At 45.2% G+C, this 57671-nt stretch carries 53 protein-coding genes, 1 tRNA gene, 1 pseudogene and 1 riboswitch (2 of these 56 cut by a window edge); of the genes and pseudogenes, 21 read left to right on the top strand and 34 right to left on the bottom strand.

Translation table 11 applies throughout. The annotated features are described in order from the left end of the window. Together QUA43_RS16260 and QUA43_RS16265 are read left to right on the top strand one after the other, a co-directional pair. A protein-coding gene (locus QUA43_RS16260; protein WP_333375241.1) for a hypothetical protein crosses the window boundary here: on the top strand, positions 1–99 show its end. 174 nt of this gene lie to the left of the window's left edge; 99 of the gene's 273 nt are visible here — the last part of the coding sequence; its start codon lies beyond the left edge, outside the window; it ends in the stop codon at positions 97–99. Between the two features lie 323 nt (positions 100–422). Then, on the top strand, positions 423–1232 hold the full coding sequence (locus QUA43_RS16265) for a glucose 1-dehydrogenase (RefSeq protein ID WP_333375244.1): 810 nt from the start codon (positions 423–425) through the stop codon (positions 1230–1232). 694 nt (positions 1233–1926) lie between these two features. On the opposite strand, the gene QUA43_RS16270 is transcribed toward QUA43_RS16265, so the two are convergent. From QUA43_RS16270 to QUA43_RS16280, 3 genes are all read right to left on the bottom strand, one after another. Beyond that, a complete protein-coding gene (locus QUA43_RS16270) occupies positions 1927–3243 on the bottom strand; it encodes a voltage-gated chloride channel family protein (RefSeq protein WP_333375245.1) in 1317 nt (438 codons plus the stop codon). Positions 3244–3391: 148 nt separating this feature from the next. Beyond that, positions 3392–5017 (bottom strand): cation:proton antiporter, encoded by a 1626-nt coding sequence (locus tag QUA43_RS16275; protein WP_333375359.1) that lies wholly within the window; start codon positions 5015–5017, stop codon positions 3392–3394. Between the two features lie 91 nt (positions 5018–5108). Then, a riboswitch (Fluoride riboswitch) is annotated at positions 5109–5197 on the bottom strand. Positions 5198–5418: 221 nt separating this feature from the next. Then, positions 5419–6432 carry a Gfo/Idh/MocA family oxidoreductase gene (locus tag QUA43_RS16280; RefSeq protein ID WP_333375248.1) on the bottom strand — a complete coding sequence of 338 codons (1014 nt, stop codon included), beginning with the start codon at positions 6430–6432 and terminating at the stop codon, positions 5419–5421. A 525-nt stretch (positions 6433–6957) separates the two neighbouring features. Between QUA43_RS16280 and QUA43_RS16285 the strand changes: the two genes are divergently transcribed. Next, positions 6958–7257, top strand: coding sequence for a ferredoxin (locus QUA43_RS16285; protein WP_190663602.1), 300 nt, complete (start codon positions 6958–6960; stop codon positions 7255–7257). 342 nt (positions 7258–7599) lie between these two features. On the opposite strand, the gene QUA43_RS16290 is transcribed toward QUA43_RS16285, so the two are convergent. Next, positions 7600–9255: a SpoIID/LytB domain-containing protein gene (locus QUA43_RS16290; RefSeq protein WP_333375249.1), complete on the bottom strand. Its 1656-nt coding sequence runs from the start codon at positions 9253–9255 to the stop codon at positions 7600–7602. A gap of 209 nt (positions 9256–9464) precedes the next feature. Beyond that, positions 9465–10652 carry a M20 family metallopeptidase gene (locus QUA43_RS16295; RefSeq protein WP_333375251.1) on the bottom strand — a complete coding sequence of 396 codons (1188 nt, stop codon included), beginning with the start codon at positions 10650–10652 and terminating at the stop codon, positions 9465–9467. Between the two features lie 293 nt (positions 10653–10945). Here QUA43_RS16295 and QUA43_RS16300 point away from each other — a divergent pair, with 293 nt between their 5' ends. After that, positions 10946–12421 (top strand): glycosyltransferase family 87 protein, encoded by a 1476-nt coding sequence (locus QUA43_RS16300; RefSeq protein WP_333375253.1) that lies wholly within the window; start codon positions 10946–10948, stop codon positions 12419–12421. A gap of 10 nt (positions 12422–12431) precedes the next feature. Here the strand turns inward: QUA43_RS16300 and QUA43_RS16305 are convergent, their stop codons facing one another. Continuing rightward, on the bottom strand, positions 12432–12641 hold the full coding sequence (locus QUA43_RS16305; protein ID WP_333042524.1) for a ribbon-helix-helix domain-containing protein: 210 nt from the start codon (positions 12639–12641) through the stop codon (positions 12432–12434). A gap of 184 nt (positions 12642–12825) precedes the next feature. Between QUA43_RS16305 and QUA43_RS16310 the strand changes: the two genes are divergently transcribed. Beyond that, positions 12826–13059 carry a hypothetical protein gene (locus QUA43_RS16310; protein WP_333375256.1) on the top strand — a complete coding sequence of 78 codons (234 nt, stop codon included), beginning with the start codon at positions 12826–12828 and terminating at the stop codon, positions 13057–13059. A gap of 43 nt (positions 13060–13102) precedes the next feature. Here the strand turns inward: QUA43_RS16310 and QUA43_RS16315 are convergent, their stop codons facing one another. From QUA43_RS16315 to QUA43_RS16345, 7 genes are all read right to left on the bottom strand, one after another. Next, entirely contained in the window at positions 13103–13816 is a 714-nt protein-coding gene (locus QUA43_RS16315) for a DUF3226 domain-containing protein (protein ID WP_333375257.1), read from the bottom strand. Beyond that, positions 13813–14925, bottom strand: a complete 1113-nt coding sequence (locus QUA43_RS16320; RefSeq protein WP_333375260.1) for an AAA family ATPase — start codon at positions 14923–14925, stop codon at positions 13813–13815. The genes QUA43_RS16315 and QUA43_RS16320 overlap by 4 nt, the downstream gene beginning before the upstream one ends. Before the next feature lie 124 nt (positions 14926–15049). After that, a complete protein-coding gene (locus tag QUA43_RS16325) occupies positions 15050–15316 on the bottom strand; it encodes a Txe/YoeB family addiction module toxin (protein WP_333375261.1) in 267 nt (88 codons plus the stop codon). Continuing rightward, positions 15313–15537, bottom strand: coding sequence for a hypothetical protein (locus tag QUA43_RS16330; protein WP_333375263.1), 225 nt, complete (start codon positions 15535–15537; stop codon positions 15313–15315). The genes QUA43_RS16325 and QUA43_RS16330 overlap by 4 nt, the downstream gene beginning before the upstream one ends. A gap of 223 nt (positions 15538–15760) precedes the next feature. Next, on the bottom strand, positions 15761–17548 hold the full coding sequence (gene aspS, locus QUA43_RS16335) for an aspartate--tRNA ligase (protein ID WP_333375265.1): 1788 nt from the start codon (positions 17546–17548) through the stop codon (positions 15761–15763). Positions 17549–17776: 228 nt separating this feature from the next. Next, positions 17777–18364: a hypothetical protein gene (locus tag QUA43_RS16340; RefSeq protein ID WP_333375266.1), complete on the bottom strand. Its 588-nt coding sequence runs from the start codon at positions 18362–18364 to the stop codon at positions 17777–17779. Between the two features lie 456 nt (positions 18365–18820). Beyond that, positions 18821–19438 (bottom strand): macro domain-containing protein, encoded by a 618-nt coding sequence (locus tag QUA43_RS16345; protein ID WP_333375268.1) that lies wholly within the window; start codon positions 19436–19438, stop codon positions 18821–18823. A gap of 128 nt (positions 19439–19566) precedes the next feature. Between QUA43_RS16345 and QUA43_RS16350 the strand changes: the two genes are divergently transcribed. The 4 genes from QUA43_RS16350 to QUA43_RS16365 all read left to right on the top strand — a co-directional run bounded on the left by QUA43_RS16350 (position 19567) and on the right by QUA43_RS16365 (position 23619). Continuing rightward, positions 19567–19755: a hypothetical protein gene (locus QUA43_RS16350; protein ID WP_333375275.1), complete on the top strand. Its 189-nt coding sequence runs from the start codon at positions 19567–19569 to the stop codon at positions 19753–19755. Beyond that, positions 19736–19936: a CrcB family protein gene (locus tag QUA43_RS16355; protein ID WP_333375277.1), complete on the top strand. Its 201-nt coding sequence runs from the start codon at positions 19736–19738 to the stop codon at positions 19934–19936. The genes QUA43_RS16350 and QUA43_RS16355 overlap by 20 nt, the downstream gene beginning before the upstream one ends. Before the next feature lie 381 nt (positions 19937–20317). Beyond that, entirely contained in the window at positions 20318–21661 is a 1344-nt protein-coding gene (locus tag QUA43_RS16360; protein ID WP_333375280.1) for a nitrate/sulfonate/bicarbonate ABC transporter ATP-binding protein, read from the top strand. Between the two features lie 221 nt (positions 21662–21882). Beyond that, positions 21883–23619 (top strand): ABC transporter permease subunit, encoded by a 1737-nt coding sequence (locus QUA43_RS16365; RefSeq protein WP_333375283.1) that lies wholly within the window; start codon positions 21883–21885, stop codon positions 23617–23619. Positions 23620–23697: 78 nt separating this feature from the next. Here QUA43_RS16365 and QUA43_RS16370 read toward each other — a convergent pair whose 3' ends face one another. Beyond that, a complete protein-coding gene (locus QUA43_RS16370) occupies positions 23698–23829 on the bottom strand; it encodes a hypothetical protein (RefSeq protein ID WP_333375284.1) in 132 nt (43 codons plus the stop codon). Positions 23830–23889: 60 nt separating this feature from the next. Between QUA43_RS16370 and QUA43_RS16375 the strand changes: the two genes are divergently transcribed. The 3 genes from QUA43_RS16375 (at position 23890) to QUA43_RS16385 (ending at position 27494) form a co-directional block, all read left to right on the top strand. Continuing rightward, positions 23890–24774 (top strand): amino acid ABC transporter substrate-binding protein, encoded by an 885-nt coding sequence (locus QUA43_RS16375; RefSeq protein WP_333375285.1) that lies wholly within the window; start codon positions 23890–23892, stop codon positions 24772–24774. Between the two features lie 153 nt (positions 24775–24927). Further along, on the top strand, positions 24928–26325 hold the full coding sequence (gene mgtE, locus QUA43_RS16380) for a magnesium transporter (RefSeq protein WP_333375288.1): 1398 nt from the start codon (positions 24928–24930) through the stop codon (positions 26323–26325). Between the two features lie 245 nt (positions 26326–26570). After that, entirely contained in the window at positions 26571–27494 is a 924-nt protein-coding gene (locus QUA43_RS16385) for a hypothetical protein (protein WP_333375290.1), read from the top strand. 438 nt (positions 27495–27932) lie between these two features. Here QUA43_RS16385 and QUA43_RS16390 read toward each other — a convergent pair whose 3' ends face one another. After that, the gene (locus QUA43_RS16390; RefSeq protein ID WP_333375293.1) at positions 27933–28451 is read right to left on the bottom strand and encodes a hypothetical protein; all 519 of its coding nucleotides are present in this window, start codon (positions 28449–28451) and stop codon (positions 27933–27935) included. A gap of 20 nt (positions 28452–28471) precedes the next feature. Continuing rightward, on the bottom strand, positions 28472–29554 hold the full coding sequence (locus QUA43_RS16395) for a ParM/StbA family protein (RefSeq protein ID WP_333082516.1): 1083 nt from the start codon (positions 29552–29554) through the stop codon (positions 28472–28474). Between the two features lie 406 nt (positions 29555–29960). Between QUA43_RS16395 and ftsH2 the strand changes: the two genes are divergently transcribed. The 5 genes from ftsH2 (at position 29961) to QUA43_RS16420 (ending at position 38227) form a co-directional block, all read left to right on the top strand. Further along, positions 29961–31847 (top strand): ATP-dependent zinc metalloprotease FtsH2, encoded by a 1887-nt coding sequence (ftsH2, locus tag QUA43_RS16400; protein ID WP_333375295.1) that lies wholly within the window; start codon positions 29961–29963, stop codon positions 31845–31847. A gap of 133 nt (positions 31848–31980) precedes the next feature. After that, a complete protein-coding gene (locus tag QUA43_RS16405; protein WP_333375298.1) occupies positions 31981–32391 on the top strand; it encodes a hypothetical protein in 411 nt (136 codons plus the stop codon). Between the two features lie 238 nt (positions 32392–32629). Further along, positions 32630–33919, top strand: coding sequence for an aminopeptidase P N-terminal domain-containing protein (locus QUA43_RS16410; RefSeq protein WP_333375300.1), 1290 nt, complete (start codon positions 32630–32632; stop codon positions 33917–33919). Between the two features lie 144 nt (positions 33920–34063). After that, positions 34064–36991, top strand: coding sequence for a PAS domain S-box protein (locus tag QUA43_RS16415; RefSeq protein ID WP_333375303.1), 2928 nt, complete (start codon positions 34064–34066; stop codon positions 36989–36991). A gap of 6 nt (positions 36992–36997) precedes the next feature. Continuing rightward, a complete protein-coding gene (locus QUA43_RS16420) occupies positions 36998–38227 on the top strand; it encodes an ATP-binding protein (protein WP_333375305.1) in 1230 nt (409 codons plus the stop codon). 15 nt (positions 38228–38242) lie between these two features. Here QUA43_RS16420 and QUA43_RS16425 read toward each other — a convergent pair whose 3' ends face one another. The 9 genes and pseudogenes from QUA43_RS16425 to psbA form a co-directional block, all read right to left on the bottom strand. Continuing rightward, the gene (locus QUA43_RS16425) at positions 38243–38824 is read right to left on the bottom strand and encodes an HAD family hydrolase (protein ID WP_333375308.1); all 582 of its coding nucleotides are present in this window, start codon (positions 38822–38824) and stop codon (positions 38243–38245) included. A gap of 104 nt (positions 38825–38928) precedes the next feature. Continuing rightward, positions 38929–39285, bottom strand: coding sequence for a hypothetical protein (locus tag QUA43_RS16430; RefSeq protein ID WP_333375309.1), 357 nt, complete (start codon positions 39283–39285; stop codon positions 38929–38931). Positions 39286–39409: 124 nt separating this feature from the next. Beyond that, entirely contained in the window at positions 39410–39700 is a 291-nt protein-coding gene (locus QUA43_RS30865; RefSeq protein ID WP_445301976.1) for a WD40 repeat domain-containing protein, read from the bottom strand. Beyond that, positions 39698–39751, bottom strand: a pseudogene (locus QUA43_RS30870) (hypothetical protein); the annotation flags it as partial. The gene QUA43_RS30865 and the pseudogene QUA43_RS30870, both read right to left, overlap by 3 nt. Positions 39752–39895: 144 nt before the next feature. Further along, positions 39896–40102: a hypothetical protein gene (locus tag QUA43_RS16445; RefSeq protein WP_333375314.1), complete on the bottom strand. Its 207-nt coding sequence runs from the start codon at positions 40100–40102 to the stop codon at positions 39896–39898. 80 nt (positions 40103–40182) lie between these two features. Beyond that, positions 40183–40386 carry a hypothetical protein gene (locus tag QUA43_RS16450; protein WP_333375316.1) on the bottom strand — a complete coding sequence of 68 codons (204 nt, stop codon included), beginning with the start codon at positions 40384–40386 and terminating at the stop codon, positions 40183–40185. Between the two features lie 21 nt (positions 40387–40407). Beyond that, complete coding sequence (locus tag QUA43_RS16455) at positions 40408–40773, bottom strand: hypothetical protein (protein ID WP_333375317.1); 366 nt, start codon at positions 40771–40773, stop codon at positions 40408–40410. Positions 40774–40802: 29 nt separating this feature from the next. Continuing rightward, positions 40803–42071 carry a precorrin-6y C5,15-methyltransferase (decarboxylating) subunit CbiE gene (cbiE, locus tag QUA43_RS16460; RefSeq protein WP_333375319.1) on the bottom strand — a complete coding sequence of 423 codons (1269 nt, stop codon included), beginning with the start codon at positions 42069–42071 and terminating at the stop codon, positions 40803–40805. A 426-nt stretch (positions 42072–42497) separates the two neighbouring features. Beyond that, a complete protein-coding gene (psbA, locus tag QUA43_RS16465; protein ID WP_333070606.1) occupies positions 42498–43580 on the bottom strand; it encodes a photosystem II q(b) protein in 1083 nt (360 codons plus the stop codon). Positions 43581–43941: 361 nt separating this feature from the next. On the opposite strand from psbA, the gene cofG reads away from it, so the two are divergent. After that, positions 43942–44892 carry a 7,8-didemethyl-8-hydroxy-5-deazariboflavin synthase subunit CofG gene (gene cofG / locus QUA43_RS16470; protein WP_333375321.1) on the top strand — a complete coding sequence of 317 codons (951 nt, stop codon included), beginning with the start codon at positions 43942–43944 and terminating at the stop codon, positions 44890–44892. 89 nt (positions 44893–44981) lie between these two features. Here cofG and QUA43_RS16475 read toward each other — a convergent pair whose 3' ends face one another. The 3 genes from QUA43_RS16475 to cpdA all read right to left on the bottom strand — a co-directional run bounded on the left by QUA43_RS16475 (position 44982) and on the right by cpdA (position 48410). Beyond that, a complete protein-coding gene (locus QUA43_RS16475) occupies positions 44982–45758 on the bottom strand; it encodes an SDR family NAD(P)-dependent oxidoreductase (protein ID WP_333375322.1) in 777 nt (258 codons plus the stop codon). Between the two features lie 202 nt (positions 45759–45960). After that, positions 45961–47439 (bottom strand): alpha-amylase, encoded by a 1479-nt coding sequence (locus tag QUA43_RS16480; RefSeq protein WP_333375325.1) that lies wholly within the window; start codon positions 47437–47439, stop codon positions 45961–45963. A 191-nt stretch (positions 47440–47630) separates the two neighbouring features. Beyond that, positions 47631–48410 carry a 3',5'-cyclic-AMP phosphodiesterase gene (gene cpdA / locus QUA43_RS16485; protein ID WP_333375327.1) on the bottom strand — a complete coding sequence of 260 codons (780 nt, stop codon included), beginning with the start codon at positions 48408–48410 and terminating at the stop codon, positions 47631–47633. A gap of 175 nt (positions 48411–48585) precedes the next feature. Here cpdA and QUA43_RS16490 point away from each other — a divergent pair. Further along, positions 48586–48656: transfer RNA gene (locus tag QUA43_RS16490), tRNA-Cys, on the top strand. Between the two features lie 129 nt (positions 48657–48785). Here QUA43_RS16490 and QUA43_RS16495 read toward each other — a convergent pair. The 4 genes from QUA43_RS16495 to QUA43_RS16510 form a co-directional block, all read right to left on the bottom strand. Continuing rightward, positions 48786–49415: a type II toxin-antitoxin system PemK/MazF family toxin gene (locus tag QUA43_RS16495; RefSeq protein ID WP_333375329.1), complete on the bottom strand. Its 630-nt coding sequence runs from the start codon at positions 49413–49415 to the stop codon at positions 48786–48788. Beyond that, the gene (locus tag QUA43_RS16500; protein WP_333375331.1) at positions 49402–49884 is read right to left on the bottom strand and encodes a type II toxin-antitoxin system antitoxin SocA domain-containing protein; all 483 of its coding nucleotides are present in this window, start codon (positions 49882–49884) and stop codon (positions 49402–49404) included. The genes QUA43_RS16495 and QUA43_RS16500 overlap by 14 nt, the downstream gene beginning before the upstream one ends. 149 nt (positions 49885–50033) lie before the next feature. Further along, positions 50034–50570, bottom strand: coding sequence for a hypothetical protein (locus QUA43_RS16505; RefSeq protein ID WP_333375333.1), 537 nt, complete (start codon positions 50568–50570; stop codon positions 50034–50036). Between the two features lie 116 nt (positions 50571–50686). Continuing rightward, on the bottom strand, positions 50687–51157 hold the full coding sequence (locus QUA43_RS16510) for a DUF4079 domain-containing protein (RefSeq protein WP_333041475.1): 471 nt from the start codon (positions 51155–51157) through the stop codon (positions 50687–50689). A 96-nt stretch (positions 51158–51253) separates the two neighbouring features. Here QUA43_RS16510 and QUA43_RS16515 point away from each other — a divergent pair, with 96 nt between their 5' ends. Further along, a complete protein-coding gene (locus QUA43_RS16515) occupies positions 51254–52735 on the top strand; it encodes an ankyrin repeat domain-containing protein (RefSeq protein ID WP_333375335.1) in 1482 nt (493 codons plus the stop codon). A 286-nt stretch (positions 52736–53021) separates the two neighbouring features. Here QUA43_RS16515 and QUA43_RS16520 read toward each other — a convergent pair whose 3' ends face one another. Then, the gene (locus tag QUA43_RS16520; RefSeq protein WP_333375337.1) at positions 53022–53969 is read right to left on the bottom strand and encodes a 2OG-Fe(II) oxygenase; all 948 of its coding nucleotides are present in this window, start codon (positions 53967–53969) and stop codon (positions 53022–53024) included. A gap of 341 nt (positions 53970–54310) precedes the next feature. Beyond that, entirely contained in the window at positions 54311–55858 is a 1548-nt protein-coding gene (gene purH / locus QUA43_RS16525) for a bifunctional phosphoribosylaminoimidazolecarboxamide formyltransferase/IMP cyclohydrolase (protein ID WP_333375339.1), read from the bottom strand. Positions 55859–56333: 475 nt separating this feature from the next. On the opposite strand from purH, the gene QUA43_RS16530 reads away from it, so the two are divergent. After that, positions 56334–57671 carry the 5' portion of a PAS domain S-box protein gene (locus QUA43_RS16530; protein WP_333375341.1) on the top strand. The gene runs 555 nt beyond the window's last position, so 1338 of the gene's 1893 nt are visible here — the first part of the coding sequence; the start codon lies at positions 56334–56336; the stop codon falls past the right edge of the window.

The raw sequence follows: 57671 nt of genomic DNA on the forward strand, positions 1-57671 counted from the left end.
ACTTGGGCTTGGGAAGAATTATTTCAAGGCGTTAATTACTTTCGTAGAGCATTAGGTCTGATTGCGCTTATCGGTCTGATTGCATGGAAACTTCAATAATTAGATAAGCATCAATCAAATCAATAAGGTACATAACAGTGGGAGCATCTCAATGCAAGAAGCAGCAAAGCTAGCAATTGGAGTTTTGAGGCAGGAGTTTTGAGGCTCTCTTGCTGCGGGGAAAGAAGAAGAAAGAAAGAGCCAGAATAAGTGTTTTTACCAATATGAGATGCTCCCTCCCGATCGCGGGCATGGCGATCGGTCTTCTGAAGATTGATGAAATGCGTGGCGAAAAGACAGAACAACCTTCTGGTTGATGTTGAAGCTAGTTTCCTTGAGGTTTCGGTTAAGATATTTGGTTGTAAATCTCTGGGAGAGCAATTATGAAAGGTTTAAAGGGAAAAAACGCACTAATTACTGGAGCGAGTTCAGGTATTGGCCAGGCGATCGCCATTCGTCTCGCTCAAGAAGGTTGCAACATTGCCGTTAACTATCGCAAAAGCTTAGAAGAGGCAGAAGATACTGAAGAAGTAGCTCTGCAAAAAGCCTGTGGACAAGCCTCGGAATGCGGGGTTGAAACGCTATTAGTTCAGGGAGATGTCTCCAAAGAAGACGACATCCTTCGTATGGTGAAGAGTGTCATTGATAAATTTGGTAGTCTGGATATCCTGATTAATAATGCTGGGATTCAAACAGAAAGCGCATCCCATGAAGTGCCAACCGATGAATTCGATCGCGTGATTGCAGTCAATTTGCGAGGTGCATATCTCTGTGCGCGGGAAACCATTAAGCATCTGTTAGAGCAGCAGCGATCTGGGGTAATTATCAATATTTCAAGTGTGCATGAAATCATTCCCCGCCCGATGTATATCAGCTATTCCATCAGCAAAGGTGGCATGGGAAATCTGACTAAAACCCTAGCGTTGGAATACGCAAACCGAGGCATCCGCGTCAATGCTATTGCGCCCGGTGCGACGATTACACCGATTAATGAAAGCTGGACTGACAATCCAGAACAAAAGGCAGTGGTTGAAAGCCATATCCCAATGGGACGGGCAGGCACATCGGAGGAAATAGCAGCATCTGTTGCCTTTCTGGCATCAGATGAAGCTGCTTACATTACGGGACAAACGCTCTATATTGATGGTGGATTGACCCTCTATGCTGACTTTCGCGAAGCTTGGTCTGCCTAAATTAACTGGAATATAACTAAGCTGTGTTGCATCTAGATTGCCTATGGTATTAGAGAGGGAGAGGGGGAGTAGGTCCGATGGGGATCGGATTTGACGACTGTTCGATCCCAAAAAGAAATATACAATTTAAATGCACAACAGCTTATGAGGCGGAAATAGGCGATCGCTGTCATTTTACCTAAAAAAAGATTTGTTTGGGCGATCGCTTTATTTACTCACCGGACACTAGACTAAACAGCACTCAGGTGTCATGTAGATATGATTGAACGTGGCAACCAGGAAGGCATTGCGGAGGAGTTATACCGCAAATAATTTCAAGTATTGATATCTTGCTGCACAACAATCAAATAATTCGTTAGGGCGATGAACTTGGCAGATAAAAATCATCGCTCGCGCTGACGTGACTACAAGCCAAAAATCAATAGCTTCTGCTATTAATGTATAGCGGTTCTCAGAAAGAGGAGGTACGTAGTTGGGCTTCAGCCCTCTTAGTTTAGTGGTTGTATAAGCTGTCATTCGATTGCGCGATTTTAGATTTGAGATGCAAGGATTGACTTGCGCGAGATAAATTCGGGGGACGCAAGGATTTTCGATTTTGGATCGATCCCACGGATAAATCGCGTGGCGGGTACCACTTTTGAAAGTCTTGGTCAGTCATACCTCATCTTTTAAAAAAAGGCTATAAATCATGAAACTAATTAATTTTGTTGACATTTGATACTGATTGTGCATCGATTTCCTCGGCGGAATTGTCCCAATTAGACCCTTTTTTAGTGGGCATAAAATGGTATTTTCCAGCGCCAAGACGCTGTGAGCTATAGATGCCCGCATGACCTGAAAAAAGGTAGCTCATCACACAAGCGATCGCCACAAACACCCCAGATTCTAGTCCAAAAAGTTCAATTCCCATTAAAGTAGCAGCGATCGGTGTATTTGCAGCCCCGCCAAAAACTGCCACAAATCCCATGCCCGCCAATAACGGTGCTGGTAATGCCAAGATTAATGACAAAGCATTACCTAATGTGGCGCCAATAAAAAATAGAGGAGTAACTTCACCGCCATTAAAACCAGCCCCTAATGTCAACGCCGTTAAACCTATTTTTGCCGCAAAATCCCAAGGCGGTAACTTAGTATAAAACGCATCGACAATGGTAGGAATACCAAGACCGATATACTTAGTTGAGCCGATCGCCCAAACAGTCAATGCAACAATAACACCGCCGATGGCCGGACGTAAAGGAGGGTAAAATATCTTAGCTTTAAAGAAGTGGCTAATTTGATGAGTGAGTTTCGCAAAAATCATCGCTACAATGCCAAAGATTATGCCAGCTATAATTGCAGAAATTAGCCCCATTGGAGTTATGCTTGGTACAAGCGGAGCGTGGCGGTAGGCCGTATGATGCAACCCCAGATTTAGGGTAATGCGATCGCCCACAACTGCTGCAACTAAACAGGGAAAAAGAGCATTATGGTTAATCGTACCAATCGCTAAAACCTCTAAACCAAAGATAGTTCCAGCTAAGGGAGTTCCAAAAACCGAAGCAAATCCTCCACTAATCCCCGCCATTAATAAAATTCGGCGCTCCCTGGGTTTAAAGTGGAATATTTTAGTCAACTGATCGGCAAGGGATGCCGCAATTTGTAGGGCTGTCCCTTCTCGACCTGCTGAACCTCCAAATAAATGGGTTAAATCTGTCCCTAACAGCACCATAGGAGCCATTCGTAAGGGAATAATACTTTGGGGATGATGAATCTCTTCGAGTAAAAGATTATTTCCGGCTTCTACTTTTTTGCCATATTTATGGTAAATCCAACCGCTGAAGAATCCACCTAGGGGTAGTAAGGCGATCGCCCATAAATGAGATTCTCGCCAATTGGTTGCCCATTCTAAAGATGCGAGGAGAGCGGCGGAACCAAGACCGGACAGCATACCAACGATACAAGAAACAATAAACCACTTGCTGAGTTGCGGAATGATTGTGAACGGCTCAAATTGAGGGAGAGGTTTCATAATAAATAATTATTTTGGATAAATTTAGGCTCGATCGCAGCGAGCCTAAATTTGCGTTAAAGACCGCCTTGATTATGAACCGCAGAGGGCGCAGAGGACACAGAGAGGGGAGAAGAGGATCAAGGGGATATAAAACCGATATCTGGTATTACTTGTAACTAGATTCCACCAAGATGACAGGAATAGGACTGGTTTCTAAGACGGCTTGAGAAACCGAACCTACTAGCACTTCTTCCCAAGGTTGATGCCCTCGTTTCCCGATCGCAATATATGCCACTTGCCGAGCTTGCGCCACGCGGATAATCTCCTCTGGAACTGTACCAGAAAGACTCAGGAACTCATAGCGAATATCTGATAATATTCGTTGTGCTTGTTGTTGTAATTGTAAGTTTGTGCTTGGATATCCCACATTATCCACATACAAAACAATCACATCCCCATCACTGCGCCGAGCTAAGTCTGCGGCCTTAGTTAAAACATCTGTTGTTAGGGGGGAAGCGTCTACTGCTGCGAGAAAAACTGGACGACCGGAAATAGCTACTTTGGTAGGGTCAACTTCGCCTTTTTCTAATAGTTTGGGGGCAAAAGTGGGAATTGCCCAAGCACCCAAGGGAGCGGTTACTAAAATTGAGAGGGCTGCGATCGCCAAAATCGTCTCGCCACCAGCAATGCCCTGAGCTAGGGGAATTGCCCCAATTGCCGCCTGTACCGTTGCCTTAGCGGAATTTCCTGCTAGCAAAAACAGCCGTTCTTTCCCAGTCCAATTACTACCTAAAGTGGAAAGATACCAACCGAGCGATCGCCCAATCAGAGTCCCGATCGCCAACACCAGCAAACCAACCAGCAAGGTATTGCCTAATACATTAAGTTGAATACTGGCTCCCAGCAGCACAAACAAAATAATTTCGGCGATCGTCCACAAACTATCAAAGCCACCTCGCAATCTTCGTGCTAAAGGCGCATCCAACTCAATCAGGAAAAACCCTGCCGCCATGACAGCTAAATAGCCAGAGAAAACCGGAATATGTTCGGCTGATACTACCAGCCCTAGGGCAAAGCCAGCAGCCACTAGGGAGTCCTGAACCGCAGTTTGAGTCCAGTTTTGCTTGACTAATAGTGACACCAAAATTCGAGCAGTCACCCATCCCAAAAGCACCCCCAAGGTAATTTGGATGATGATTTGAAATGGCAGCAATTGCAGAGGGCTGAGGGTGATTCCTCCCAGTAAGGTAATGGCTGTAGCTTTCCCTTGGGACAGAAATGCTAGCAGTAGGCTAAACACCAGCAACAGCAATACATCTGACAAGGCACTTCCCGTCAGAATCGCATCGGGAATTCCTTTTTTTACTCCCCAACCTAGACTTTTTAACCGCAGCATTCCGGGAACAATTACTGCTGGAGATTCCGCGCCAATGATGCAGCCTAGCAGTAGCCCCGTCAAAAAATCAAACTGAAGTAGCCACATCGCAGCGACAGCAATGGCGATAGCCTCGCAAGCTGCAGGCAGAAAGCCTAATCGCAGCGCCACGGTTCCCTGTTGGGATAGCTTTTCGCGATCGAGTCCTAACCCCGCCTTCATCAAAATTACCATCACGGCAATGGTGCGAAGGGAATTCGCTGCGCCCAAAACCTCTGGGCTAATGATATTTCCCAGTTGCGGGCCTAATAAAATGCCCACCAGCACCATACCTACCAGTGCTGGAGCTTTCAGCCGTCGAGCAATCTGCCCGACAAAAAAGCCCATTAATAAAATCCAGATTATACTTTCTAACATCACGCCACCTTGAAGCTGAATGGATGAACGTGACTTGTAGGGGAAAGATCGATCGAGGCATCCGCACCATCCTACCCTTCCGCCACAAGTCGGAACAGTAGGAGCCATCAGCCTTTTAAACGTTATGAAGATTATTAATAACGCAGGGCGGTTTCGGCGAGCTCCATCGCCATCATTACTTTTATAGCACTATTGTTATTAATACCTGTCATAACCAGCCTGAGTATACGATCGCGATCGCCCAATCGGCCTACTATATGGCCAGTCGGCGTTTTCACCAGACCAATATCGATCGACAGATTGCGGATTTGCTGAGCAGCACTTTTAGCTGAGTTGTCCCAATATTTTATGAGTTATAAGCGATTTATTCCCAATTAAACAACCTCCTGTTGGCTAGTTTTTTACGAATTCTTAAGGGCGATAGTTTGCCCAGTCTCGCTCGATCGCCTCGCAGCATCTGCCACCTTCAAAGCGTACAAGCTACTGGCATTGTCCACGTACAGAGGCGTACCGTTTGACAAATATTCCAACACCATATCGGTGTCTTTGGCAAACAAGCCGCGCCGTGTTCCTACTTTGAGGTTGCGCCGATTTTCTCCCTGAATTAATTGACCGGATTCGGGAGTGAAAACCAGCGTTCCTGCTTCTCCGTAGATGGTAAAAATGTTTTCCGACTGCCAAAAAGTCTCTCCTTTTCCATAAACAGCTTCAGCGACAAGGCCATTGGCAAAGCGCAACTGTGCGTTGCACAAACAAGCTTTGTAGAAATCCGGCTGACTGTCCCAAAATTGAGCTTGACAGTTAACGCTTGCCACTTCCCCGAACAAATCGGTAAATCGGTGCAGTCGCGAAATTGCACCAACTAACGGAAAGCCAAAGAGGGAATGTTGATAAGTCCACCGTTGCGGCGTTGGATGTTGAGGAGTAATAGTAATGTAGCGGGCGTAAAAAACTTTACCGACTAATGGCAAAGATTCTTTGATTGAGGAGTGCAAACCACCTAACAGTTCGATGTGTTCGATGTGGAGGAGTTTTTGCTTTTGGGCGGCAAGTTCGATCGCCCTTTCTGCTTCAGATACGTCTAAAGATAGAGGATATTCCACCACAACGTGATTGTCATTTTCTAGGGCTGCCAGGACGATCGCCCCGTGATCCCGATTCACCGTACAGACAATTACCAAATCTAAATCGTCTCTTTCTACTAGCTTGCGCCAGGAAACCGCAGCTTCTGCCCCGAACCCTTGACAAAATGCTGCGGTTTTCTCCGGGGAGTGGCCCGCAACCGCTACCAAGTGCGATCGCCCATCAGCTTGAATTGTCTCGGCCCTCAACTTAGCGGCAAAACCAGTACCCACAATCCCCACGCGAATTGGAGAATTAACCGAAGAACCAAAGCGAGTATCAATATTAGTCATGGGATTTGAGATTTAAGATTTTAGATAGTTACAGACTTGCGCTGCCGGGGTTTAGGGTTCCATCGCCCCGATTTTAAGCTGTGGTTGTGGTGCGATTTATGCGATCGAGCCTTCAACACCCAAGTCTTGATGCGATCTAACTATACATTTCACCGCCTGCTGGGACTTGCCTTGCAGCAAGTCTTGCTGAAACTCGATCGACACACCGCATACCAACAACGTGGTTTTTGTGCTGTAGGGCTCAAAACAGGATTTTTCCTAGAAAGCGGATTATTTAGCGCAAGTCTTGCGGCAACAGTATCACAAGGCTGAACCCAAGATAGGTATAAGTAATCAAGATGAAATTAGAAAAAGTTATAACTAATCCCATTCAAATGTTTTGTAAATAAGTGTGTCAACCTCCCTTCTATCCCCTACTATCATAGAGGGAACGAACCTAACACCTAACCTCAAAGCTAATAGAGCCTTGAAGGTTGCATTAGGAAAAATTATCAATCTTGTTGAATTTTTGAGAGGATTTAGTGCATGGCAACTTACAAAGTTACCCTCATCAGCGAAGCCGAAGGAATTAACCAGACCATTGACGTTGATGACGATACTTACATTCTTGATGCTGCTGAAGAAGCAGGACTCGACCTCCCCTACTCTTGCCGCGCTGGAGCTTGCTCCACCTGCGCCGGCAAAATCACCAAAGGCGAAGTTGACCAATCCGACCAATCTTTCTTGGACGATGACCAAATCGAGGCCGGATTTGTCCTCACCTGCGTCGCCTATCCCAAGTCTGACTGTACGATCGAAACTCACCAAGAAGAAGCGCTCTACTAAGAAGGGGCGCTCTGCGTGATACCCGAAGAAACCCGGTTTCTCGTTTCCAGAATTAAGCTGAAATAGCGCAATTATGTTAAGAAACCGGGTTTCTGTGTCTAACACTGCAACAAAGCCGCCAGCAGTCTCTCACTCCCAGCTATGAATTCATAGCTGTTTGAGCAGATAGCTGACCAAATAATTTTAGATTTTAGATGGCAGATTTTAGATTAACTGTGAAACCAATCTAGAATACCAAGTCTAAAATCTAAAAGTTTTACGGCTAATATTGAGTCCGCAAAGGCGGACTTTGTTTGTTTAGTGGCGAATTAAATCGCCGACTCTTAGACCGACTTCGATCGACTATTCGCGCCAAAATGTAATGTTATCGCTGAGTGGGACAACTTGAGCGCCGGGAAAATAAAAGCCCAGAATTCGAGATCCATTCCAGCCCAAATTAGCTAAATTGTAAGAACCAGTCTGACTCATTCCCACCCCGTGCCCGAAACCGCCTCCGACAAAAGCATAACCGTTGAGAGTTTTGTCTGGATTGTAAATGGGTTCTAGGTAAAAAAGCGTGCTAATCGGCGGGTAAAAAGCATTGCGAATCTCGTCTTTGTCGATATCAATCGGGCCCAAGTCAGTTTGAACCTTCATTTTCAAAACTCGACCAGCAGGCGACCTTTCTACCACTTCCACCTGAGTGACAGTTTTCAAATTAGCCAGCGGGTGCTGTTTCTTCTGAAGATACTGTTTGAGAAATCCACCAATCGCCGTCAAAGAAGCTGGTTCGCGCCACCGAAAAGTGTCTTCTTTTTCCTCATTAAACCCTTTTTCCAAACTGATAAAGCGGCGGAAATTGTTTTCGTCAGACAAACTCTGCTTGGACAAATCCCAGACATTATTGGGGGAATCGACGATCGATCGCAAATATGGACGTTCCGCGCCATGCCACACATCGCCAAAAGTCGCTGTCACACCGCCGCTAGACGCGGAATAGAGGGCATCTACTAGCTGATTTTGATAAGTTAGCACCAAACCGCTCGTTTGGGCGATCGCCTTATCACTTTGCGGGTAAACCTCCGTCAAACCGTGATAAACTTGGCAGTTAACATCAGCGCACAACTCATAATTATCCACAGCAAACCGGCGCAAATTTCTGAGGGCGTAGGTTCTGGCTAAAATAGTTTGAGCGACAATTGCAGCGTAAGGCGAAAAAGCCCCAATTTCGTGAGGAACAACACCCCGCAAATAAGTTTCCGTCAGCACTTCATTGACTAAAGTATAAGTGCCGTAAGCATTTTTTTGCAGGCGCAAATTCCCACCATAACGGCGAGTTTGTTGAATAGCTTTTTCCGGTTCAGTAGCTGTCGCCTCTTGGGTGGTTTGTTCCAATACCTCAATCACATTTTTCCCGGCCGTCACATCCAACTCATTGCGGTTGAAACGAAAGCCATTTAAAACCCAAAATGCCTGGGGTATTTGTTTAAAAACCTTGGAATCCAAAAAAGCTGTTGTGTTCCCTTGAGCTTGCAAACTTTGCAACAGCCAGCGCCGCACCAAAGGAGAGTTATAAACATCTCTTTTCGCCCAAACTTGCCAGCGCAAAGGTTGAGCAATTTCTACTTCAATTCCCTGGGCGCGCCACTGATTGGCGCTATCTTCCGCACTCTCAAAACTGCGGTGAGAACTTAGTACCACTCGTTCTTCTACTAAGGGCGATTCCAGCGGTTTCGGGGCTATTTCTAACTTGACGCTAGCAGCAGTTTTGGTTTCTATCCCTTGAGGAGTTTTGTAACGCAAAGTTAAGCTGTCGCCCGGTAATGCTTTCAGCGTCAGTTTGTCGGTTGCTTTCGTGCCAAACCGCTGCACCACGCCAATTTTGATCGGTCTATTTTGGGGACTTTGGGCGTATGCCGCAGCGCTGAAAAGAGGTAACAGGCACAATGCGGTGAAAACAGTGCTAGAAATGCAGCTAAACCATTTGTAATTGGGAGTTGGAGGTGCTTGAGCGAACACGGTTATCTGTCTCGCGATAGTTGAAATTGGGGGATTTTTGATTGTACGTTAGCACATTTGGCCGCTGCTATAGGGGAATTGCCGAAGATAAGCTGGTTTAATTGCCAGAATTCTGTTAAGCAGCTAGGCGCAAATAAACTTTACATCAAGCAATTTTGAGCCATTACCCACCCCACAATCTTATTACGGGTAATTCAATGAAAGCGAGTTTACCTACTTACTTGCTGTTTCCAATATTGGTAAGCGGCATAGGCCAAGGTGACAGCGCCGGTGACGATGGCCGCTTCATCAACCTCAAATTGCGGGTGATGGAGGGGATAGTTGGGTTTGTCAGTCAGTCCCACTCCTAAGCGAAACATGGTTCCCGGTGCGTGTTCTAAGTACATCGAAAAATCTTCCGCGCCGAGGGATGGTTCTGGTAAAATCTGGACGCGCGATCGACCTAAAGCTTCTACCGCCGCAGTTTCTACTAATTGCGTGAGTTTGGGGTCGTTTTGGACTCCGGGCACGCCGCGCTTGTAGGTGAGTTCGTACTTAGCGCCGTAAGTCGCGCAGACGCTAGAAACAATTTGTTCGATCCAAGCCGGCAGTTTTTCGTGGGTTTCGGGATGCAGCGATCGCACGGTTCCCAATAATTTTACTCGATCGGCAATTACGTTCGGCGCTCGTCCGCCGTTAATTTGCCCGATCGTCAAAACCAGTGGCCTCAAAGGATTTTGCGTGCGGCTAATTGCCTGCTGCAAAGTGGTAATTATCTGAGAAGCAATCCAAATTGCGTCGATCGCCTCGTGGGGACGCGCACCGTGGCCGGATTCGCCCATCACAATCAATTCTATGTCATCTGCCGCCGCCGTCAGGGCCCCGTGGCGGATACCGATGCAACCGCCGGGAATCGTCGGAAAAACGTGCACTCCGAGGATGCCGTCAACATCTTGCATCGCCCCATCTTTAATCATCCATTGAGCACCTTGGGCAATCTCTTCCGCCGGCTGAAACAAGAAGCGGACGTGACCGGGCAATTTTTCCCCTAGCTGAGACAATATCATTGCTGCGCCCAAACCGACGGTGGTGTGGATGTCGTGGCCGCAGGCGTGCATGACTCCCTCGTTGCGGGAGGCAAATTCTAAGTTTGTGCGTTCTTGAATCGGCAAAGCGTCCATATCGGTGCGAATTGCCAGCCACCGGGACTCGCTGCTGTTGCCTTTGATTTCGCCGAGCACTCCTGTTTTGCCGATTCCTTCGATCGCGCGGACTCCGCTGGAAGCGAGAACTCCGGCTACGTAGGCGGCGGTTTGATATTCTTGCCCGCTGAGTTCGGGATGGGAGTGGATGTGGCGGCGAATTTCGATTAAGCGGGGTGCTAGGGTGGCGGCTAATTCTTTGATGCGGGGAAGCATGAATTTAGTTGGGGAGTGCGGTACAAGTTGTAGTCAACTAGGTTAACGCAAATGTTTGGGGGTGAACAGGGTTACAAGGGGCCAAAGTGCGATCGGGCTTTTAGATAGCAATGCTATTTCGTTTGTGAATAAGATTTTTTTTCTAACCGCAGAGGGCGCAGAGAAAAGAGAGAAGAGAGAGTTAGGTTGAAAGGGGGAACAAAAGTCAATTTTTTAGGTTGAAATACTGATTTTTAGTTGAGGATTTCTGGTTGTGATATTATCAAAAAGTAAATTTATTAAAATCATTTACTATGATTAGCTTGGGATTCTGGAATGTAATTATTTTAATTATAGTCGCTTTGTTTCTCAATTTTAATTGGCGATTAGATAGCGAGAAAATCGCATGGCAAGATTCTTTGTTTTTAAAACATCCTGCGATCCAAAGGTTGACTCAGTTTTTTCGTCAACCTATCGTTAACTTTATTTTGCAAGCAGTTATTGTATTAGTTCTCACCAGATTTCTCAGCTATACTGGTTGGTTGGTTTACAATCTGACTAATCGGCCCGATCCGCCTTACTGGGATTTTAAGTGGTTTTATGTAGCGAGTAAATTAGCCCATCAGCATTTGAGTCCCTTTAATGTCGAGGTGTTTAACAGCGGTTTCTGTAGCATCACAAAAGTGTGTGGGTTTATTCCATCTTTTGTTTATCCACCTAATATCATTCCTCCCCTCTGGTTTTTGGGCTATTTCCCGATGAAGACTGCATTCACAATCTGGACTTGGCTGCATCTTATTGCCACAGGTTTTGTTTTATGGGGAGCGAATATCTTGTTGGTGTCGCACTCACGAGCTTTGAGGACTATTTGTAGTATATCAGTTGCATTCCTCTACGGTTTTGTCTTCGATCTTCAAGTTGGCAATGTGGCAACTTTTATTGCGGTTCTGCTGTTATGGATGTTTATTTATGCTAGAAAAAATCAGGATGTAATTGCAGGAATTTTATTAGGAATTGCACTTTTTAAACCTACTTTACTTATATTGTTTATTCCTTATTTTTTAATCAAAAGACGGTTGAAGCTAGTTTGTATATCTATAATCACGGCAACTTTTTTGGCAGTTATAGGTCTAGCTGTAACGGGCAATTCCTTGACAGGATTTATACAGGATGCGACTCGTGGATTTCCACTCTGGCTCAATGATCCATCGAATAATCCTTATATTTCTATCAGTCGCCTTGATTTAAGGGTTATGGGACCGAGATTTTTCCCCGATAGTCCCTTCGTGGCGAAGCTATTTTCTAACTTGATTATTCTGCTGCTAGTTGGTTTAGTGAGTTGGTATTTTTACAAAAAACAATCTCGCAATGCTTGGTCAAAAAAAGTTGACTTATCTGAAATGGTGCTAATTTCCACTTTGAGTATTGCTATCAACTATTCACAGCCAACCAGTTCTGTGATGTTAGCACCGGCGGTGGTTTTTTTGCTGAATGATTTATGTTTTCAGATTAAAAGTTGTGCCTTCTCTAGGCAAAGAATGTCGGTTTGGTTATTGGGCGTTGGCTGTGTCCTGGTGCAAACCGCTGTGATTCATGGCGGGCTGTTGGTGTTTCTAGGAAAGCGGTGGAACTGGAAGGGGGGGGAGTTGCCTTATTTGTTTAAAGTAACTATTTTTTCACTACCGAGTTATGCGATTTTAGGCCTTACGTTAAGTGTTTTAGTCTTAGCAATTACCTCTCTTTCGTTTGCTGATTTGGGGGATTCCCAAACCGATAGACAGCATTGTTAATCTACCAAAATCAGTCTTGCTCGTTGCTGTCGCTTTTCTGTTGCTGCGATCGATCGTCGCTTTGAATTCTCCCCTCAGATTTAGCCTCATCTACTGCTTCTTGAATTAATGTCAACACCATATTCGAGACCGGCCGATAATGCGATTTGGCTAACCGCTCTAGGTCTGCTTTAAGTTCTTCTGGAAGATATACAACTATTCTGGGGAGTTTTGCTGGCAAGGCTGTTATTTGTGCTTTTACTGCCCTATTGTACCTTTTTTTGACCTCTACAGTATCAATTTCACCCTCAAGGGTTGACTCGGAGTGCATACCATGATACTTTAGAGTGAACACAAAACCCCCACCGCTCAGAGTTGCAATCGTTCGGTGGGGGCTTGAACTCCCATATTCAGGAGGAATACCTATGATATCACAGCCAAAATCAGTTCCCGAACTGCTCCGGGAAGAAATTCCTGATGTACCTCAAGGTAAAAAACCGATTCGTTTGCTGTTGTGTGGCGTTCCCAAAGCGGTAGACAGCATCGTTAATCTGTTGCACGTTTTAGGTTTTGCTGAAGTTGGGGAATGGAGCCCGCCTCTACCATCGCCGATAGCTGGTGAGGTAATTCGGATTTTAACCCGTTACTGGAAAGAGTAATCTTTGAGGGCGATCGCACGAATTCCAGAAGTGCGATCGACCATTAACTCACTTCCAAAAGTTGCCTCAAAAACTCAATAAAATTTGCCAAAGCAGGAACCTGCTGTTGCGTCTGTTCGCTCACCCAATTATTATCAGCAATACTTGCTGTATTAGTTTTGCCGGGTTTGAGAACGCTGACAACAGTAGCAACTAAAGCTTTTTCTCGATCAAAATTTTTCCACTTTAAAAATTTTCTATCTGACTCAGAAAACTCATTTAGATAGGAACTAGCTTTCTCCATGTACGTGGGATAAGCTATCTGTCCGCACTCACACAGCAAAGTATCCAAAACACCGGGCGAAGCGTTATCTGGCAAAACATAGACTCCTGTACGCGGGCTATTGGTATTTACAACACCAGGGCGATCGGGAGTTGATTTATCGCAATCGGCAACTATCCCGAATGCTGCCAAATTTGTTTGATACTCAGAATTTGCGAATAAAATGTCATCCAAATTAGTCACAAGATTGCTTCCTTCACCTGCATAAATTGCGACTGAGATAGTATCATTAAACAGAATAGAAGGCATATTAAGACGTGTGTACAAGTTTCCTTTTTTGGGATAAACGGGAATAAACTTGCGCCAGAAGGGGTCTAAATCGGACTTTAATCCTTTCAACTCTTCTCTAAAATCTTTAAAACCCAAAAGCTTGAGAACCTTGCCTGTAAATGCCTGATCGTGAGGTCCTTCTACTCCAATAATGGCGTATTTCACACGCGCACCTCCTGACCCAAATCCTCCCGCAATCTGTGCAGTCTTTCCCGTTCAAGTCTGATTGCTTTAGTTTGTGACTCCTTTTTTTCCAAACGATAAAGAACTAAATCTGTCTCGGAATCGCTAGCCTCCAACATCGCATCAATTGCTTCTAAACTGTGGGTAGTTGCAAATAACTGCACGTCCAATCGCTGACACCAATCCACAATCCAAGCAAAGGAACTGCCAAGTGCGACCGTATGAATTGCTGTTTCTATCTCGTCAATTAATAAAACGCCACCCTCCACTTTTACCAGTGTTAAAGCAATGAACAGCAAACGTCGCACTCCATCACCAAAAGCACTAAGCGGCGAAATACCTACACGTTTGTGATCGATGTAGAGGCTGGGACGTTTGCCAGTTGGCGACAAAATTACTAAATCAGTAATTTCTGAATCCATCTGTTGCAGTAATTTTATTACTTCGGGCTTAATACCCAACAAAATAACTTCTGACAGCAAGCTAATTTGTAACTGTTCTATTCGGTGAGAAAACGGTGTTACTGTATCAATTGGTAGTACCGCCGTCGAGCGATTTTTTCTGTTAACAAAACGCTGATTTTCCCAAATTTCAAAACTTAGTGATAATTCATGAGGGCTAAAAGTTGTTGCTACTTTGAGTTCTAACTCAGCACCTCGGAGAATATTGTCAAATTCTATTTCCTCAATTTCTAGTTGAAATTCTGAGCTATTTTCTGCCTCGCCTAACTCCGAAACTCCTTCAAACTCTCGGTAAATTGCTCTCAATTCTGTTACAGGAAAATCGCCAGTACTTGAAACATAAGTTTCTCCTTCGTAGACATGGACATGAGAGACTTCACTGTTTTGAGGAAACAGCCATCTAAGAGCATCTAGCTGGGGTTTACGGGAAGATTTAATCTCTCGCCGCCACGATGTGTTCAGCCATTCCAGCGGATCTAAGGGGCGACAATAGGTTGATATCGCCTCTAAAACGCTGGTTTTACCTGAGTTATTCCCACCAACCAATATGTTGATTTGACCCAAGTCCTGCAAGGTTAAATCTCGCAGGCCTCGGAACCTATGAATGGTTAAATTGTCAAGGTGTTTCATAATTATGACTTGGGCGTATAAGTCGATCGCACTTGCAACTCCTTCAACTGCTTCTCATCCACACCAGACGGCGCATTTGTCAACAAACAACCCGCCTGCTGCGTCTTCGGAAACGCAATCACATCTATTCAGTGTAATGATACTTACAAGCCGCGATCGCAATTTCTTGCTCCGTAACTTGGTAAACTAAACGATGTTCGTTATCAATGCGCCTAGACCAAAAACCACTTAACTCGTATTTCAGAGGTTCAGGTTTGCCCAATCCTTCAAAGGGCGATCGGTCTATATCTTTAATCAATTCTACAATTTTGCGATAAATCTTTTTGTCTAATTTTGCCCATTCATTAAAATCTGCAAAAGCAGAAGATTCAAAAACAATTCTTCTGCTCATTGCAAATTCTGTAAGTTAACTTCAACTAAATTTTGCCGCTCGTTAACATTTTTAATAGCTTTTAAAAGTCTATTTTTGTTGACTTCTGATTTCAAAAGATATTCAGTTTCATCACACTCAGAAACAATTATTTCAATCTCTTTATCTCCAAAAGTCGCCTTGATTTGTTCTAAAAAATGATGATTGAGTTCGCTGGCTTTTAAACGATAAACTGTTGACATCGTTTTTACCTATTTTCGATTATGATAATTATAGCGTCTTTAGTCTAAAGACGTGGAATGTAACTATAGCATACAGTATCAGCCAAAGTTTTGACTCAATGACAGTCCAGGACGCAGAATCGTGTCTGTCATGCTGAACAAAATGCAGTGTAGTGAAGCATCCAGCGAGATGCTTCGCTTCTCTCAGCATGACACATCGGCTTCGCCTAAGTCCCGATCGCCCTTATGACTTGGGCGTATAAGTCGATCGCACTTGCAACTCCTTCAACTGCTTCTCATCCACCCCAGCCGGCGCATTAGTCAGCAAACAACCCGCCTGCTGCGTCTTCGGAAACGCAATCACATCGCGAATAGATTCCTCACCAGCCAACAGCATCACCAACCGATCCAAACCGTAAGCAATGCCTCCGTGGGGCGGAGTTCCATACTCAAACGCATCCAACAAAAAGCCAAACTTATTGTAAGCTTCCTCAGTCGATAAGCCGATCGCCTCAAACACCTTTTCCTGAACTTCCCGCTGATAAATCCGCAGAGAACCGCCGCCGATTTCTGTACCGTTTAACACCAAATCGTAAGCTTGAGCTCTCGCAGTTTTCAAATCATTAATATCGTCAGGATGCGGCGCAGTAAACGGGTGATGCAATGCTTCCAAACGCTTCTCGTCAGCGTTCCATTCAAACATCGGGAAATCTGTCACCCACAGCAGATTCATCTTGTCTTTGTCAATCAATCCCAATTCGTTACCGACGAACAAACGCAATCTATCCAAAGTCTTATTGACAGTTATCACATCAGCCGCTGCGAATAACAACAAATGACCTGGTTGCGCGCCGGTGCGATCGAGCAATTCCTGTTTTTGTGCTTCCGTCAAATTATCCTTAATAGCGCCGATCGTATCTATTTCGCCATTATCCCGCACGCGGATGTAAGCCAATCCCTTCGCACCCGCTTCGCTGGCTTCCTTAAACAAATCGCCGCCCGGTTTAATCCGCACATTAGAAATCGCATCATTCCCGCCCGGAATCGGCAAAACTTTCACAATTCCGCCCGCAGCAACCGCCCCGGAAAATACCTTAAATCCCGAATCTTTCATCAAATCGGAAACATCGACTAATTCCATACCGAAGCGAGTATCCGGTTTGTCGCTACCGTAGCGATCCATTGCTTCAGCGTAAGTCAAGCGCGGGAAAGGACGAGGCAATTCTACGCCTTTGACACTTTGGAAAATCTGGGAGACTAAACCTTCGTTTAATTCGATAACTTCTTCTAAAGACATGAAACTCATTTCCATGTCTAATTGTGTAAATTCCGGCTGTCTGTCGGCGCGCAAATCTTCATCGCGGAAACAGCGGGCAATTTGATAATATCTGTCCAAACCCGAAACCATTAACAATTGTTTGAACAACTGCGGTGACTGCGGCAATGCGTACCATTCGCCCAAATTGACGCGGCTGGGCACTAAATAATCTCTCGCACCTTCAGGAGTCGATCGCGTTAAAATCGGTGTTTCAACTTCAATAAAACCTCCCACATCTTCCAGGTGGCGGCGCATAGCTTTTACAACTTGGTGGCGAAGCTGCAAATTGCGACTCATGCGATCGCGCCGCAAGTCCAAATACCGATATTTCAGCCGCAAATCTTCCCGCACACTTTCATTTTCCGCCGTCGCCACCTGAAACGGTAACTGTTTGCGAACCGCATTTAACAACTCAATTTCGTCAGCGTAAATTTCCACCTCACCCGTAGGCAATTTCGGGTTGAGGGAATCTTCGGGGCGGTTGGTGACTCGCCCAGTAATTTTAACGACGTATTCGCTGCGTAAAGCCTCAGCCCCGTGATAGGAATCGGGGGTGCGTTCAGGATCGCTGACAATTTGCACAATACCCGATCGATCGCGCACATCCAGAAAAATCACCCCGCCATGATCGCGGCGGCGATCCACCCAGCCGTAAAGGGTGACAGTCTCTCCGATGTGTTCGCTTCGCAGTTCGCCGCAGTAGTAACTTCTCATGGTTGGGGGTTATGGATTAAAAATAAAGCTTTTTGATTATAGCGCTTAGTGTCAAAACCTTTTATGAACAGGCAAGATGCCTGTTCCACAAGAAAATTCAATCTTTGTGGAACAGGCATCTTGCCTGTTCTTTAAATATCAACAGCCAAGATGCCTGTTTCACAAGAAAATTCAATCTTTGTGGAACAGGCATCTTGCCTGTGCTTTAAAATGGTGTCCTATCTGAGTTTAATCCTTCTTGTCAAAAAACGCCGTCAGTGCTGTCCATGCAGACTTAGCCGCATCCGTCAAGCGAGTGCCGATCGACTCAATTTGCCTCACAATAACGTGCCAATTCTTTTCAGCTTCCGTTTGAATGTGGTCAACAGCTTGTTCGATGCGATCGCGTTCGATCAATTTATTTTGTTCCACCGCTTCTCGCGCTTGTCGCACTGCTTTCAAATAAGCTTCGCGACTGACTTCGCCGGCCTCTTGCACCTGCGCTTGCGCCCGCGTTTTAATCGCATCCACCACCAGCCAATTTTTCTCAGATTCTTTTTTAATCAGGCTGACTGCTGCTGTGACTCTCTCGTGGGCGAGATCCTTATTTTCTTCGATCGCCCCCGATGCCTTATTCACAGCTTTTAAATAAGCTTCGCGGGTGAGTTCGCCCGCTGCTTGCACTTCGGCGGTGGCGCGTTTTTTAATTGCTTCAAACAGCGCCGCAGTTTCTGCGATCGCCTCATCAGTCGCGTCGGGCATCTCTTTTTTGACGATCTCCGTCGTTTCGACAGTTGCCTCTAAAATTGGTTCCTCGGTTACTTTTTGATCTGTCATATCAATCTTCTCCTGTGGTAGTAAACATTTTCAAAAAATCTCACAGTCCCTGAATACAGACTTTGTACCTGTAGCGCCAGCAGGAACTCTGGCATCTAATAAGAACTAGGCAATTCTTGTTCCAGCTTTATTAACTTTTGTATCCGCGCTTACCTAGTTGGAATGATCTCAGTTCTATTCTATTAGATTATATCTATCAAAGTTGCTCTCGTGTGTAGGATACCGCCAACTTGCAGGTACGGTTTAGCGCACTTAAATTTGTAATATAGCAATCCTCGCATCATTGGTGAATTTTTTACTTTCTCCCTGCGGGTTAGGGGAGGGTTGGGGTGGGCTAAAAAAATTACGACCCCTGCAAGGATTGCTATAAGTCTCTATACCTAAAAAAACACACACCACTAAACTTTGTTTCTCAACACAATAAAACTGGCAAATTTAATAGTTTCAATTTTGCAACTACCAATCTTGGATATCGTCGGTATATAACAAGTGGTGACATCTTTGAGCGTGCAGTAAAGATTGAGGAAATTCGTATTGAGATAAGAGGATATCTTCGAGCGCAACTTTCATTTGATTAGCGCAGATATGTGGCGGCACTTTGCCCATTCCCGTACCCATGCCGGGAATAGCGATAGTTTCAATAATATGTTTGACTGGCGTTCCATCTGGGACTGAGCCAAATTTTACGAGAGTCAAAATAGCGCGGGTTGCTAGATAAACATTCACTGTTTCTCTTAAAACTGTGGGAACGCGCATAATTGGTGCAGCTATTAAATAGGGAATATCAGCATGATCGGTATCTACAATTTCTGCCATTCCTACTAAGAGTTCCCCGTGATGTCTAGCCTGAATTAGTTTTTGCAAGCGTTCAAGAACCTGCCCTCCAAAATATTCCGAAATTTCTAAATCTAAACCGTCGTCCATGAAACCAAAACTATTTCCCGGACTAACAATAGCATCGCATTTCACATCAAAGATTGAGCCGCGGTGTATCTTGACATTTTCTATATTACCGCAAGTGCTTTCCCACGCTCTAACTAAATCATCGTCTACGGCGACTAGCACAATTTGCATAAATACTCTCTATATATTTTAATTAGAAACAGCCAGAGCGATCGCCAATTTAATTATACAATACTTTACATGATTCGGCTGAAGGTAAAATTTAGATTAATTTCAACTAGCAAATCTTCAATAGCTGTATGCTGCAACACCCGAATCTCCGCCATCCGATCGCAATTAGTTTAGGTGTCGTTGCCGGCGCTTTGATCACGTATTATATCACCTTGTGGTTTGCCAATCGTTTCGGTACGGCTTTTCCCTACGGAACTTTTTTTATTAACATCACGGGTTGCTTGGCTACGGGATTTTTTGATCGCCCTCGCTTTTGAGCGGGTGGCGACTATTCCGTCGGAAGTGCGGTTAATGGTAGCAACGGGCTTTTGGGGAGTTTATACTAATTTTTCAACTTACGGTTTAGAGACGAATGTCTTGTGGCGCGATCGATCTTACAGCTTGGCAGCTTTTTACTGTGCTGGCAGTGCCATACTAGGAGTAATCGCCGTTCAGTGAGGTGCGATTCTAGCGCGAATTGGCAAATAGATAAAATCAGAGTGAAAAATCTCATTGGTTGACTATTGATTAAATTAATGCCCAATCTAAAAATCCAGTTTTTTGATAAAATCGGGTTTGTGCGATCGCTCCTCATTTCCGCTTTACTTGATATCTGGCATATTTTACGCATTCCCGGCAGCAGGTCTTGCTAAAAATGACTTTATGGGGTATGGGTATGGGAACCCAAGAATCAATTTTAAGACCGCCGGACGCGGACTCGTGCCTGCGGACAAATATCTGCTGTGCGTTTTCGAGGGTTTTTTGTTAGTGACTAATCACCAATAACTACTAAGTAATGACTAATTTTAACCTAAATTTAAACACATAGGAGGTTTAGTTGTGGTAGTTAAAACAGCAACAGAGTGCCTCATTACCTTAGAAGGCGTTAGCAAAGCTTACCAGCAGCCCAACGGTCAAAAAATATCTATTTTAGAGCCAATTAACTTAGAACTGCGCTCTGGCGAAATAGTAGCTTTGCTGGGCCCTTCCGGTTCGGGCAAATCAACATTAATGCGGATGATTGCCGGACTGATCCCACCCACCGACGGTCAAGTTCTTTACCACAATCGTCCTTTAGTCGGCTTAAATCCTGGGGTAGCAATTGTATTTCAAAACTTTGCCCTTTATCCCTGGCTGACGGTATTAGAAAATGTAGAATTAGGCTTAAAAGCTAAAGGAGAATTGCCGGAACCGCGCCGTCAAAAAGCCTTGCGGATGATTGACATTATCGGTTTGGACGGATTTGAAAATGCTTATCCGAAAGAACTTTCCGGCGGAATGCGGCAGCGGGTGGGATTTGCTAGAGCTTTGGCGGTGGAACCCGAATTGCTTTGCATGGATGAACCATTTTCAGCTTTAGACGTGCTGACGGCAGAAAATTTGCGATTTGAGTTATTAGATTTGTGGCTGGAAAAAAAGATTCCGACTCAAGCTGTGTTAATCGTAACTCACGGGATTGAGGAAGCGGTAATTTTAGCCGATCGCGTTGTAGTCTTGGGTCGCAACCCAGGGCGAATTCGTGCCGAATTGACCGTGACTTTGCCGCACTACCGCGATCGTAAAACTCCCGAATTTCAAGCTCTTGTAGACCAAGTTTACAAAATTCTCACCAATCCCGAATTGAGCTGCGAAACAGTGACAGCACCTGCTGAAAGTGTCGCTGCTGTGTCTCAACCTCAACCCCCTCAAAGCGCTAAATACCAATCTCTGCCGCAGGTGCGAACCGGTGCGATCGCCGGTTTGTTGGAACTTTTGGAAGACCGCAAGGAAAAAGACCTCTACCGCCTCGGTCAAGAATTAATGTTAGAGGTTGACGACATTTTGCCGATCGTGGAAGCAGCAAAATTAATGGAATTTCTGGTAATTCAAGAAGGCGACCTCCTGTTAACACCAGTTGGCCTTGAGTTTATTGCCGGCGGCATTGACCAGCGCAAACAAATTGTTCGCACCCAAATTCTCAGCAATATTCGCCTGGTACAGCAAATTTCTCGAATGCTTCAGGCAAAGCGCAATCACCGCATTTCTGAAGAATTGATTTTGGATATTCTAGAAGCCCACTTTAGCCCCCAAGAAGCAATGCGGCAATTGAAAACTGCTATTGACTGGGGTCGCTATGCAGAGTTATACAGTTACGATGAACCGGGCGGCGAAATCTTCTTAGAATCAGAAGATAAACCTGAATAGTTATTTGTTAGTTGTTGGTTGTTATTTGTTATTTGTTATTTGTTATTTATTGGGATCTTAGCCTTGTTCCCAGGCTCTGCCTGGGAATACATACCCGGAGGCTCTGCCTCCAATAACCAATAACTAATAACCAATACTAATAACAAATAATCAATAACCAATGCCCAATGCCCAATGCCCGATTCCCGATGCCCGATTCCCATTCCCAATAACTACTTCTTATGACAAGACCTCTAACACCGGCTAATAAAACTTTAGAAAGGTCAGCTTGGACTTGGCAAGACGGTTTGCTGATTCTAGCAATCTTCTCTCTAATTTTGGTCATTGTCCAAACAGCTTCTCAATTCAGCAGTGATTACAACCCGAATTTTAAAATTGAGACCACACTAAATGTCTTGCCAGCATATACAGCCCAGACTCTCTTACGCATGGCATCTGCCTATTTTTTATCGCTGTTTTTTACCCTAGTTTATGCTTATTCGGCTTACCGCTTTCCCCTGGCAGCGAAAATTTTAATTCCCTTGTTAGACATTTTGCAGTCGATTCCGGTTTTATCTTTTTTGCCGGGAGTTGTTTTAGCGCTAGTTACTTTATTTCCAGGTCAAAGAATCGGCGTAGAACTCGCATCGATCATCTTAATATTTACTGGGATGACTTGGAATATGACCTTTAGTTTCTATCAGTCGCTGTCCGGGATTCCGCGAGAACTTAAGGAAGCTGCTCAAGTTTATCGACTCAATGCTTGGCAGCAGTTCTGGACGTTAGAATTGCCCGCTGGTGCGATCGGGCTGGTGTGGAACAGCGTCATGTCAGTGGCGGGTGGCTGGTTCTTTTTGATTGCGATCGAATCTTTTACCTTGGGGGACAAAAACTTTAATTTGCCCGGACTCGGTTCCTATTTGGGCAAGGCAGCTAATGAAGGTAATTTTGGGGCGATCGGCTGGGGTTTAGCAGTCTTAATTGGGGTGATTATAGCCATAGATTTTTTCATCTGGCAGCCTTTGATTGCGTGGGTAGAAAAGTTTAAATATCAAGCGATGGAAGCTACCAATGTACCGCAGTCAAACGTGTTAGATTTTTTAAGGCGATCTGCGACGCTGCGGGTATTGAAGTCGCGGATTTCGCCGATCGGCGACAGTTTTGATCGCGGTTTGGCAAGAGCTTTTGCACCTGTTAATTTACCAACAAATCCCAGACAAAAAAACCGCATCGGAAATTGGATAAATTGGATATTTGTTAGCGGGTTTGCCGTCATTGTGCTTTGGGGAACTTGGGAAGCAGTGCTGCTGCTGCGGTTGCTGAATTTGTCTGACTGGCAAAAAGTCATGACAGGTGCATTTTTCACAGCTTTGCGGGTCATTTGCGCGCTATTTTTATCGCTGTTGTGGACAGTGCCAGTCGGAGTGGCGATCGGTCGAAATCCACGTTTAGCTCAAATTTTGCAGCCATTAGTACAAATAGCAGCTTCTGTACCGGCAACTGCTTTATTTCCCGTATTGCTACTAGCTTTAATTCACGCTGGAGGCGGCTTGCAAATTGGTTCTGTGGCGCTGATGATGTTGGGGACAATGTGGTATTTGCTGTTTAATGTTATTGCGGGCGCTCAAGCCATACCTTCGGAGTTATTTGAAGCTGCACAAGTTTACAAACTATCCCTAATCCAGCGCTGGCAGACTTTAATTTTACCGGGAATTTTCCCATACTTGATCACAGGAATTATTACGGCAGTCGGCGGTGCTTGGAATGCAAGTATTGTCAGCGAGTACGTGCAGTTTAAAGGTCAAATTGTTACTACAGAGGGTTTGGGGGAAACTATTTCTCAGGCTACGGCATCTGGGAATTTTCCCTTGCTCTTGGCTGCTACTTCTGTGATGTCGTTGTTGGTTGTATTGACTAACCGTTTGGTGTGGCGACCGCTTTACCGTTTGGCAGAAGAAAAATATCAATTGTTGGTTTGATTCGGGTAAAATAGGACTGCAATATAGAAGCCAAAGCTGAGCGAAAGCGGCGGTCAATTCTCGGCTCTGGCGACTTAATTAAAGCAGGCGACACTTTTCTGCTGCCAAACCCCCGAAACTTAATTTTAGACGGTGCAGGTTGAATTTAGCCGATCGCACACCAAAAACACGCCGATCGCCCAAAATACAAGCACCCAAATATATTGACAAGAGGTTGTTTTTGCGTATTATATTAAAAACCAGTAAAATATCTATTCGGATACCGAACGAATGAACTCAACGCTAACCCATAAAAACCTCACAGTCGCAGCATTTACAGCCATATTTTCAATATTATTTCCCGCAGCTTTACCTACAGTTGCCTCAGCCCAGACAGCACTGGAAGAAATTCGGCAAACCGGCATTCTCAAAGTTGGCATCAGAAAAGATGCCCCTCCCTTCGGATACTTAGAAGGTGAAAAATGGCAAGGAGTTTGCATGGAAGGGTTAGAACTTTTCCGAGCTGACTTAGAAAAAAAATTAAATCGCTCCATCCGCTTAGAAAAACTAGAAACAGACCTCAATGAATCAACCGAAAAAGGGCGCTTCCGCAGCGTAACCAGCAAGCGCGCTCACCTAGAATGCGGGCCTAATACAATTCTAAAAAATCCCCCCAGCGGGATTGCATATTCACTGCCTTTTTTATACAGCGGCACTTATCTGTTAGTCAAGCCAGAAAACAGACTGAGAGTTAACCCTTCAGGATTCCTGCAAGACGTGACCATTGGCGTGCTAAGCGGTTCTGTTACCCAACAATTCATTGCAGGCCGATATCAACTAGCCAACCAGCGAATGTATGAAGGTATCGCGGGCCGACAGTCGGGTGTAAAAGATGCGGTATCAGGAGCAATCGATGCCTTCGCTAGCGACGGAATGCTGTTAGTAGGAGAAGCGCTGAGACAGGGTTTAACTCCAAGCCAATATTCTGTTATACCGGAGCAGCCTTTAACCTGCATTTCTTACGGCATGATCTTGCCAGCAAGTGACACTGAATGGAAAGAAACAGTAAATAATTTTATTCGCAATCAAAGTTCGACAAACTTGTTGGAAAAAGTGCTCGGGCGCAATTCTCCTTTCCTACCGATGAGTGTCGCAGATCAAGATAAATGTATTTGATCCCAAATCGCGCAAGGTGCTCGGCGCGCACCAGAAGAATAGGGGTCAGGTGCGGATCTTGTCAGGGCAAGTCCGATCGCTGCAACCAGTGGCGTCAATACGCTCTAAACTGGATTCAGGAAGGCGCGCAGCACAGGTTTAGGAGGGTCATCAGTGACAGAAAAAAATTATCAATCGTCTTCTCTACCCACCTACGCGCGAAAAGAACTGCGGGAATTAGTTCGATCGCAGTTAAGGGCCCTGTTGGAAGAAGGAGACTTTAAAGGAGCAAAAGCGATTTTGCACCCGGTGCAGGAAGCAGACATAGCTGAAGCTATCGAAGGGCTGCCAGAAACCATGCAAGTAATAGCTTTTCGCTTGCTTTCCAAAGACGAAGCGATCGCAGTTTACGAATATCTCGACTCCAGCGTTCAGCAGTCCCTCTGCGAAAAATTCAAACGCCAAGAAGTCATTGATATTGTAGACAAAATGTCCCCGGACGATCGAGCTAAACTGTTTGACGAACTGCCAGCAATATTAGTCCGTCGCCTGTTGGGGGAATTGAGCCCAACGGAACGCGAAGCTACGGCTCAACTTTTGGGTTACGAAGCCAGTACCGCCGGTCGGATTATGACCCCGGAATACATTTCTCTCAAAGAAAGCTTTACCGTCGCCCAAGCTTTAGACCGAATTCGCTCTTTGGCTAAAACTACCGAAACAATTTATTCTCTTTACGTCACCGACGCCGGACGCAGCTTGACAGGTATTTTATCTCTGCGGGATTTAGTCACTTCCCCCCTCGACAAAACTGTCGGCGAAATTATGACCCGCGACGTAGTTTCTGTTCAAACAGGAACGGATCAAGAAGAAGTAGCTAGGCTGATCCAGCGTTACGATTTTTTAGCTGTGCCCGTTGTAGACCGCGAACAGCGTCTGGTCGGCATCATTACAGTTGACGATGCGATCGACATTTTAGAACAAGAAGCAGCCAAAGATATTTATACCTTGGGCGGCGTCCAGTCCGGCGGTGACAATTATTTTCAGACCGATTTAATCACCGTTGCCCGGAAAAGAGTCGTGTGGCTGTTTGTTCTGCTTTTAACTAATACTGTCACCGGCGCAATTATTAGAGCTCAAGAAGATATTTTGAACCAAGTAGTCGCCTTAGCAGCCTTTATTCCCCTGCTGACTGGCACTGGAGGCAATGTCGGAGCTCAGTCCTCAACTGTTGTAATTCGCGGTTTGAACACTGACGAAATTACAGCAATGGGCCCCTTTCAAGTAATTGTTCGCGAGGGGATGGCGGGAGCGCTGCTAGGAGCTATATTGGGGACTGTAGCGACGGGCTGGGCTTATACTCTGCAAGGGAGTTTAGCAGTGGCACTCGCGGTGGGAGTGAGTTTGTTTGCGATCGCAATTTTAGCTTCTATTGCCGGTTCAGCTCTGCCGTTTCTATTTCGTTCTTTGGGTTTAGACCCCGCTTTAATGTCTGCTCCCTTTATTACCACCGCAGTTGATGTCCTCGGGGTCTTGATTTATTTCACTTTAGCTCGACAAATTTTGCAGCTTTAATATATTTAATTACATGGCTGTGAATAAAAAACTTAATCTGTTTTTCACCACTGCTAAATTCGGGGTTTACGTGCGATTACATACCGGATATCTGCCGTCGCGCGTACTTTATTTTTATCCGCATACTTGCACCAGTTGAAAACAAGAATGCAACTATAGGCCGTGATCCCAACTACGAGCTTCATCAGTCATTCCAAATCTAAAATCTACAATCTAAAATCTACAATCTAACATGGTATTAGCCTATGTCATCATCCAATTCACCAACGAAAATCCAAAATCCCACGTCCAGCAATTTGTTAGAAACTGCTGAATTGGTTTTTCTTGCTGCCTCTGCTGTGGGATTGGCTGCTAGTTTGGTGTGGGAACAGAGCGTTTATGCTCAAGTGCCTGTAGTGATTGCGTTGGTGTTGAATTTTGTGAATCGGCAGAAGCTACACAGGCAAGTTAAAGCAAGTACGGCGGCTACGTTCGATCGCGTAAATCAACAAGCCGCTACTACCGATCGCGCGATCGAGCAATTGCAACTTGCTGTAAATGCTTTAGACGAAGCTGTTGCTCAAACATCTCGCGAAAATCTCAATGTTGCGCCTGGAGAAAACGTACACTCTCTAATTTCAGCAATTGAGAACCTGCGCCAGCGACTAATAATTTTAGAAAAAACTATTAAAATGATTCAAAGCGAGATCGAACTAACCAGCCGCCAATTCAAACAGCGACCGGAGTTGCAACAAGTCGAAACTTTGACAACAATAATTCTGGACTTGCAGCAGTTTATCAACGAACTGCCGCAGTGGGGCAATTTGCAGCAGCGGCAGCTAACAGAACTTCAGCAAAAAGTAGACAATGCTTTGGCTGAGCTCTCAGAAGAAATTGCTGTGATTCCCAACCGCGTGCAAGAGGCGCTAGCTAGTCGCGGTGGGGAAATTAACCCACAGTTTGGTTCTGGTTTGAATGCCGAGCAAAAGAATGGTTATCGACCTAAAACCCAGAATGAGAAAATTCGCCAGAAATATCCCAGAGCTTATGTCAAGTGGAGTCAGGATGAAGACGAAAACTTGAAGAAAGAATATGCTAGCGGTCAACAAATTGACGAATTAGCTCAGAGATTTCAGCGACAGCCTAGTGCGATTCGTTCGCGATTACAAAAATTAGGATTAATCAAATAATGGTAATTGGTAATTTGTAATATCATTTCCGGTTACACTCATACATGATGTTGACTGTTAACGGTTGACTGTTGACTGTTCACTGTCAACAGTCAACCGTCAACAGTGAACTCGAATTTACTATTCCGATGCTAACGGATTTGATATAATTTGTAACCACAGAAAACAGTCAACAGTCAACAGTCAACAGTCAACAGTCAACAGTCAACAGTCAACAGTCAACAGTCAACTGACAACAGTCAACAGTCAACAGTCAACAGTCAACAGTCAACAGTCAACAGTCAACTGACAACAGTCAACTGACAACGGACAAATAACAAAGCGATCGCCCTTTTTTTTCAAAAGAGCGATCGCTTTGTTTCTGTATTCAGTACCTGCTGCCAACAGCAGACCACTAACATCAAATCTCAAGGCTTTATAGCCTTGGTCTACCTCATTTTAGAAATCTTGCGGTAACAAAGAACTTAAACGCTCCAACAAAGGATCGGAATTCCGAGGAGGAGCAACCTCAGCGTCAGACACTACATTATCATCCGCCACAGACTCAGACTCAATCGGGCCAGGCTCTACTACTTTTGAAACTGGGGCAAAAGAAACTTGAGCAAACTTACTGTTAACACTCCCCTGTAACTGATCCAACTGTGCGCCCAGTTGACTCAGGTGATGTTCCAGTCCCTCCAAACGGCTTAATTCCTCTGCCGAAACATTGTGCTCAAACTCAGCAAATTTGACCACAAGTTCAGCAATACGCTGTTCCAACCGCTGAAAGCTCTGTGTAGAGCTAGTAGACTCAGATACAGACAAAAACTGCCACAAAGCTTGCTTGCAGAGATTGCTGAAAGTCTGATACTTCGTGAAAGCCAACTCTTTTTCAATAGCGGCCAGCAAAGTTTGATCCGCAGCATCTTCCGTAAACGCCACCGAGAAATTCGCCTTATTTTTTGCCCACAGTGCCATAGGGTTCAAGCCTTAATGCGTTACTTTATCGTGGCTAGCTGAGCCTCAGCATAAATAAACTGTCCCAAAGCATTAGCTTTCCGGGAAGGCTGAGCCAAGTGAGCCTTAAGATTGGCGTCTTTAAGCAAAGGTTGCAACACCTCCCAGAAAAACTCGCCGCCACCGCCAGTCAGAACCACATCCGTCACCCGTTCCGGCAGCCACTGCACCAAACGTTCGGACAGTTCGTTAGCGAAAGCCTCCCGCAAATCCTTAATAATCGGATCTAAATTAGTCGGCTTAGTCGCTCCTCTCGGACGGTAGAAACGCTGGCCTTCCGGTTTATTCACCGCTTCCAGTAAAGACAGAGATTGAGGGTCTGCCCCCGGAATCTTTGAGGCAACTTGTTCGTAGAACTTGTTCATTGCGAAGGAATCGCTCTTAGAAGCCGCCCGGGCGAACCGGAAACGATCGACCATTAACAAATCGGTAGTTTGGTGTCCGATATCAACAACAGCCACCGACAGTTCGGGTAACTCAGGCGTAAACTCCTTGTTATCTTGAGCCTCGCACCAAATCAGGCTGCCGAACCCTTCGGGCATCACCCAAACGTGACTGATGTTAATATCCACACGCTCGCCCCGGTACACCACAACGTGGGGAGAGCGCAGTTGGCTGATAATCTCTTCCTTTTCCTTCTCAAACTGATCCTGCGAATAAAACGGCAAACCCAGCACAACTGCTATTTCGCCCTTCATCTGGAAATATCCAGCACAGGAAAAGACCTTAACCAAAGCATCTACTACTTTCGACTGGTCAGCGCCACCGAGATTAGCGCCAAAATCTGCCGCCAATTGACCTATAGCGTAACCCCTGCCCTGGTACTCCAGCCACATATCCAACAGAGGGTCTGTTGCTTTGGACTCAAAGCTGCCACCCCGCACCTTTTCCACGGGCATAGTAGCCACGTTGGCAGGGATGAAAACAACGCTACTAGGGTTGCGACTCACGCAAGCTTTAGTTGCCGTCCGACCCAAATCAGCACTAATAATCGATTTGTTAGAAGCGACTTTAGTCTGCTGGGTCAGCATAGCCGAATTAGGAACAAGCTGTCTAGTTGTCATTGAAATGTGTTACCTCACTGAGCCTCACCATTATCATGCCTTATCCCTTGACACTGCCACGCTTAAAAACAGTGGGTGAAAGCGGCGATTCTTCTAACTCTACCTAGATCGGTATCGAAATCAGCACCAAATATTATATTCGGGACGATCGCCCTTAATGGATTTTAGATTTTAGATTTTAGATTTTAGATTTTAGAGGCGACAACAGGGGCAGCGGTCCGGGGGCTTGTACCCTGGATGGTTTCGGTCGAGGAGTATTCTCGATCGATCGCGGCAATACGGCCTGTTGCCTGAGAGTGCATTGTTAAGTTAAATTTAGTTAAGATTCTGAGTGTAAACTTTTGTCGCACTTCTCCGACACCGCCAGCTTACCCGATCTGTCCCCAATTCAAGGCATCCTCTATTTATGAAAATTTCTTGGCGAACTATACTACTTTGGACTTTACCCGCCTTAGTCATCGGCTTTTTCTTGTGGCAGGGGGCCTTTGCCCCATCCCCCGCAGAAATGAGCAAGAACACCGCCAGCACCCGCCTGAGCTACGGTCGATTCTTAGATTACTTAAACGCCGGTCGAGTGACCAGCGTTGACCTTTACGACGGAGGTCGGACGGCTATTGTCCTAGCAGTCGATCCCGAACTGGACAATCACGAGCAGCGGTGGCGAGTAGACTTGCCCTCAAATGCCCCGGAACTGGTTTCTAGGCTCAGAGACTCCAAAATCAGCTTCGACACCCACCCGTTGCGTAACGACGGCGCTGTCTGGGGACTTTTAGGCAATCTAGTATTTCCCCTGTTGTTAGTAGGAGGGCTGTTTTTCCTCTTCCGCCGCGGTGGCAACGTTCCCGGCGGCCCGGGCCAAGCCATGAATTTTGGCAAATCCAAAGCTCGCTTTCAAATGGAAGCTAAAACAGGCGTACTGTTCGACGACGTAGCAGGCGTTGAGGAAGCCAAAGAAGAACTACAAGAAGTGGTGACATTCCTCAAAAAACCCGAACGCTTCACCGCAGTCGGGGCGAAGATTCCCAAAGGCGTGCTGCTAGTGGGCCCTCCCGGAACCGGTAAAACCTTGCTGGCAAAAGCGATCGCAGGCGAAGCAGGCGTGCCTTTCTTCAGCATCTCCGGTTCGGAATTTGTCGAAATGTTCGTCGGTGTCGGCGCTTCCCGCGTTCGAGACTTGTTCAAGAAAGCTAAAGAAAACGCTCCTTGCATCATCTTTATCGATGAAATCGATGCAGTCGGCCGCCAGCGCGGCGCAGGTATCGGTGGCGGTAACGACGAACGGGAACAAACCCTGAACCAGTTGCTGACCGAAATGGACGGTTTTGAGGGCAATACTGGCATTATCATCATTGCTGCCACGAACCGCCCCGACGTGCTCGACTCAGCGTTGCTGCGTCCGGGACGTTTTGACCGCCAAGTTAGCGTAGATACGCCGGATATTAAAGGCCGCTTGGAAATTTTGGAAGTTCACGCGCGCAACAAGAAACTGTCTGCAGAGATTTCTTTGGACGCCATCGCCCGCCGCACTCCTGGTTTTACCGGCGCTGATTTGGCTAACTTGCTCAACGAAGCTGCGATTTTAACCGCCCGCCGCCGCAAAGATGCGATTACGATGCTCGAAGTTGACGATGCAGTCGATCGCGTGGTAGCAGGTATGGAAGGCACTCCTTTGGTGGACAGCAAGAGCAAGCGCTTGATTGCTTACCACGAAATCGGCCACGCGATCGTCGGTACAATCATTCAAGCCCACGATCCAGTTCAAAAAGTTACCTTAGTTCCTCGCGGACAGGCCCGCGGCTTGACTTGGTTCATGCCCAGCGAAGACCAAGGTTTGATTTCTCGATCGCAAATTTTAGCCCGGATTAGCGGTGCCTTGGGTGGTCGCGCAGCCGAAGAAGTAGTTTTCGGCGATGCGGAAGTAACTACCGGTGCCGGCAACGACTTGCAGCAAGTCAGCGGTATGGCGCGCCAAATGGTAACTCGCTACGGAATGTCAGACTTGGGCCCGATCGCCTTGGAAGCCCAGCAAAGCGAAATTTTCCTCGGCCGCGACTATACAGCGCGATCGGAATATTCCGAAGAAATAGCCTCTCGGATTGACGGACAAGTTCGAGCAATTGTCGATCATTGCTACGACGACGCGCGCCGAATTATTCGCGAAAATCGCACCGTGATCGATCGCTTAGTCGATTTGTTGATCGAAAAAGAAACCATCGACGGCGAAGAGTTGCGCCTAATCGTCTCTGAATACACTTTTGTTCCTGAAAAAGAACAATACGTTCCTCAGCTTTAAGACTTGTTTAAAAATTAGGGACACGGCCTTGCTGTGTCTTTAAAAAGTAGGGACGCAAGACTATTGCCACGTCCCTACTTTTTTATTAAACTGTCAATAATATTAAACCGCCCCTAAACGCTAATTAACGCAGATGAATACTACATTTGCCCTACATACTAAGAATTTGTCATTTTTTTTTATAGCAGCTTTTATCTTTGTTGGTGTCAATACTTTGAGCGCCCGCGCCGAAAAATCACGATGTTTTGTAGATATTTGCATCGACTCCAGCAGCGTTGAATTAAGCAAATCCGATATTCCCGGTGCTCCCTCTTATCCAGTCAGAACTATTTTAGTAACTCAAGAGTTTAGTAACGATAAATTGTTGGCGCAAATGGAAGTTGACTGCCAGCAACGACAGTTGAGAACTGTCAGAGTTAGCCAAGATGGCGAAAATTGGTCGAATTTCTCTCCGAAATGGACTTTAGTCGATGGCCACTCATCTTTGTCTCGGCTGGTGGACTATACTTGTCAATTGACGATCGCAGAACAAGAGAATAAATAAGTATAGCCTTTCTCAGTAATAGGAGGTGTACGCTTGATAAGCGGGCATAGGGCATAGGGCATAGGGCATAGGGCATACCTCACCAAGATTGAGAACTGCTGTAGACCCCGAAAAAAAACAGAGCACCTATATCTTCAACCCTTGCCTTGCGGGTGCAAGTCTGACAAGCAGCGCTTGAAACCGCCGAATGTTAATATTAAATTCAATCTAAAATCTAAAATCTAAAATCTAAAATCGGATGACCAACCCCACCGAATATCGGCAAAGACGCGAACAATTAATGGCAAAAATTGGCAGCGGGACGGCGATATTTCGCAGCGCACCTGCTGCCGTCATGCACAACGATGTAGAATACGCCTACCGACAAGATAGCGATTTTTTCTACTTAACCGGTTTCAACGAAGCTGCGGCGGTAGCCGTGCTCGCGCCACACCATGAAGAACACAAATTTGTGTTGTTTGTGCAGCCAAAAGACTTGGAAAAAGAAACTTGGCACGGTTATCGTGCCGGAGTTGAAGGCGCTAAGGAATTGTACGGCGCGGATGAAGCTTTCCCCATCGCCGAACTTGCGGAAAAATTGCCGAAATATTTAGAAAAAGCCGATCGCATATACTACCACTTCGGGCGCGATCGTAGTTTCGACCAAACAGTCCTCAATCACTGGCAGCGCTTGATGGCAACCTACCCGAAACGCGGCACAGGCCCGACAGCAATCGAAGATTCCAACATCATTTTACACCCGATGCGCCTGGTGAAAAGCGAAACAGAATTAGCATTAATGCGAAAAGCGGCTAATATCTCAGTTGCAGCCCACAACCGCGCCCAAGAATTCGCCAAACCGGGCAGATACGAATACGAAATTCAAGCAGAAATCGAACATACTTTTGGCTTAAATGGCTGCACTCCGGCTTACCCTTCAATTGTTGCATCAGGTTACAATTCCTGCGTCCTTCACTACATCGAAAACAACCGACAAATGCAGGAAAACGATTTGTTGCTAATAGATGCCGGTTGTGCTTGCGACTACTACAACGCTGATATTACTCGCACCTTTCCTGTCAGCGGCAAATTTACAGCCGAACAACAGATAATTTATGACTTAGTTTTGCAAGCACAATTGCAGGCAATTAGTCAAGTATATCCGGGAAATCCTTACAGCAAAATTCACGAAACAGCAGTGCGCGTTTTGGTGGAAGGTTTAATGGATTTAAAACTTTTGGTGGGGGACATTGAAGAGATAATTAAAGAAGAGAAATACAAGCCATTTTATATGCACCGCACTGGTCATTGGCTGGGATTGGATGTGCATGATGTCGGCGTTTATCAGTACGGCGAAAATTCGCAAGTTTTGCAGGCAGGACAAGTGCTGACAGTGGAACCGGGGATTTATATTTCTCCTTATATTAAACCCGTGGAAGGACAGCCGGAGGTTCCTGAAAAATGGCGCGGTATTGGCGTGAGAATTGAAGATGATGTTTTGGTGACATTTGACAGCCATGAAGTCTTGACGGCGGGAGTTTCTAAATAATTGTTGACTGTTGACTGTTGACTGTTGACTGTTTGAACAATACCGATGCAACCGGAAACGATATAAGTTGGCACTGAAGGCTTGAGCTTTGTTAGTATGGGCTTGAAAAAGCTCAAGTCCGCAACTGCAAAACATAGAGCCCTTATGTGTATTGATCCTACCAAGATCGATCGACCTCTCGAAACCTGCGAAGCATTAGTAGCAGAGCAAAAAGTAAAAATTCGGCAACTCGAAGAGAATTTGCAGCAGCAGAGAGAATTGTGTCAGAAATTAGAAGCACAACTCAAAGCAGTCGAAAATGCTGGCTTGTCGGGTTCGGCAACTGAATTTGATATCACCGACGACGATCGCATTCAGTTAATCGCATCTCTGGAAAAAAGTCAGGAAATGTACCGAACTCTCATCAAACATTATCCGAATGGCTCGGTGTTTTTGTTCGATCGCGATTTGCGCTATACTTTGGTTGACGGCCAAGGTTTGGCAGTAGTTGGTTTGTCCAAAAAACAGTTGGAAGGCAAAACATTGTGGGAAGTATCCCCACCTGAAGATTTGCCCCTTTTTGAGACTACATATCGCGCTGCTTTGGCAGGAAAAGAGAATACTTTTGAATATAAATACGGCAATCGCGTTTATTCAACAACAATTGCTCCAGTTAAAAACGACCGGGAAGAAATTTTTGCAGGAATGGTCGTTACTCAAGATATTACCGAAAAAAAACAGGCAGAAATAGCGCTGGAAGAAATCACAAATCAGCTAGAAATTAAATATCAAAAGCGCACTGAAGACTTGAAAACAGCCAACGATCAATTGCAGGAAGAAATTCTCTCTCGCTGGCGCGCCGAAAAAGCTCTGCGGGAAAGCCAGGAACAGCTAGAATTGTTTTTCTCTCAATCTTTAGATGGTTTTTTCTTTATGATGCTGGACGAACCAGTGCAGTGGGATGATACAGTTGACAAAGAAAAAGTTTTTGATTATGTATTTACTCACGGGCGGCTAACGAAGGCAAATGATGCTTTGATAGCTCAATACGGAGGTATTAGGGAACAGTTTATTGGCCGCACGCTTGACTCTTTATTCTCCCACAACTTTACTGGCGGCAGAGAGATAATCAAGCAATTTTTTGATGAAGGCAGAATTCATATCGAAAATGACAATCGCAAGTTTGACGGAGATATAATTTGGGTGGAAGGCGACTATATTTGCATTTACGATTCCCACGGGAGAATCGTAGGCTATTTTGGCGTGCAGCGCGATATTAGCGATCGCAAAAAAGCAGAAGCAACCCTCAGAGATAGTGAAGAACGCTTTCGGGCAACCGTCGAACAAGCGGCAGTCGGCATTACTCACCCTGACGAAACAGGCCGCTATTTGCGAGTCAATCAAAAATTCTGCGAGATAGTGGGATATACTGCGAGCGAACTGCTGTCGCGAACTTGGATGGACGTTACTTACCCAGAAGATATAGATGCAGATTTAGAACAAAACAAGAAATTATTTGCCGGGGAAATTGACAGTTTTAAAATGGAAAAACGCTTGCTGCACAAAGACGGCACTGTAGTTTGGGTAAATATTACAGTATCGCTCATCCAAGAACCGCTGAGCGGGGCAACTTACAATGTAGTAGTGACAGAAGATATTAGCGATCGCAAAGAAACCGAAGCAGCACTGAAAGAGAGCGAAGAAAGGTTCCGACAGCTAGCAGAAAACATTGAAAGCGTATTTTGGATGTTAAACGTTCAACCCCAGGAAATTATTTATATCAGTCCGGGTTATGCAAAAGTTTGGGGCAGAAGCTGTGCTGATTTGTATGCTTACGGGCGCTTTTTTACAGAGTCCTTCCATCCAGAAGATCGCGACCGCGTTATTGCTACCTTCACTAAACAAATTGAGTCTGAAGAGGATATCGAATATCGAATTGTCAGGCCGGACGGCAAAATACGCTGGATTCGCGCTCGGGCTTTTCCGATTAGAAATCAAGCTGGTCAAGTTTACCGCCTCGTTGGTATTGCAGAAGATATAAGTGAAAGCAAACAGGCAGAAAAAACCATCCGTGAAAGTGAAGAACGCTTCCGTCAACTAGCAGAAAATATCCAAGATTCCTTCTGGCTAATGTCTGCTGAATTCACTGATTTATTGTATCTGAGTCCAGCTTACGAAAACATCTGGGGGCGCAGCAAGGAAGAATTATATGCCGAGCCCTTAAAAATGATGGAGTGGGTGCATCCAGAAGATAAACATTTGTTGCAAGAGGCAATGGGGCGAGTGTTGCAGGGCGAGTCCACCAGTACCGAATATCGGATTTTTCGGCCAGACGGCACAATGCGCTGGGTGTGCGATCGAGCTTTTCCCATTTACGACGAATCGGGCACAATTTACCGCATCGCGGGTATTGGCGAAGATGTCAGCGATCGCAAATTTACCGATGCCCGCATCCAAGCAGCACTCCGCGAAAAAGAAGTACTGCTCAAAGAAATTCACCACCGAGTCAAAAATAATATGCAGGTAATTTCCAGCCTGCTGCAACTTCAAGCTCAATACATTGAAGACGAACCCACGCTAGCTTTATTTGAAGAAAGCCAGACCCGCATCCATTCAATGGCTCTGATTCACGAGCAACTGTATCAATCCGAACATCTCGATCGCATCGACGTTCCCCCCTACGTCGAAAACTTGGTTGCTAATTTGTATCAATCTTTTGGTGGTGGCAACACTTCAATCCAATTTAGTCTCAAACTTGACCCCATTTCTTTAAACATAGAAACAGCAATTCCGTGTGGCTTAATTATTAACGAACTGGTTTCTAACTCTTTAAAATATGCCTTTGTCTCAAGTTTAGCTGGTGAAATAGCTATTAATTTTTATGAAATAAATGACCACCAATTTCATTTAACTATTCAAGATAACGGTCGCGGATTTCCGGCGGATTTTGACGTGGAAAATACTGAAACATTAGGATTGCGATTAGTGAGAATGTTGGCTTACCAATTAGAGGCGAGTATTGCCATTGACAGTCAGTGTGGAACCTGCTACACTTTAATTTTCAAAGAGTTAAATTATCGGCAGCGCCTTTAAGGACAAATGAACCCTGTAAAAATTTTGGTTGTAGAAGATGAAGTTATTGTAGCCCAAGACATAGCAGGCAGATTAAAAAAACTGGGATATGCAGTAACAGCTACAGTTTCTTCAGGAGAAGAAGCAATTCAAAAAGCTCTAGAAAACCCGCCCGATTTAGTGTTGATGGACATAGTGCTTAAAGGTGACATGGACGGGGTAACAGCGGCCGAGAAAATCCGAATTAATAGGAATGTGCCAACAATCTTTTTAACAGCTTATGCCGACGCTCAAACGCTGCAAAGAGCGAAACTTACAGACCCATTCGGTTATATTATCAAACCATTTCAACAAAATGATTTGCGGGTGGCGATCGAGATTGCCATGCACAGACACGAAATCGAAACCAAGATGCGAGAATCTCTCAAAGCTGCGGAAGCAGTCAGAGAGTCGGTGGAAGAAAAATCGCACCGCCAAAACCAGTATATTTCAATGGCCGCTCACGAATTACGGAACCCGCTCAACGCGATTTTAATTTCTGCGGAACTTCTGGATCTCGATCGAACTCGCAGCAGTGACGAATCCCAAGTTAGAACCCTGCGGCTGGTGCACTCAGCTACCCAAAAGATGAACCAGCTAATCGACGATATGCTGTTCATGGGCAGAGCAGAAGCAGGCCAACTCAAATGCAATCCATTACCGATAAATTTAGTCGAATTTTGTCAAGACTTGCTCGCTCAAATGCAGTTAGGAAATGAAGCCAAGCACAAACTAACATTAATCCCGTCAGATGTTACCAGTGCAATATTAGATCAACAATTGCTGCACGGCATTATTTCTAACTTAATCGTCAACGCCATCAAATATTCTCCCAACGGCGGGCAAGTCGCCTTGGAATTGGAATACCGTCAAGTAGGCGAAGGAGACAAAGAACCTATTTTCTGCTTGTCTCCTCAGTGTTTGTTTCCCAATTACCAATTTACAAATATTAACTCCCCCTTACTAATTATACGTATCCGAGACGAAGGTATCGGCATCCCAGAAACTGAAGTAGGGAAAATATTTGAAATGTTTTACCGCTGCAAGAATACTGGGAAGGTTAAAGGTAATGGTTTGGGATTAACAATTGTTAAAAAAGCTGTGGAATTGCAAGGAGGCGCGATCGCCTGCGAAAGCAAAATGGGCATCGGTACAACCTTCACAGTCGCGCTTCCTTACGTAGCACTTTTCTGTAAGACTCAACGAGAAACAACTTAAATACCACTACAAACACTAATCAAAGTGTTGCAAAATCCACTCCACCGCCACCGCTAAATTTGCTGCAATAAAATCCGGTTTAGCATGGTGCTGATACTCCCCACTCAACACGCTTTCTCCGTAACCCGTCTGCACCAAAATACCCGTACAGCCGGCATTGTGAGCCATATCAACATCAGTCGCTTTATCCCCGACCATAAAACTATTTCGCAAATCTAAATCCTGTTCCCAAGCAGCCGCTACCAACATCCCTGTATTCGGTTTTCGCCACGTTGTATACCGCGTAAATTCTGGGTTTGTTCCGCCTTCTGCTGCGCTTAAATAAGGACAGTAATAAAGAGCATCTAACTTGGCTCCGGCTTCATTTTCTAATAGCTGACAGAGGCGTTTGTGCAAAGCTTCTACGTGGCTAACCGGATAATAACCCCTCGCCGGACCCGATTGATTGGAAACTAAACAGCAAAATATTTGTTTGTCATTTAAACGGCGTACAGCTTCGGCTACTCCGGGGATTAAATGCAAATCTTCTACTTTGTGGATGTAGCCGGCTTCGATATTGAGAACGCCATCTCTGTCAAGAAATACTGCTCGTTTCATTGTTGTATTTTTTTTGATATAACTCGGCGATTTAAATCGCGTCTACAGAAACAAAGTCCGCCTCCGCGAACTGAAGAGAAGAAATGCAAATCTAGGTAAACTCATTATTCTAAAATAGAGTGTTTGCCTAACCATTCGCGGAAACTATCATGATACAAATTATACCAAGTTTCTCCTCCTATTTCCTGCTTATTTAAGAACTCGATCCAATTGTATAACACTTTTTCAACATCGTATTCATCCAGATCAAGTATATTGGCGATCGCACTTACAGACAAACCTGTTGTGGATTTTACCAAAACATTCAGCACAGACAACTCGATCGCCGATAAACCATCACCTCTCATCCGCAGCCAGTGATTTTGATAATAGGCTGCTAAACCGGGAGGAAGTTCAGAGACAAGTGAGGACTCTCCCAGATTAGCATCGGGGTGCGAATTCTCGTTAATGGCAGGTAACAAAAGTTGGAAATGGCAGAAAAAACAAATTCGCGCCCTGCAAAATTCTCGGTTTTTTCTCGCAGGAGTTGCTGAAATTCTTTTGGATAAGAATCGGTAGAGATGGGAGTTGAGAGAGGTGAGGAATTCATGCTAGTGCCTCCATCCCTTCTAGCCGTAGGAAATATACTGTGCCGGATTCGTCGCCTGCCACAATTGTTACTCCATCGGGTGCAATAGCGCAACAGGCGATCGAACTTTCACCCGTGAAACTAGCAATGACATTTCCACTTGACAAATCCCAGAATTTGAGGGTATTATCTCTTGAACCAGAAATCGCCCGCTTGCCATCAGCACTAACAGCAACTGCATTTATCCAGTCACCATGACCTGTGAAAGTAAACTGTCCCCTTCCAGTGGTTAAATCCCAGACTTTGATGGTGTTATCAAGTGAACCGGAAATTGCCTGCTTGCCATCACCAGTGACGGCGACTGCATTTACTCAATTGCTGTGACCTTCTAGAGTAAATTGTTCCTTTCGAGTTGTTAAATCCCAGACTTTGAGGGTGTTGTCCAATGAACCAGAAATTGCTCGCTTACCCAGGGTTCCGCCGCCAAAACAAGCGCGACATTCCTATAAAAACTCGACATTCAACTGGCTGAGTACAGTTAATATTTGTTGATGAATTTCGCGTTTAAACATTGGTTGAAAATTTACCCATTTTTCAGTTTTATGGGGCTGGCTAATGCTGCCGATTTCCGCTACCAGCCAAGATTGATAGTGTTGGCTGATTTGTTGAATAAAAGCCCGTTCCTCAGAGTTGGGTTGGGAGCATCTCATATTTGTAAAAACACTTCTTCTGGCTTCTTCCTTCTTCCTCTTTCCTCCTATCTCCTGCCTCCTGCCTCCTGCCTCAAAACTTAGATTTCTAGCCTGCCTGCTTTCATTGAGATGCTCCCGTTGGGTTTTCCCAAAACCCCCCAATAATGCCAGCCTGATGCGTAGTGGCATAGCATTTCCTGGAAAATCAGATTTTTGACATTAGTAAGTTGCCAGCATATAGCCTGAATAAATGGCAGTTCTACGGGAATTTTTAATGCGGTTGCTAGTTCTTTATCGTTCATCTTATTTCCCAAATTCCTGCTCTATTCCATCTGCAAATATTCCAAAACCAGCAATCGCAAATAATCTAGCATTCGGATATAAGACCGCATTTGAAGATAGCCCGATCGCGTCTCATCATAAAACTGAGCGATCGCAGAAAGATCGAACACCCTAAGCTGATGTAAATCTGCGATCGCTTCTTCGCGCTTCTCAACCCCTGGGCCAGCCTCAATCTGACTAGCATAACCGCGAATGCTCACTGTTACTAATTCAAGCTCTTCCAGCAGCGAAACTCTTCCTCCGAGCCAATATAGCTCTGGGCTATCTCTTGGCGCTCTGATGAGAGTGTTTTGATAGTCAACCATCAATTGCGCCAAAAGGGTCACAATAATATCCTTATTGACCATAGCTTTTTCGGAAAAAGATCGATCGCATTTTAGCTTTTAACTACCGCCCACTGAGTCACCGGTGCAAGCGGTTTCCAACCCTGAAAAGAACCGATCGCCCCCACTCGCTGAATCCCAATTCTAATTAGTTCCCCGCCATAACGATCGTGCCATTGCAAAACTTTAATTTCGCTCTCAACTGTCACCGCATTCACAACTAATCTGCCGCCTTCACCTAAAGCATTCCAACAAGTTTCTAGCAAACCTTCTCCAGTGACACCGCCGCCGATGAAAATAGCATTCGGTTGAGGCAAATTTGTCAGGGCTTCCGGCGCTTCTCCCGCAACGATTCCGAGTTCGGGAACGCCGAAAGTCGAGGCATTTTCAGCGATGTATTGCAATCGAGTCGGATGGCGTTCGATCGCGATCGCCCTGCACCGAGGATGACTCCGCATCCATTCGATCGCGATCGAGCCGCAGCCCGCCCCCACATCCCAAAGCAACTCACCCGGAATCGGTGCTAACGTTGACAGAGTAACGGTTCTAACCTCCCGCTTGGTAAGTTGTCCGTCGTGGCGATAAGCAGCATCCGGCAAACCCGCAGTTCGGGGGAGGATAAGAGTTTGTCGATCGGCTGCAACTGCGATCGCGATCGTGTTCAAATCCGCCAAATCCGCTGCATTCCAGGCTGCTGCTACCCCCTCGATCCGCCGTTCCGCATCCCCTCCCATCCGCTCGAACACAGTCATCAAACTGCTGCCAAACCCCCGCTGTGTCAACAATTCAGCCACCTTTCCCGGCGTGTGTCGATCTGCGCTTAAAACCAGCAAGCGTGCGCCGGGGGACAAAGCAAGCGCGATCGATGCGATCGGGCGATTTGTCAAACTGAAAGTCTCAACATCCGCCAAAGCCCAGCCCAGACGGGCGCAAGCAAGACTAAAAGCCGATGCAGCGGGAATTACAGTCATTTCGGAAATGGGAATTTGGCGCGACAGTGTTACCCCAATTCCGTGACACATCGGATCGCCGCTGGCTAGCACGCAGACAGACTGTCCCCGGCGGCGGATGATTTGATCGACTGTTGCTTGTAGCGGCGAAGCCCAAAGCAATTGTTCGCGGGTGTCGTCGGTTGGTAGCATTGCGAGGTGACGGGCACCGCCGACAACGACTTGAGATCGATCGAGTAGTTGTCGGGCGATCGCACTCAATCCCGAAAGTCCGTCTTCGCCAATCCCCACCACCGAAAGCCATTTGTGCATTGAATCCTTACCGCTAATCTTGTTTCCGGCTGCATCGGAATACTCAAACTCAATAGTCATTAGTTATTAGTTATTAGTTATTAGTTATTAATTATTAATTATTAATTATTAGTTATTAGTTATTAGTTATTAGTTATTAATCATATTATTTCCGCTAGAACAACCCGAATAAAATTGATTTATAGTGAGGAATTCATTCCTCATAATAAAACTCTGTGGGACTGAATTATTGACTACAAAATTTCTAACTGACATCTTGCACAATTCTCAATAATAGGCATCTTGCCTGTTCCACAAACAGTATATCTCTTCTTGTGAGGTCGGCATCCTGCCCGCCCGTGAAACACTTATTAATAATAGTGCAAGATGTCAGTTATCACGGTTATTTTACCGGACGAGATATCCTAATAAAGTCTCTAAATATTTTTCCCCAAACAAAAAGCGCCCCTATTACTAGGAGCGCTTTTTGTAATCTCAGACTAAAACTTAGCCATTGATAGAAGGAGCAACCAAAGCTACAGGAGTGACTTCACTTGCAGCCAAGTCGAGAGGGAAGTTGTGAGCATTGCGCTCGTGCATCACTTCCATACCCAAGTTAGCGCGGTTGATCACATCAGCCCAAGTATTGATGACACGACCTTGAGAGTCGATAATCGATTGGTTGAAGTTGAAACCGTTCAAGTTGAAAGCCATCGTGGAGATACCCAAAGCGGTAAACCAGATACCGACAACTGGCCATGCACCTAACAAGAAGTGCAAAGAACGGCTGTTGTTGAAAGAAGCGTATTGGAAAATCAAACGACCGAAGTAGCCGTGGGCTGCAACGATGTTGTAGGTTTCTTCTTCTTGACCGAATTTGTAACCGTAGTTTTGCGATTCGGTTTCGGTTGTTTCACGAACCAAAGAGGAAGTAACGAGAGAACCGTGCATTGCGGAGAACAAAGAACCACCGAAGACACCAGCAACTCCCAACATGTGGAAGGGGTGCATCAGGATGTTGTGCTCGGCTTGGAACACAATCATGAAGTTGAATGTGCCGGAGATACCCAAGGGCATACCGTCAGAGAACGAACCTTGACCAATTGGGTAGATCAAGAATACTGCGGTGGCTGCTGCAACTGGTGCAGAGTAAGCGACGCAGATCCAAGGACGCATACCTAAGCGGTAGGACAATTCCCATTCACGACCCATGTAGCAAAATACACCGATCAGGAAGTGGAAAATTACCAATTGGTAAGGGCCGCCGTTGTACAACCACTCATCGAGGGAAGCTGCTTCCCAGATTGGGTAGAAGTGCAAGCCGATGGCGTTGGATGAAGGAACAACAGCACCTGTGATGATGTTGTTACCGTACATTAAGGAACCTGCTACTGGTTCGCGGATGCCGTCGATGTCCACTGGAGGGGCAGCGATGAAGGCGATGATGTAGCAGATGGTGGCGCTGAGCAAGGTGGGAATCATCAAGACTCCGAACCAACCTACATAAATGCGGTTGTCGGTTGATGTTACCCACTCACAAAAGCGTTCCCAGACGTTGGCGCTTTCGCGCTGCTGTAAGGTTGTTGTCATTTGTTTATGATTGCTGTATTTGGTTGTCAATGTTCGTGACGGCTTTGTGTTCCGCCATGTAAATAAACATAAAGCTTTTATTTCGGTTTGTAAAGGACTTTTAAGCACATTTTTTCTTATGTTTATCATAAGCAATGCTTATTAAAAGCCAGGAGGCTTGCTGTACAAGGAGTTTAAAAGCAGAAGGGGGAATTTGGGGACGATCGCCCACCAATGAAGAATACTCATAATCTACCTGGACAACGAGATTCGGGACTTGTGTCAGTGTTAAGATAGATGAAGGGTTGCGATCGCCAACCGCAAAACTCCCATTGACATATATATGTTGTTGCACAAGTCCGATCGATAAAAATCCCAAGGAATGTCCCGCACCGTCACCTACAGCCCTGCTTATACTCTGGTTCCCACTTACGAGTGTTTTAACCGCTGCACCTATTGCAATTTTCGGGCCGAACCGCTGCAAAGTCCTTGGCTGACACTCGCAGAAGCCGAGAAACAGCTCAACTTGCTGCAAACTCAAGGTGTAATTGAAATTCTCATCCTCAGCGGCGAGGTACATCCTCACAGTCAACGGCGAAAAGCTTGGTTGCAGCGGATTTACGATTTGTGCGAACTGGCACTTGCTCTGGGATTTTTGCCGCATACTAATGTGGGGCCGCTCAGCTTTGAGGAGATGGCACTGTTAAAAGAGGTGAATGTATCGATGGGGCTGATGCTAGAACAGCTTGCCCCACATTTGTTACAAACTGTTCATCGGCACGCACCGAGTAAAGTGCCGGCGTTGCGGCTGCAACAGTTAGAATGGGCTGGGGAATTAAAGATTCCGTTTACAACTGGTTTGCTGCTGGGAATTGGGGAAAGTGAGGCAGATTGGATTGAGACATTAGAGGCGATCGCCCGCATTCATTCGCCCTGCAATCACATTCAAGAAGTTATCCTCCAGCCACACAGTCCGGGAAATCAGCAAAGTTGGGACGGTGAAGTTTTTGATGCTACAAAAATGCCCGAAGTAATTGCGATCGCCCGCAGCATTTTACCATCTGAAATCAGGCTGCAAATTCCGCCGAATTTAGTTGCACAGCCCGACATATTACTTGCTTGTTTAGAAGCAGGTGCTAGAGATTTAGGAGGAATCGGGCCGCGGGATGAAGTTAATCCCGATTATCCTCACCTGCAACACCTAACTTTAACAGAAATTTTAGCAGCAGCGGGATGGCAACTTGTGCAGCGTTTGCCTGTTTATCCTCAGTACGATAAGTGGCTGCCCCAGACATTGCAAACTGCTGTTAAACAATGGAGAGTTAGTCATTAGAAATTCTTATTTCTTAGTCCGCGCAGGCGGACTTCGTTTGTGTAGTAGCGGTTTCAACCGCCGAGTGATAAAAATAAACTATTGAGATGTTAAATCAAAGAACCGCCACCATCAATCCAGACTTCAGTACCTGTGATGAAGCTGGAGGAATGTGATACCAGAAATAACACTAATTGGGCGACTTCTTCGCTAGAACCTGCGGTATTATCAGTCAAAGGAATCATATCTTGAATCGACTCAGGCGCGACTGGAATGCGATCGAGATGGCGCTTAACGGTGCTTTCCTCAATGGCAGTCAGCACACCGCCCGGACAGATTACATTGACTCTAATTTGGCAGGCTGCGAGTTCTAGCGCCAGCATTTTTGCAAAGGCTACTTGGGCAGCTTTTGAACAAGCGTAGGCCGTTGCACCAACTTTCCTGAAACTTCTGGTGCCATTAATTGATGATGTAATTACAATTGAACCTCCTTGTTTTTTCAGATGAGGAATAGCATACTTAACAGTCAAAAATGTTCCTCTGAGGTTGGTGTTAATTGTCCGATCCCACTCATCGGGTTCTATCTCCTCTATCGGCGACCATACACCGTTAATACCAGCATTTGCAAACAAAATATCAATTCTTTGATATTTGTCAAAAATTGTTTGAAACGCTTTTTGCATTTGCTGAGAATCTCCAACATCTGCGGCAATAGCCAGCCCGCAGCCTCCTTCATTGACCAACTGGCGGACGGTTTCTTGCCCCGTTTCCAAAATGTGATCGATAATAGCAACTTTGGCGCCTTCCTTGGCCATTAAAATTGCTGCTGCATGACCAATTCCCGACCCACCGCCGGTAATAACTGCAACTTTTTCTGAAAGTTTCATATTTTTTTAGATAAATATTTTTTTTGGCGATCGCATAGTATAAAAATAATACTAGAGAGAGGACTTTAGTCCTCACTACAAACAACTTTCCGTCATCAAAATCATGAAAGTAAAAAGTGGTTTAATTTACTAATTATAGCGGTAAGGTGTGCAGTGCACACCCTACTTTAGGCAGAGGAGTACGTCAGTTTTAACGCAGTTCTTACGGCTGTGGCACCCAGACCGAAACAGAACCGGCGTTACACCGAAAATCAGCCCAACCATCATCATTAGTTGTGATTGGTTCTTGGATGTGTTCGGTGATGTCAATATAAGTTCGATTCGGTTGTCCGACTTCCATAAACTTAGTGCCATCGCCTCCGTTACTGAGTACCACAGCCATGCCGCCCGGATGTTCTTCATCTCCAAGTCGCGTCCAGCCAATAGTGTTGGCGTGGTCGAAGTAATCGTACTGATTCCCGTAGGAATAGGTTTGGCGCGCTAACAAGAATTTATCGAGAATAAACTGATGTTTGTCTAACCAAATCTCGTATTCGTTGCCATCGTTTGCTGTATCCTTATAGTTAGCGCCGTAATAATCCGGGTAAAAAATGCACGGATATCCTTCGCGCCGCAGCAGAATTAAAGCGTAGGCAAGAGGTTTAAACCAAGCCTCGACAACAGATTCTAGGGATTGTAATGGTTGAGAATCATGGTTGTCAACCAAGGTAACGGCGAGGGCTGGTTGCTGTTGGACGAGGGTGTTATCAAAAATTGTTCGTAAGTCGTAGCTATTGCCGGCTTTGCTAGCAGCGTAGAAGTTGTAGTGGAGGGGCGCGTCAAATAAGGAGACTTTACCGTCCGTTGCTTGGATGAAGTAGTGCAAAGCTTCCACTTCGTAAGACCAATATTCGCCGACTGCAAATAAGTCGCGTTTGACATAGTTACGAACGTGTTCCAACCATTCTTGGAAAAATTCTGCTTTAACGTGTTTGACGGCATCGAAGCGAAAGCCGTCAACGTTTGTTGTATCTACATACCACTCACCCCAGTATTTTAACTCCCCGCTGACTTCTGGGTTGTCCATATCTAAATCGCAACCCATCAGGTAGTCAAAATTACCTTTTTCTAAGTCTACTCCTTGATCAAATTCTTTGCCTTTTAGCAGGTAAACGGCATGGGTTTCTGTGTTGTAAACGTTGTAATCAATGGCGTCAAAATGCCACCAATGCCACTCCATGCTGGAATATTTTTTGTCGCGGCCGGGGAAGGTAAAATGCGTCCAAGCTTTGATTTTTTGATATTCGCCTACGGTGTCATTCCGGTTGTCGGGATGGAAGGGTGTTGCTTCGGCTTCTTCTTCGGCATCTGCACCTAATTTGTGGTTGAAGACAACATCAGCATAAATCCGAATTCCAGCATCTTGTGCAGCTTTAATCGCGGCCAAATACTCATCTTTTGTGCCGTATTTAGTGCGTACCGACCCTTTTTGGTCGAACTCGCCTAAATCGAATAAGTCGTAGACGCCGTAACCTACATCCATACCGCCGCCAGTTCCTTTATAGGCGGGTGGCAACCAAAGGGATGTAACGCCTATTTTGGCTAAATCTTTTGCAGATTTCGCTAGCTGATTCCACAGGCTGCCGTCGTCGGGGCTGTACCAGTGGAAATACTGCATCATGACGCCATTTAGTTCAGACATATATTGAGTTTTTCCTGTTTTGTTAAATTGCGATCGACATTTATGTTCGTAGCTCGCTAGTTTACGTATGTCTGCAATCTATGGTTAATAAATATCATAAAAGATGGGGCTGCTAAAAACAATCTATCTGTTGATGTATTGACAACAGAATGTAAATTTGATAGTAATTATTTTAGGCAGACTAAAAAATATTAAGTTAGTGGCGATTTTGCAGCAACTCGCTCAACTCTGGTGTTCCAAGTACCGTCGATCGCCAATTCAAGCAATCTAAATCCCGGCGGGATTTCGTCAACTATAATCGGATGGCTTTTGGGTAAAAGTTGGATGCAGGTGCTGGGTGTCCCCAAGTAGGTAACTGAGCCCCGCTGTTGTTGAAATTCTTGGTGAATGTGGCCGCAGAGGACTATTTTGATTTGAGAATATCGATCGACAATTGCCAAAAATTCATCGGCATTGTGCAGCATCATTCCATCCATTATTTCAGAGTCGATCGGCAAAGGATGATGGTGCAAGGCAATGATAACAGGTCGATCGCCCGTTTGTTGCAGTTGAGAGTCCAGCCAATGCAAGCTTTCTGGGGAAAGCCGCCCGCCGTCGCATCCGGCTTCCACACTCGAAAGTAATAGAAATTGCCAGTTTCCTAGCATCCATGATTTTTCTGGGGAAAGAGGCGACTGATTTAAGATTTCTGCCATGACTGGGATGTTGTCGTGGTTCCCAGGTATCCAGTAGGCGGGAATTCCTAGGGGGGCGATGAGGGAGACGAGGCGCTGGTAGGATTCTGGTGTTTCGTCTTGGGACAAGTCGCCTGTGAGTAGGAGTAAGTCGGGCGGCGGCTGTATCTGTTGCAGGCGATCGAGAACTGCTTGGAGGGTGCGGGCTGTTGAGAGGCCTTTCCATTCTCGATCGATCTCTGCAAACAAGTGAGTGTCGGTGATTTGGGCGACGAGTAGGGTAGAAACTGGTGTCATGGCTGGTGTTGCGGGCGATCGATGTAGTTCTAGAATAGCCTCGGATGGGTTTTGGGGATAGAGAAAAAAGGGCGATTCCCTACGGGGTAGCTTGGCTGCACGAGATTTTTGACAAATATGTTGAAATAATCGAGATTTGGTGTACTATAAGAAAACGTCAAATTTCAGACGTGACGGCGGCATAGCCAAGTGGTAAGGCAGAGGTCTGCAAAACCTCCACCCCCAGTTCAAATCTGGGTGCCGCCTTTTTTAATTTTTGTTAGATGTGGCTAAAATGCCGTTTGGGCGATCGAGAAGGTTAACAGGATATAGCGAGAGTGCTCAAGTCCACTGCAAAAACCTTCTTGACCTCTACCATCAATTACTACTCATTGACTACGATCGCAAATCGTCGATCAGTTTTTCTATAGCCATACTTTTTGTGGTTTCATCCGCTAGAGAATTAAACACTTTCTGCAAAAGTTCTATAGACGCATTTTTAATAAACCAATCTTCACCCGGATTATCCCCAAGATTTAAAAAATACTTTAAACGTTCCTCTATCGCTTTCTTATCTGCTTTATCCAGTTGTCCAACTCGCGTAAGCCAATCCCCTTGCGAATCTTTAAAACAGTTAGCATCAACAGTACATATCTGATGCACTAGAGCGAAGGAATTATTAGAAAGACCATTGGTGCTTGTAGAATTAATCGGATATACAGTTGGCAAACCTTTATAGGTTTCTTGTGAAGTCAACGGAATCAGCGTCAAAGTTTGGATGTATTTAGATTCATCTTGAAATTGGTCACTTGTCCAAACGATATAAGGATGCTCTCCCCGAAAAACCCGACTCGAATTAATCACCTGAGTGCAAGAAATTGTCTTGCACTCAATCTCCCCTGGTTCATTTATCTCATAAATATGATGATGACCGAGTTTGCAACGGAGAGATACTCTATAGGGATTGATAAAATAAATCCAACCTTGACGCGGTTTTTGTCCAGCCACTCGCTCACCCCAATTCACTCATTAACTTTTCTCTTTCTTTGTACAGATTAAGTCTCACCTGTTCCTCTGGTTCGTGGCTATATTTAACCTCAAGCATGGGAGCAGTGCTATAGACATATTCTAGTAACTGATTCAGTTTATCCTCTCCTGAACCTGCCCATTCTCTCCTGATGTTGTCAAGTATGAGCTTCAGACCTAAAGGTAACTTTAAATCATCCACATTACCAGCTCCCTCACCAAGTCTGATGAATATACTCTCTCCCTGAGATTCTTGAACAATTTCCTTGCCATTCATTTGATTTAAAACAGCCTCTATGCCTTCATTCCAAGGGCCAAAGTAATAATAACACCAATCTAAATCAGTAAGCTGCTTGTCTGTCCATTTGACCGCATAAAGATCAGCTAAGTACACAAACTTGATTAACTGCGTTTTTGTAATATAGCCTTTTGTTGCGTAGACAAAGTATTTGATCAGGTTTTCTAGCATAGATTTCCTCCTTTCGATTTCAAAAAACTTCCTAATTAAGCTTATAAATTTTTCGCTCAATTTAACTTTAGTCTATTGTTTCTTCAATTGTTACTTGATATTCAGTAAGCTCTAAGTTAGGAAATCTCAATATTTTTCGGTACTCTAGCCTACCACTCATAACCGTGTTCTTTTCCCCATTGTATCCAGGCTTGGGCCATTTGCGACCTTCGGCCGCGCTGTTCGGGTTTTACCGGATTGTCACCAGTAATTGCCCTCAACGCCCAAAACCAATGGTCTGGCTTTTGTTCGAGGTCACGCAAAATCAACGGGATAACTGGCTGTCCCATGCCGATTATTCTCTGATAAGCCGGGTGCATTGATTTCTGTGTAACTAATGATAGCATCCCTGTCTCGACGCGCCATTCTTCGGCGAACTTCTTAAACTCTGCTTCGAGTTCTACCTGGCTTTCTAAAACATTTTTTCCTTTTGATGGAAATTCTAAAAAATTAGGCATCAACAAATCATTCATTTTTTGGCAAAAACGCTGTTTCTCTTCTTTTGATAAGTTAGAGAGTTCTTCAGATTGGTCAACAGCATTAATCAGCTCATTCGCTAATTCTTCGGCTGTCAATGTCGAACTTTTATTTAAGGCATATATAGGAACAATACTCTCTAGTATCTTGACTAAATCATCATGGTTCATGTTTTTTACCTATAACTCAACGCTGGGCTAGTCAAACATCTAATAAATATGGCAACTTAATTGCTAATCACTAATCGCCTCACGGCAATTAGCAATTAGCAATCTTACCCAAATCCTCACATTTTGCTGATAATTCTTTGCAGGATTTCCACTCCTGATACCGCTTGCCAGCCAAACAGCCCCAAAAGCACAATATTCAGAAAGATGTGAGTGTTTCTCGCCCAATCACTGCCTTTTTGCATCAAAGGAGTCAGCGAGGCTGCGATCGCAATTATTGCCGTCATTCCCAACCCTGCTAGCAAGTGTGGCCCGACAAATAGTTTGCCGTTGTTGATGTAGGTGACGGCCATTCCGCCCACTGCACCCGTTACCATCAAGGCTAGCAGCAAAGAACCCATCTGGTGATGCTTGATGTTGAATTTGCCCTTAATTAACTCTTTTTTGACTTCGCCTTCGGCGCTTCTGGTACGTCGGATTTGCAGGCCGAGATACAAAGCATAAAATGAGATGGCCAGCAGTACCCACATTAAAACTGGGTGGAAGAATTGGCTCCAAACTTTCACTGACTGAGGAATTTCGAGATTCATAGTGTTCTGAGGATTAGCAAACGTACTTCATAAAACTTAGCATACCAGTCAGGCCGTCTCATGTGATGGTAAAAATATACGGTATGAGAGACTATTATGCCTGCCACTAAACAAGACGCTGTATTGATTCAAGCCGCCAAGACTGGCAACATTATTCACCTCCAAGCTTTACTCGCTAAGGGTGTTAACGCTAACGCCAAAGACTCTGAGGGGACGACGGCTTTGATGTTTGCTGCCCAAAAGGGCTATACAGAAATCGTGCGTGCTCTACTAAACAATGACGCTAATGTCAACCATGTGAGCAGGCGTTTTGGGCTAACGGCTTTGATGCTGGCGGCGGCTCACAAACAGGCTGACTCTGTGCGGCTGTTGCTGGCTGCGGGTGCTGATGTTAATGCTAAAAATGATGATGGAAGTACGGCTTTGATGGCGGCTTCTCTGAAGGGCGATATCAATGTTGTGCGGATGTTACTTGATGCTAATGCTGATGTAAATGTGCGAGATAAAGATGGAGATTCTGCTCTGAAAATAGCTGCTTTATCGGGCCATCAAGCTGTTGTAAAAGCTTTGGTGGATGCGGGTGCTGTTGCTGACAATTCTATGCTGTTTTTAGCTGTCCGTCAAGGAAGCGCAGAAATTGTGCGAATTTTGCTCAATTGTGGGGCGGATGCTAATGTTAAAAATCTAGAAAGCAAAACTGCTTTGATGCTGGCTGCGACGGCGGGAAATTTGGCTGTTGTCGAGGCGCTGTTGGCTGCTGGTGCTGATGTCGAAATTCCCGACAAAGAGGGCGAAACTGCTTTAACTTTGGCTGCGGATGCCGGCAATACTGATGTGGTGCAAACTTTGCTTGGTGTGGGTGCTAATGCGAATGTGAAAAATGGAGATGGGGGCACGGCTTTGATGGCCGCTGCTGCTGGGGGAAATGCGGCGATCGCCCATATCTTACTCGATGCTGGCGCCGATATCAACGCTAAGGATAAAGATGATGAAACTGCTTTGAATTTTGCGGTGGTTGAAGGCTGCGAAGATGTAGTGGAATTGCTCTTAAACCGAGGTGCTAGTGTCGGTTCGAGAAATCGGTTGGGCGATACACCTTTACTGGTGGCGGCTGTTCACGGCCATAGTGCGATCGTATCGGCTTTGCTGCAAAAAGTAAACTCAAATCGGGCTGAGTTTCTGAATGCGAAAAACTTTGGGGAGACGGCTTTGACGCTGGCTACGTTTCACGGACATACCGAGACGGTGAAGGCTTTGCTTGACGGCGGTGCTGATCCGAATATCCCGGCGGATTTGGGGAAAACGGCTTTAATGAAGGCGTGCGATCGCGGTTATATTGCGATCGTCCAATTATTAGTCGAAAAAGGTGCGGATGTCAACTTGCTGGATGATTCGGGCGCAACAGCTTTAATGTGGGCAGCACATCGGGGTTATCCTGATGCAGTAAAGATTTTAATTGATGCTCGTGCAGAACTAAACCACAAAAATCCGGGAAATTATACAGCTTTAATGCTAGCTGAGTTTAAGGGTTATTCTAATGTGGTGAAATTGCTCAAAAGTGCTGGAGCATTGGAGTAAGAATAAAATAGTTTTAAGTAAGGTAATTCTGTCATTCTGAGGGGAGGCTTTGGGAAGCGAAGAAGCTCACATATCGAAACTTACGCATTGTAACGGTGTGGCAATAATTTGAGATTCTTCGCTTCACTCAGAATGACAAAATTAGGTGATATCGTTTCCGGTTGCATCGCAATAATAAAATCGAGGCAACAGTTAACACTCAACCATTCAGTTTTTCGACCAACAGTCAACAGTCAACAGTCAACAGTCAACAAGCATTCCGGTGCAACCGGAATCGATATTAACCTCAATTTGCTTTGCGTACCCAGCCGTTAATAGTAAACCGGCTATCACCAAAAGCTTTCGAGGGACAGCTAACTCGCAGAACTTCGTGCATATAGCGACTCAGAAAAAATACGATGCTATTATTGCGCGGTTCAACAGTTCTGAATGTCTCGGCAGCTACATAAAAATTGTTCTCGATTTTGCTGTCATAAATCTGCAATTCGCCGCCTGAAAAAGCCTTGGGTTCTCGATAGAAATAGTAAACGTAAGTAAAAAATCTGCTTGCGGTATCTGGCGAGCCGCTGTCGTTGTGAAGTTTATAAAAGTTGTTGTCATTGTGCATGGTTAACTGAGCTTCTATCTCACCAAGCGGAAATGAGGGAATATTTAATTTTTGCAGCACGTCGGGGAGAATTGCTTTGATGCGATTAACCATCAAATCGGAAAATTCGGGGAACGAATGGAGTACCATCGAACGGCGGTAATCTTCGGCATTGGTTGAGGTGCTGGTAGTCACAAATTCTGATTCTTTTGCTAAGACATATTTAATGAGTTTGTTTTTTTCAGCAGGTGTCAAAAAGTTGTCAATTTGGGCGTAGCGAGATATTAAGTCGTCATTTACAGGCGGCGCTGGGGCGGGAATTTCTGTGGCGGGAATTTCTGCGGGAATTTCTACAGGAGTTGCAGGCTGCTGCGGTTGCATTTCCTGCAAGTAAATTGGGGGTTCGGTGACTAATCCGACTAGGTTTTCGCCGGGAAAAGAAAGGGCGGAACGACCTCCGTCTATAGGGATTTGAAATAAGGTGGAAAAACCTGGTGTTTGTTGAGTGCGATCGACTAATGTTTTGATCAGGCTGTGCAATAAAGGTGTATCAGATTTGAGGGTGACGGTGCATTGATGTCCGCCGGTGAGCAGGATTTTGACTTTTACGTCTTGGGGTTTAATTTGCGGTTGAATTGTGCTAGTCATAATTTTTGAAGGACGCAACTGGAAATTTGGTACGACATAACAGTGTTGATTGGTGTCATAGCCTTCCAGATCCCCCCTAACCCCCCTTAAAAAGGGGGGGACAAGAGTGTAAAAGTTCCCCTTGTTAAGGGGGAGACAAGAGTGTCAAAGTCTCCCGTCTTAAGACGGGACTGGATTCTTCTCAAAGTCCCCCTTCTTAAGGGGGATTTAGGGGGATCTAGACTCGGGGAGAAACGAGATTTATGAAAGCTTTTCGACTTAAGTTGACACCCGCGAACACTATTGTATCCCTACAATATGGTACACAATCGAGAATTGCTAGGCATAATTCCTAACAAAAACTAATGCAAGAAGTGGCGGATATCAGTGAAAACCATTGTGATTCCGAGTTGGTTGGCGGCTTCAATGGAATCTCGATCGCGCATACTTCCGCCCGGTTGGACGATCGCAATTATGCCCGCCTCAGCCGCAGTTTTGACTGAATCGTCGAAGGGGAAGAAACCATCACTAGCCAAAATCGCTCCTTTACTCTTGTCTCCTGCTTGTTCCAATGCTAGTTTAACTGAGCCGACGCGATTCATTTGTCCGGCGCCGACACCGATTGTAGTGCGATCGCGCGTCACAACGATCGCATTTGATTTGACGTGTTTCGCTACTTTCCAAGCAAACAGCAATTCTTCCAACTCTGCCGCCGTCGGCTGTTTCTCAGTAACAATCCGCCATTTGCTAGTTTCTTCTACTACATTATCTGATTCTTGCACCAGCAAACCGCCTGCAATTATTTTAACAGTTTGTGGAGGCCCTTGAGTCAAATCTGGTAAAATTAATACTCGAACTTTCGCCTTTTTCTTGATAATTTCTTCGGCTTCTGGTTCGCACCCCGGCGCGACGATACATTCTAAAAATGTTTTAGTTAACGCCGTTGCGGTAGCAGCATCAATCGGGCGATTGAGGGCGACAATGCCGCCGAAAGCTGAGACTGAATCGGTATCGAAGGCTTTTTGATAAGCTTCAGAAATAGTTGTTCCCAAGGCTGTGCCGCAAGGATTTGTATGCTTCAGAATAGCGGCCGCGGGTGTGTCGGGGAATTCTACGATTAGCCGCCTTGCTGCTTCTAAATCTACTAAATTATTGTAGCTTAATTCTTTGCCTTGCAGGATGGTGCTAGTCGTCCAGCCTGTGGGTGTACTTCCGCTTTGATACCAGGTGGCGGCTTGATGGGGATTTTCGCCGTAGCGCAGAGTTTGCAACTCTTTTCCTGATAAATCAAACTCGTCTGGTAGCGCAGATTTTTCAGCGGATTGGCTGCTGCTGAGATAAGTTGCGATCGCGCGATCGTAGTTTGCTGTATGTTTGAAGGTTTCTAGCGCACATTTTTGCCGAAACTCTAAGGATGCTTCGCCGCCATTTTCCCGCAGTTCTTTTAAATAAGTATTGTACTGTTCTGGGTCGCACAAAACTGTCAAATGAGCGTGGTTTTTGGCGGAAGCTCTCAACATGGCTGGCCCGCCGATATCTATCTGCTCAATTGCGTCTGCTAGAGTAACTCCTGGTTTAGAAATTGTCTCTTCAAATGGATACAAATTGACTACAACTAAATCGATCGCCCGAATTTGATTTGCGGTTAAATCTGCGAGGTCTTCCGGTACATCGCGGCGCGCTAAAATGCCACCGTGGATTCGTGGGTGAAGTGTTTTGACTCGCCCTCCCAAAATTTCGGGAGAACCAGTATATTCCGCAACTTTGGTGACTGGGATGCCTGCTTCTTTGAGGGCAGTTGCTGTCCCGCCACTACTAATTATGTCAAATTCAAATTCTTCTACTAGACTGCGCGCTAAGTCGATTAGTCCGGTTTTATTGGATGTGCTCAGAAGTGCTAGACGTGCCATTGGTTTGAAGTTGCGATCGCAAAAATAGATAGGTTATATTTTATATCACATCTGCCCGCAGGGAGATGATTTGGTAATGGCTAATTATGATTATTTTTAATGACCTAAAGATGAGTTTGCTTATTTTTGACCATATTTTTTGTCAAACTTATATAATATTTTATACTGACCCGTGGCTTATAAATATGTAGAACTTGCGCGTGGAACTGGTTATTTTGTGAGTGCGAGGGGGATTGAAGCCATATCAATACTGCACAATTCGTGTCGCTACGTAAGTATCAGTGTTGTTGAAATTACTTAATAAAACTTAATAGATAATTATAGGGCGATCGCTCTTGAATTTTAACGATCTTTTATGATGAATTATAAAATTCATGTGCTAACATCGGGTGTAAATTGCGGTCTCCCTAAATTTGCGAAAAATTTGGGCGATCGCAAAATATTAATCTAAAAAATAAATTGGTAAGGTTTAAATATGTTTTTTCAAGAAGCCGATTCAGAAAATAAGCTCAGTAATATTAGCAGTACCCAGAAAAAAATGGCTAAAAACATGACTGATAGAACAAACTATCCAGAGATGCCCCAAAAGTCAACCGAGAACTCGACATCGGCCAACATTTCAGAAGCTTATAGTCTTAGTCTGTGCGAATTGCAGCAGATGGAGCGAGCAATGGAACAGCTACAGCAGGATTTGAAAGCTAGCGAATCTCGGTTTCGGAATGTGATCGAAAAAAATGCTGACGGCATCGCAATCGTTAACAAGCGAGGACTTATTTGTTTTGCCAACCAGTCAGCAGAAGCGCTGTTTAACTGCACGGCAGAGGAACTTCTAGGTCAAGCATTTTTTGGCAATTTAGTAGTAGAAGTTTCAGCTTGCGACCTTGAGATGGCGACGGATATTATTCCCCAAGTTGGAAAAACAGAAGCACCAGGAACTCGCGTCGTGCAAACAGAAGTTGAAGCTATTCGCAAGCAAAAAGCAAATGCTGTAGTAGAAATGCGGGTGGTGGAAACGGAATGGGATGGAGAAATGGCTTATTTAGCTACGCTGCGGGACATTACCGATCGCAAGCGCGCAGAAGAAATGCTTTGGTTGTACGATCGAGCTATGGCAGCTACTAGCACCGGAGTTACGATTTCTGACGCCACTGACCCCGAACATCCAATTATTTATTGCAATCCCGCATTTGAAAGCATGACAGGTTATCGGCGGCAGGAAATTATCGGAAAAAACGGCCGATTTTTGCACGGAAGCGATACCGATCCGGCGGCAGTAGAAATAATTCGCCAAGCCTTGCAAACAGAAAGCGAATGCAAGGTAATATTAAAGAATTACCGCAAAGACGGAACCGTTTTCTGGAATTGTTTCTCCCTATCTCCCGTGCGCGATCGAATGGGCAAATTAACTCATTTTATTGGCGTACAGAGAGACATCACTGAGCGCAAACAAGCCGAAGAAGCCTTGCATAATTCCGAAGCACAAAGCAGAGAACAAGCCGCTCAACTAGCAGCCACACTTAACCAACTCAAAGCCACTAATTCCCAATTAGTTCAAAGCGAAAAAATGTCTAGTTTGGGATTGCTACTTGCCGGAGTCGCTCACGAAATTAACAACCCAGTCAGCTTCATTTACGGCAATCTCACTCATCTCACAAATTATACTCAAGACTTGTTTCACCACCTCGAACTTTACCAACAGCACTATCCTAATCCAGTCGCGGAAATTCAACAGAAAAGAGAAGAAAATGATCTCGATTTTTTAGCTGAAGATTTACCTAAAATACTGTCTTCAATGAGCCTTGGTGTCGAGCGG

The sequence above is a fragment of the Microcoleus sp. N9_B4 genome (assembly GCF_036701635.1).
Taxonomy (GTDB): domain Bacteria; phylum Cyanobacteriota; class Cyanobacteriia; order Cyanobacteriales; family Microcoleaceae; genus Microcoleus.

Bases quoted from the DNA above. Each gene is read 5' to 3' on its own strand.
- QUA43_RS16265 (WP_333375244.1), top strand. From the start codon at position 423: ATGAAAGGTTTAAAGGGAAAAAACGCACTAATTACTGGAGCGAGTTCA.
- QUA43_RS16270 (WP_333375245.1), bottom strand. From the start codon at position 3,243: ATGAAACCTCTCCCTCAATTTGAGCCGTTCACAATCATTCCGCAACTC.
- QUA43_RS16275 (WP_333375359.1), bottom strand. From the start codon at position 5,017: ATGTTAGAAAGTATAATCTGGATTTTATTAATGGGCTTTTTTGTCGGG.
- QUA43_RS16280 (WP_333375248.1), bottom strand. From the start codon at position 6,432: ATGACTAATATTGATACTCGCTTTGGTTCTTCGGTTAATTCTCCAATT.
- QUA43_RS16285 (WP_190663602.1), top strand. From the start codon at position 6,958: ATGGCAACTTACAAAGTTACCCTCATCAGCGAAGCCGAAGGAATTAAC.
- QUA43_RS16295 (WP_333375251.1), bottom strand. From the start codon at position 10,652: ATGCTTCCCCGCATCAAAGAATTAGCCGCCACCCTAGCACCCCGCTTA.
- QUA43_RS16300 (WP_333375253.1), top strand. From the start codon at position 10,946: ATGATTAGCTTGGGATTCTGGAATGTAATTATTTTAATTATAGTCGCT.
- QUA43_RS16310 (WP_333375256.1), top strand. From the start codon at position 12,826: ATGATATCACAGCCAAAATCAGTTCCCGAACTGCTCCGGGAAGAAATT.
- QUA43_RS16320 (WP_333375260.1), bottom strand. From the start codon at position 14,925: ATGAAACACCTTGACAATTTAACCATTCATAGGTTCCGAGGCCTGCGA.
- QUA43_RS16325 (WP_333375261.1), bottom strand. From the start codon at position 15,316: ATGAGCAGAAGAATTGTTTTTGAATCTTCTGCTTTTGCAGATTTTAAT.
- QUA43_RS16330 (WP_333375263.1), bottom strand. From the start codon at position 15,537: ATGTCAACAGTTTATCGTTTAAAAGCCAGCGAACTCAATCATCATTTT.
- aspS (WP_333375265.1), bottom strand. From the start codon at position 17,548: ATGAGAAGTTACTACTGCGGCGAACTGCGAAGCGAACACATCGGAGAG.
- QUA43_RS16340 (WP_333375266.1), bottom strand. From the start codon at position 18,364: ATGACAGATCAAAAAGTAACCGAGGAACCAATTTTAGAGGCAACTGTC.
- QUA43_RS16345 (WP_333375268.1), bottom strand. From the start codon at position 19,438: ATGCAAATTGTGCTAGTCGCCGTAGACGATGATTTAGTTAGAGCGTGG.
- QUA43_RS16350 (WP_333375275.1), top strand. From the start codon at position 19,567: ATGCTGCAACACCCGAATCTCCGCCATCCGATCGCAATTAGTTTAGGT.
- QUA43_RS16365 (WP_333375283.1), top strand. From the start codon at position 21,883: ATGACAAGACCTCTAACACCGGCTAATAAAACTTTAGAAAGGTCAGCT.
- QUA43_RS16375 (WP_333375285.1), top strand. From the start codon at position 23,890: ATGAACTCAACGCTAACCCATAAAAACCTCACAGTCGCAGCATTTACA.
- QUA43_RS16385 (WP_333375290.1), top strand. From the start codon at position 26,571: ATGTCATCATCCAATTCACCAACGAAAATCCAAAATCCCACGTCCAGC.
- QUA43_RS16390 (WP_333375293.1), bottom strand. From the start codon at position 28,451: ATGGCACTGTGGGCAAAAAATAAGGCGAATTTCTCGGTGGCGTTTACG.
- QUA43_RS16395 (WP_333082516.1), bottom strand. From the start codon at position 29,554: ATGACAACTAGACAGCTTGTTCCTAATTCGGCTATGCTGACCCAGCAG.
- ftsH2 (WP_333375295.1), top strand. From the start codon at position 29,961: ATGAAAATTTCTTGGCGAACTATACTACTTTGGACTTTACCCGCCTTA.
- QUA43_RS16405 (WP_333375298.1), top strand. From the start codon at position 31,981: ATGAATACTACATTTGCCCTACATACTAAGAATTTGTCATTTTTTTTT.
- QUA43_RS16410 (WP_333375300.1), top strand. From the start codon at position 32,630: ATGACCAACCCCACCGAATATCGGCAAAGACGCGAACAATTAATGGCA.
- QUA43_RS16415 (WP_333375303.1), top strand. From the start codon at position 34,064: ATGTGTATTGATCCTACCAAGATCGATCGACCTCTCGAAACCTGCGAA.
- QUA43_RS16420 (WP_333375305.1), top strand. From the start codon at position 36,998: ATGAACCCTGTAAAAATTTTGGTTGTAGAAGATGAAGTTATTGTAGCC.
- QUA43_RS16425 (WP_333375308.1), bottom strand. From the start codon at position 38,824: ATGAAACGAGCAGTATTTCTTGACAGAGATGGCGTTCTCAATATCGAA.
- QUA43_RS16445 (WP_333375314.1), bottom strand. From the start codon at position 40,102: ATGAGATGCTCCCAACCCAACTCTGAGGAACGGGCTTTTATTCAACAA.
- QUA43_RS16450 (WP_333375316.1), bottom strand. From the start codon at position 40,386: ATGAACGATAAAGAACTAGCAACCGCATTAAAAATTCCCGTAGAACTG.
- QUA43_RS16455 (WP_333375317.1), bottom strand. From the start codon at position 40,773: ATGGTCAATAAGGATATTATTGTGACCCTTTTGGCGCAATTGATGGTT.
- cbiE (WP_333375319.1), bottom strand. From the start codon at position 42,071: ATGACTATTGAGTTTGAGTATTCCGATGCAGCCGGAAACAAGATTAGC.
- psbA (WP_333070606.1), bottom strand. From the start codon at position 43,580: ATGACAACAACCTTACAGCAGCGCGAAAGCGCCAACGTCTGGGAACGC.
- cofG (WP_333375321.1), top strand. From the start codon at position 43,942: ATGTCCCGCACCGTCACCTACAGCCCTGCTTATACTCTGGTTCCCACT.
- QUA43_RS16475 (WP_333375322.1), bottom strand. From the start codon at position 45,758: ATGAAACTTTCAGAAAAAGTTGCAGTTATTACCGGCGGTGGGTCGGGA.
- QUA43_RS16480 (WP_333375325.1), bottom strand. From the start codon at position 47,439: ATGTCTGAACTAAATGGCGTCATGATGCAGTATTTCCACTGGTACAGC.
- cpdA (WP_333375327.1), bottom strand. From the start codon at position 48,410: ATGACACCAGTTTCTACCCTACTCGTCGCCCAAATCACCGACACTCAC.
- QUA43_RS16500 (WP_333375331.1), bottom strand. From the start codon at position 49,884: ATGCTAGAAAACCTGATCAAATACTTTGTCTACGCAACAAAAGGCTAT.
- QUA43_RS16505 (WP_333375333.1), bottom strand. From the start codon at position 50,570: ATGAACCATGATGATTTAGTCAAGATACTAGAGAGTATTGTTCCTATA.
- QUA43_RS16510 (WP_333041475.1), bottom strand. From the start codon at position 51,157: ATGAATCTCGAAATTCCTCAGTCAGTGAAAGTTTGGAGCCAATTCTTC.
- QUA43_RS16515 (WP_333375335.1), top strand. From the start codon at position 51,254: ATGCCTGCCACTAAACAAGACGCTGTATTGATTCAAGCCGCCAAGACT.
- QUA43_RS16520 (WP_333375337.1), bottom strand. From the start codon at position 53,969: ATGACTAGCACAATTCAACCGCAAATTAAACCCCAAGACGTAAAAGTC.
- purH (WP_333375339.1), bottom strand. From the start codon at position 55,858: ATGGCACGTCTAGCACTTCTGAGCACATCCAATAAAACCGGACTAATC.